Source organism: Arthrobacter sp. AZCC_0090 (assembly GCF_014207375.1).
Lineage (GTDB): Bacteria > Actinomycetota > Actinomycetes > Actinomycetales > Micrococcaceae > Arthrobacter.
Genome location: NZ_JACHEE010000003.1, coordinates 399,354 through 439,865, shown reverse-complemented (window position 1 = coordinate 439,865; position 40,512 = coordinate 399,354). Strand labels below are relative to the sequence as shown.

Sequence of the window (40,512 nt, the reverse complement as noted above, 5' to 3'; positions counted from 1 at the left end):
ACGAATTCGCCTCCCTCGGCGCCGACGGCTTCGGCTTCTCCGACACCCGCCAAGCCGCACGACGCTTCTTCAAGAACGACACCCACTCGATCGTCGTGAAGGCGCTGCAGCTACTCGCCCGCCGTGGCGAAGTGGATGCACAGGCTCCGGCCCAGGCAATCGAGAAGTACCGCCTCCTCGATGTCAACGCCGGGACCACCGGCGGCGCAGGCGGCGAAAGCTAAACCTCAAGCGAAGCGAATCTAAGTCAGAAGACCACGACGGCGGTCCACACCGGAAGGTGCGGGCCGCCGTCGTGCTTTAACCATCCCCGCACAGCGCTGCGCGGCCCGGATGCTCGCGTGACCCACACCAAACGCAGTTGTAGCCTTCTCACAAATGGAGCTTGCGGATGATGCGCCGTATGCTCAAGGCATGGCAGAGCCGATTCAAACCCCCGCGAAACGTAAAGCGGCTGCGCGCGCGGTGTCACCCGAAAAGGCTGAGACCCTGAAGCGGCTCCGTGCCAATGTGGGGCAATTGTCCACCACCACCATGCGCAAGCTTGAGAAATCACTGCCTTGGTACAGCCGGCTGAGCTCCGACGAACGTTCAGCGCTAGGCTTGGTTGCCCAAAACGGAATCGCGGCTTTCGTGACGTGGTACGAACGGCCCAGCTCGCCGTCGTGGATCCTGACGGATGTCTTCGGCAATGCTCCCACTGAGCTGACCCGCTCCATCAGCCTTCAAAAGGCCCTCCAGTTGATCCGGATCGTGGTCGAGGTGGTGGAGGACCAAGTGCCCGTGATTGCGCCTGAAGCCGACCAGCCTTCGTTGCGCGAAGCGGTCCTGCGCTATTCACGGGAGGTGGCTTTCGCCGCCGCGGACGTCTACGCCCGAGCCGCGGAATCGCGCGGTTCCTGGGACACCCGGCTCGAAGCCCTGATTGTCGACGCCATTCTCCGCGGCGAGAACACTGATGCCCTTCGCTCCCGCATCGCAGCCCTCGGTTGGAAGGCGCAGGAACGCTTCACCGTGATGGTGGGAAACTCGCCGTCGGAGCCGAGCGCGAGCTATGTGAGCGAGCTGCGCCGGACGGCCGGACGCTATGCGGAGGACGCCTTGGTTGGCATCCAGGGCGACCGCCTGATCCTCATTCTGGGTGGCGTGCAGGACCGCGACACCGCATATTTGAAGCTGAGCGAACTGTTTGCCCCGGGCGCGGTGGTCTATGGACCGGAGGCCGGCTCCCTGCTGGAAGCGAGCAGTTCTGCGCAAGCAGCCTTCGCCGGGCTCACGGCGGCCAAGGCGTGGCCCTCGGCTCCGAGGCCGGTGGCCGCCGACGACCTGCTCCCGGAACGCGTAGTCTCCGGTGACGACGCTGCCCGCCGTTCCCTCATCAAGAACATTTACCGGCCCCTCCTCGCAGCTTCCAACGGGCTCGTTGAGACGCTGGGCACCTATCTCGAGCTTGGCCATTCCCTCGAAGCAACTGCCCGCGAGCTGTTCGTCCACGCAAACACAGTGCGGTATCGTCTCAAGCGCGTCTGCGACGTCACAGGGTGGGATCCGCTCCTCCCCCGGGAGGCTTTCGTACTCCAAACTGCCTTGGTTGTGGGCAGGCTTTCGGCCCAGCCAAAGGCGACGTCGGAGCGTCACGGTACCCGATCCGCGGGTTGAACCGTTGTAGACTTCCTACAAACTGACCCAGTGAGCTTGGTGTACGCAAACACCAGTAGTTCACGCGGCAATTTGGAAAGCTGGTTACGTGCTTGCAATCGTCTGCCCTGGACAGGGCTCCCAGACCCCTGGATTTTTGGCCCCTTGGCTGGAGCTCCCTTCCGTAGAGGGCCATTTGGCCTCCCTGAGCGAAATCGCAGGCATCGACCTCAAGGCCCACGGCACCACCTCCGATGAAGAAACGATCAAGGACACCGCTATCGCGCAGCCCTTGATCGTCGCCGCCGGACTCGTGGCAGCGAAGTCCCTGTTCGACGTCGAACTCAGCACCCTTCCCATCGTTTTGGCCGGGCACTCGGTCGGTGAGATCACTGCCGCAGCACTTGCGGGTGTCCTCAGCGAAGAAGAAGCCATGACGTTCGTCCGCGAGCGTGCCAACAACATGGCGGCCGCTGCCGCCGTCACCCCCACCGGGATGAGCGCCGTCGTCGGCGGTGACCCAGCTGAGGTTCTTTCGGCAATTGCGGCTGCGGGCGCAACGCCCGCGAACGTCAACGGCGCCGGGCAGACCGTGGCCGCGGGCACCTTCGAACAGCTCCAGGCCCTCGCTGACAACCCGCCGGCCAAGGCCAGGGTGATCCCGTTGAAGGTCGCCGGCGCGTTCCACACCTCCCACATGGCTCCGGCCGTGGACGCGCTTGAAGCACTCCGGCCCTTGCTCAAGCCGCAAGCCCCCACGGTCCCCTTGCTCTCGAATTTCGATGGCCAGGAAGTAACGGACGGCGGCGCCGCCGTCGAAAGCCTCATCGCCCAAGTCTCACGCCCGGTGCGCTGGGATCTCTGCATGGAGAACCTGGTCCAGCGCGGCGTCACCGGACTCATCGAGCTCGCGCCGGCCGGCACCTTGGCCGGGCTCGCGAAGCGCGGTATGCCGGGCGTCAAAACGGTTGCCGTCAAGACCCCGGATGACCTGTCCGCGGCACTTGCACTCTTCGCAGAACTGGAGGGAGAAGCATGAGCGCCCCCGTACTCAAGCAAGCACGGACCAACGAATACTCACGCATCGTAGGCATCGGGGCATACCGCCCGGACATCATCGTCACCAACGAAGACGTCTGCCAGTGGATCGATTCCTCGGACGAATGGATCCGCCAGCGCACCGGAATCGTCACCCGCCACCGTGCCGCGGCCGATGTCAGCGTCATCGACATGGCCGAGGGAGCTGCCCGCGAGGCACTCAAGCAGGCCGGCATCGAGGCTTCCCAGCTTGGTGCCGTCATCATCTCAACCGTCACGCACCCGTATGCCACGCCGTCCGCAGCCGCTGCACTCGCCGACCGTTTGGGCGCCACCCCGGCACCGGCCTACGACATTTCCGCGGCGTGCGCAGGCTACTGCTATGGCATTGCCCAGGGCGATGCGTTGGTCCGTTCCGGCGCGGCCGAATACGTTCTCGTGGTAGGCGCCGAGAAGCTCTCGGACGTGATCGACAACCACGAGCGCACCATTTCCTTCCTCCTCGGCGACGGTGCCGGCGCAGTGGTCATCGGCCCGTCCGATACCCCTGGTATCGCCCCTTCGATCTGGGGATCCGATGGAAGCAAATGGAACGCGATCGGCATGACGCATTCCCTCGATGAAGTCCGCAACCTTGGCGAGACTGCCCGCCATTCGGATGAATCCGATGATCAGGCCATTATTTCCGCCGCACAGGATGTTTGGCCGACGCTCCGCCAGGACGGCCAGACGGTCTTCCGCTGGGCCGTCTGGGAAATGGCGAAGGTTGCCCAGCAAGCCCTCGATGCCGCCGGCATAGAAGCCTCGGATCTTGCGGCTTTTGTCCCCCACCAGGCGAACATGCGGATCATCGATGAGATGGTCAAGAAGCTGAAGCTCCCGGAGACGGTCGTTGTTGCGCGCGATATCGCGGAAGCCGGCAACACCTCGGCCGCTTCCATTCCGCTGGCCACGCACCGTCTCTTGCAAGAGAACCCGGGACTCAGCGGTGGCCTCGCCTTGCAGATCGGATTCGGCGCCGGCTTGGTCTTTGGTGCCCAGGTAGTCGTTCTTCCGTAGTTTGGACTGCTTTTTACCCCCAACTGAATAATGCTTTGGAACCCAAACCGTATCCGCGGTTTGCCCCCATTTCCGGCAGCAGCCGGCACAACAAGAAAAGGAGCCAACAATGGCTAGCAACGAAGAAATCCTGGCCGGCCTGGCTGAAATCGTGAACGAAGAGACCGGCCTCGCCACCGACGCCGTCGAGCTGGACAAGTCCTTCACCGAGGATCTGGACATCGACTCCATCTCGATGATGACCATCGTCGTCAACGCCGAAGAGAAGTTCGGCGTCCGCATCCCGGACGAAGAGGTCAAGAACCTGAAGACCGTCGGCGACGCCGTCAACTTCATCTCGAACGCACAGGCCTAGCCTGGCATCAACTGTGCCGGACTTCGGGTGCGACCTGTTGCATCCGAAGCCCGGCACAGCTGCTTTATTTCCCAGAGTTTTTTCCTGCCTCCCCAGTGAGAACAGCACGTGGGTTGGCTGATCCGACAGAGAGTGATCGCATGGCACGCAAAGTAGTCATAACCGGTCTGGGCGCCACAACGCCCATCGGCGGCGACGTCCCCACGATGTGGAAGAACGCGCTCAAAGGGGTCTCCGGTGCCCACACGCTCGAGGACGAGTGGGTTGCCAAGTATGACCTTCCGGTCCACTTTGCCGCCCGGTGCTCGACGCCGGCCCTCGAGGTCCTGAGCCGCGTTGAAGCCAAGCGCATGGACCCGTCCACGCAGTTCGGCGTCATCGCCGCACGCGAAGCTTGGGCAGATTCCGGTATCACCGAAATCGACCACGATCGCCTTGCCGTTGCTTTCGCTACTGGCATCGGTGGCGTCTGGACGCTCCTGGACGCTTGGGACACCCTGAAGGAAAAGGGCCCTCGCCGGGTACTGCCCATGACGGTCCCCATGCTCATGCCGAATGGCGTCGCCGCAGCCGTCAGCCTTGACCTTGGCGCACGCGCCGGCGCGCACACTCCGGTTTCTGCTTGCGCTTCCGGCACCGAAGCCGTGCACCTCGGCCTCGACCTCATCCGTTCGGGCAAGGCCGACGTCGTCGTGTGCGGTGGCGCCGAAGCCGCCATCCACCCGATGCCCCTCGCCGCGTTTTCCTCGATGCAGGCGCTCTCCCGCCGCAATGACGATCCTGAGCACGCTTCGCGGCCATACGACCGCGACCGCGACGGCTTTGTGATGGGTGAAGGCGCAGGCGCCCTGGTCCTGGAAGCCGAAGAGCACGCCATCGCCCGCGGTGCGCGCATCTACGCTGAGCTCGCCGGTACGTCGGTCACGGCCGATGCGTACCACATCACGGCACCGGACCCGGAGGGCCTGGGCGCTACCCGCGCTTTGAAGGCCGCTATGTTCGATGGCCGCATCCAGGCCGAAGACGTGGTACACGTCAACGCCCACGCCACGTCCACGCCGGTCGGCGACAAGCCTGAGTACACGGCGCTCCGTGCCGCCCTGGGCGCACACGTCGACAATGTGGCGGTCTCTGCCACCAAGTCCCAGATGGGCCACCTGTTGGGTGCTTCAGGGGCCGTGGAAGCCGTACTGACGGTGCTCGCGGTCTATGAACGCCAGGCTCCATTGACCATCAACCTCGAGAACCAGGATCCGGAGATCCCACTCGACGTCGTCACTTCCGCACGCACCTTGCCTGCCGGTGACATCGTCGCTTTGAGCAACTCCTTCGGTTTCGGCGGCCACAACGCCGTCATCGCCATCCGCAACGTCTGACAGCTCCTGCCCAGTTCGGCGCACAATCGGCGCGCACAAGAGGAGGGCCCCACGCGGTGGGGCCCTCCTCTTTGCTATGGAAAACCTGTCTTTGCTCTTTCGCGCCGGCGCCTGGGCCGTGCGGGGCTTCGCCGGGGCTACGCTAAGGCCGTGCGGGGCCTAGCCGACCTGATGTAGCCAGCGGACGGGCGCACCTTCGGCAGCGTGGCGGAAAGGCTCGAGTTCTTCGTCCCAGGCCTCGCCGAGCGCCAATGAAAGCTCGTGATACACAGCCGCGGAGTCCCCCGCTGCCGACTCATAGGCGTAGCGGATACGGTCCTCGGTCACCATGATGTTGCCGTGGACATCCGTGACGGCATGGAAAATACCAAGCTCCGGCGTGTGCGACCAACGCGCACCGTCCACGCCTGGGCTGGGCTCCTCCGTGACTTCATAGCGAAGGTGCGCCCACCCGCGCAAGGCCGACGCCAGTTGTGCGCCCGTTCCCGGGACTCCCGCCCAGGACAGTTCGGCACGGAACATTCCGGGCGCGGCCGGTTGCGGAGTCCACTCAAGATCGGTCCGCTTATCAACGACCGATCCGATGGCCCACTCAACGTGAGGGCACAACGCGGTAGGGGCCGAATGAACAAACAAGACACCGCGAGTTGTTGCAACAGACATTCCATCCTCCATAGCTGTAGGTACGTCTTCCCCAACGACCTCTGCCTGGATGAAAAGTTTGCTGCGCGCGTGCCGCGCTGTTCCGGTTTCCCTAGCCTCCTATGATTTTTTCCACAGCGGAAGAACATTCAAGTTGAAGTTGAAAGTTCCCCGACATTGCTTTCATTTTGCCGTACGGACCGGAATTACGCCAGTGCGATTCGCGGATGCACTGATTTCGTCCCTTCGGGGCCCTTCAGACTGCTGCGGGATTCTCCGGACCGCGTTCCCTTAGGCGCGCGGATGGGCCTGTTGATAACTCTTGCGAAGCCGGTCCACCGACACGTGGGTGTAGATCTGGGTTGTCGCGAGACTACTGTGTCCAAGTATCTCCTGCACCGCGCGCAAATCCGCCCCGCCGTCCAGCAAATGGGTAGCAGCTGTGTGGCGCAGTGCGTGGGGACCTGTTGCCGCGGTATCCCCCAGCGCCGCCAGGAGGTCATTAACCACGCTTCGTGCCTGGCGTTGGTCGATCCGGTTGCCCCTCGAACTGAGAAACAGCGCCGGCCCGCTGCGCTCGGTAACTAGCCGCGGACGACCCCGATGGAGCCAGTCGTCGACGGCGAGCGCAGCCGGTACCCCATAGGGGACAGTACGTTCCTTATTGCCTTTGCCGAGCACACGGAGGGTCCTGCGGTCCGGGTCGAGATCATCGATGTCGAGGCCGGCCAGCTCTCCGACACGGATTCCCGTGGCGTAGAGCAGCTCGACGACGGCCCGGTTACGCAGCGACATCGGGGAGCCATCCGCGGCCGCCTCGGCCAGGCTTTCGAAGATCCGGGCGACTTGCTGCTGGTGAAGGACCCCAGGGAGTGTGTGATCGCGTTTGGGGGCTTGGAGGCGAGTGGCCGGGTCGGATGCAATCAGCTCTTCCCTCAGGGCCCAAGAAGTGAATGCCCTGGCCGTGGCGGCGTGCCGGGCAAGAGTCGCCCTTGACCTGCCGGTTTCGCTCTGTGCGCCCAGCCAGCGACGCAGAGTGCCAAGTTCCAAGTCCGTGGGCTCCTCCACGCCCTCTGTGGCGGCAAAGCCCAGCAAGTTCTCGATATCGGCGATGTATGCCCTCACAGTGTGAGCGGATCTGGCCCGCTCGCCTTCGAGGTAGCGCCGAAAGTTCTCCACGGTCTTGGCGAGTGCTTCGGGGAGCGGTTTCTCTTCCACCCTTCCACTGTGCCAGCAGCGAGGCCGGGCTGGTGGCATCGCCACGTTCCGGGCAGAGAGCCTGATTCGGGTCGGCTGGATCCCGCTCAATTCCGCACCCCCTCATCCGCTCGCTCAACCCCGCTTCCCCGACCTCTTCCAGGCACCGCCCACAGATACTGCCAGTCCCAGCAATCCGAGCCGTCCAAGCCCGGCCCGTACCGACTCCGGGCTGAGTCCAGCTACAACCGCGAGCTTCTCCACCGAGCTCGTTGAACGGACTGGTAGGGCATCCAACAGGATGAGGTCCTCGAGTGTGAGTCCATCGTGGTCGGAAGCATCCGATTCCTTATCGGCGGCGAGAGCTTCACCACTGGACCCCGCCAGTTCGGCAATCTCGCCGACATCCGTGACGCAAACAGCCCCGCCGTCCCTGAGAAGCCGATGGCAGCCAGCGGAGTTGGCACTATGTATGGATCCCGGAACTGTTGCAACGCCCCTGCCTATGGATTCGGCATGGTGGGCAGTATTCAGCGCGCCCGAACGCCAGCGGGCCTCCACCACAACTGTCACACCTGCTAACGCCGCGATGATTCTGTTGCGCTGAAGGAACCTGTAGCGGGTGGGCGCCGAACCCGGGGGAACCTCTGCGATGACCGACCCTTGATTTGCCACGGCACGGAGCAAATCCTCATTCCCGGACGGGTAGTACCTGTCCACTCCCCCTGCCATCACCGCGATGGTCGGCATGTCGCTGGTACCCCCGGTCAGCGCGCCACGATGGGCGTGGGCGTCTATTCCGTACGCGCCTCCCGATACGACGCTATAGCCGCGCTGGCCCAACCCGTAGGCGAAGTCACCGGTTACCGATGCCCCATAGCTGGTGCTGTCCCGGGAGCCGACAAGGGCAACCACCCGCCGCAAGGGTGGAAACTCCACTTCGAGTCCACGCCACCATAGACACAACGGTTCATGCAGGCCAAGATCAGCCAACTGAGCTGGCCACATCGGATCGCCGGGGATGATCATGCGGCCACCAAGGCGTTGCATCGTGGCAAGATCCCGGTCGGGGGCCAGGTTCGGAATCCTTGGCGCCCAGCGACGCAATGCGGCAGCCAATCCGGCCCACGCTGCGGAGACCCCGCTGTCAACCAGCAAGGAACTCACCTCTTGCTCAAGCTCGGGACCAGGGAGGAGCTCACCGATCGCTATCCTGAGACCATCGACGGCCCCCGCGGCCTGCACCAAGGCGAGTCCGGCAGCGTCTTGTGGCTCCATCAGCCTTGAGAGCGCTGCCCGGGCGAGGCGCTCTTTCGATCGGTCCGCGGTCCCGATTCCGCGCACCGACGGCGCGGCTTCCGAGGGAGGCGTTTCCCGCGGTAGCGGGTGGTTCTCAGTCATGGCGTGTCCTTTCATGCGGCCGCAACCGCCTGCCGCAGGCCAAGGGCCTGCCCGATGTCATCGCTGTGGGGCCGGTCCTGGTGACCCAGATCCGCAAGCGTCCATGCAAGGCGCAGGACGCGGTCGTAGCCTCTCGCGGTGAGGATTCCACGCTCAAGGGAAGTATCCAGAATCTTCGTGGTCGCAGTGGGGAGGCGTAGTTCGCCACGCAATACACGGCCGGGAATCTGCGAGTTGGTTTCCATCCCAAATCTCCCCAAGCGTTCACGCTGCCTTGACCGGGCGGCATGGACTCTCCCGGCGACCGTAGCTGTGTCCTCCTCCGCGCCGGATTGCCCGAAGTCGGCAAGGGATACACGTTCCACTTGAAGCTGGATGTCCACCCTGTCCAACAAAGGTCCTGACATACGCCCAAAGTAGCGGCGCCGCATCACTGGAGTGCAGGTGCAATCGACTCCTTTGCCAGTGGCCTTTCCGCACGGGCAAGGATTCGCAGCAAGGACCAGTTGGAAACGAGCCGGGTATGCTGCGGTACCGGCCGAGCGGTGGATGACCAGCTCACCGCTCTCCAGGGGCTGCCGCAGGGCGTCCAGAACGCGGCGTTCGTACTCGGGTGCCTCGTCGAGGAACAGGACGCCACGATGGGCTCGTGATGCCGCTCCCGGCCGTGGCAGGCCGGAGCCACCACCGATGATGGCGGCGGCAGTCGCACTATGGTGGGGGTTCTCAAAAGGCGGGCGGCGCAACAGCTGTACCGAATCAACGTGGACGGCTGAGAGTGAGTGGATCGCTGTGACCTCCATGGCTTCTTGGTCGCCCAGATCCGGCAAGAGTCCAGGGAGCCGCTCCGCGAGCATGGTCTTGCCGGCACCGGGCGGGCCGCACAGCAACACATGGTGTGCCCCCGCCGCCGCAACCTCGAGGGCACGGCGGGCATCACCCTGCCCCGATACATCGCAAAGGTCCGGAACAACCACGGCACCGCTTTTGCCGTCGCCAATAGCTTCACCATCGACGGGATCGTAGTCGAGGGCCAGGTCCTGGGGGTCAGCCCCGAAATCAAAGGCCAAACGGGCCAGGGTCTTGTAGCCGCGAACCACTGCCCCGGGAACCAACTCCGCCTCGGCGACGTTTGCCCGGGCCACCACGATCTCGGGGTGGCCCGACTGAACAGCCGCCATGACCGCCGGCAAGATACCGCGAACCGGCCTCAACCTGCCATCCAGTCCCAACTCGGAGATGAAGACCGTACCTTCGGTGGAACGGATGTCACCGGCAGCGCGCAAAACCGCCATGGTGATCGCGAGGTCGAACCCCGAGCCGCGCTTCGGCAGCGAAGCCGGAATCAGGTTTGCGGTGATCTTTCGACGGCTGAGGGGGATGCCGGAATTCTGGGCGGCCGAGCGAATACGTTCCTTGGCTTCGTTCAAGGACGCGTCCGGCAGGCCCAGGATCACGAAGTTCGGGAGGGTCTGGCCGATATCTGCCTCGACCTCCACGATGTAGCCGTTCAGGCCCAACAGTGCAACGGAGTAAGCCCGTCCCACGCCCATCTAGCCCACACCCCTGAGGTGCTCCAACTTTGGTTCGCCTACGCCGTCGTCGATGACCCCCACGACATCCACCCGGCGGCGCGAGGCGCGCAACTCGTGATCACGGCACCAGGACAAAGCCAGGCGATGGAGCCGAGCAAGCTTGGCTGCATCAATGGCTTCGAAGGGATGCCCGTAGGCCAGGTTCTTCCGGGTCTTGACCTCGGCAATCACCAAGATGTCGCCGTCGAGCGCCACGATGTCGATCTCCCCCTCGTGGCACCTCCAATTGCGGTCAACAATTCGCATCCCTTGGGTTTCAAGGAACCCGGCAGCCAGCGTTTCACCGTGCTGGCCCAACAAGTCTTTGGCTTTCATAACCACCTCCGCTACCAGCGTGGAGGCGCGGAGAGTCCAAAGACAGGGAGGAGTTTGGCTATGTGGGAAACTCCGTCAATGGGACGGTGTGGAGGAGAAGTTCGCGAGCTGCCCTAGTTGCCCAGGTTGCCGAGATCGCCCAGATCGCCGTCTTTCGGCAAGGAAAGTTCCTCGCTCCGCGGCAGTTCTTCGACGTTGACGTCCTTGAACGTGATGACCCGGACATTCTTCACGAAACGGGCCGAACGGTAGACGTCCCAAACCCAGGCATCTTGAAGTGTCAGGTCGAAATAGACCTCGCCGTCGGCACTGCGGGCCTGCAGGTCGACGTGGTTTGCCAGATAGAACCGGCGCTCGGTCTCGACAACATAGCTGAACAAGCCAACGACATCGCGGTATTCGCGGTAGAGCTGTAGCTCCATGTCGGTTTCATAGTTCTCAAGATCCTCGGCACTCATAGTTCCATCTTGCACCATGGAGCGGGCACTCGCCGCAACGCTGGCACGGCCGGCGTCCGTCACAGGAAAAAGCGGGGGCTAGAGCAGGTTCCAACTGGTCCGGTGGTACCGAGTAGGGCCCAAGGAGCGGAGGGCCTCCCGGTGTGAGGAAGTAGCGTAGCCCTTGTTCTCGTTCCAGCCGAACGCCGGATACTCCTCGTGCAGCCCAACCATGATGCGGTCCCTGGCGACCTTTGCAAGCACGCTAGCGGCCGCCACGCTGAGGCAGCTCATGTCCGCCTTCACCCGCGTGTGAACGGGCGCCTCGCAAGCAGGCCCGGGAGGCTCGGCGTCGAACAACGATCCTTGAACTTGAGGCGAGAGCCAGTTGTGGCTCCCGTCCAGCAGGACAAGGTCCGGATGCACGCCCGCGGCGAGGATCTCGAACCAGGCGCGTGTTCCAGCAAGGCGCAAGGCGCCGACAATTCCCAGCGCATCGACCTCCGCCGAACTTGCGTGGCCCACTGCCGAGCCAACGGCCCATTCGCGAACCAACGGCTCCAGCCGTTCGCGGTCTTCAGGCTTGAGCAACTTGCTGTCACGGACATCGGCGAGCAAGCCGTGGTCCCGAAGATCCACGACGGCGATCCCCACCGAAACCGGTCCGGCAAGGGCTCCACGGCCTACTTCGTCAACGCCAGCCAAGAGCGTGACTCCAGGGGCCAGGAAACCCCGTTCGACATCCAGGGTCGGAAAGGCGGCAGGCTGTTTGGGCTTCGTCCCCGAGGTCTTCTCCGCTCCGGAAGTCCGCCCCGTCCTAGCCGGAGCGGCTGTCCTAGCCGGCGCGGCCGTCCTGGCCCCCGCAGGTGCCATCATTTGCTCGCTGGGGCCGTGGGCGAAGCCGTCTTCTGTGGCGACGGCGCGGGAACATTGCGGAAAACCTCGGAGTGGTTGTCGAGGATCTGCCAACGGCTAACGGGCCACGCAATAACGGTGGCTTTACCCTCCACGTCGGAGATATTGATGAAGCCACCGTTGACAGCTTGGTGTTCGCGGGAATCCGCCGAGTTATTGCGGTTATCACCCATAACCCAAATTTTCCCCTCCGGGACCACTACATCGAAAGACTTGGCCATCGGAACCTGGGCAGGGTTGATGTAGCTTTCGTTGAGGACCGTGCCATTGACGCTGACCCGCGCGGAACTGTCACAGCACGAGACCCTGTCCCCGGGCAGTCCGATCACGCGCTTCACGAGGTGCTGATTGGTCTCATCCGGGAGTAGTCCAACAAAGACAAGGCCATCCTGGAACCACTTGAAGGGCCCGGGCGCTGACTTCTGCGTGGGCGGCAGCCATCCCTGGGCGTCCTTGAAGACCACGATATCGCCACGTTCCAGGGCGAAGGGCTTGGGGACCAGCAAGTTGACGAAGATCCGATCGTCAACGTCGAGGGTGTTGACCATGGACTCCGAGGGGATGAAGAAGGCTCGGAACAGGAATGTCTTGATCAGGAAGGACAACACTACGGCGATGACCACCACGGTGCCGATTTCCTTGAGCCAACTGAGGAACGGACTGCCGTGGTTCTTGGCTGAGGCATTGGACTCATCGGTTTCGTCGGCAGCCCGCCGTGCGGACCGGCGAGGAGACTCCTGTTCATCTGGCTGTTCCGCCACCTGGGCCGCCGACCCTCCGGAGGCCAGATCGACGTCGTCCGTTGTGAGCTCGCTGGCGGGAGCGGACGGTCCGTCCAGGAGCCGGGCGTCGTCGTCGTGCCGTTCTGGCTTCCCGGGAGTTGTCTCCGGCATCTATTGTCCGTTCTTCGAGGTTGTACCGGCCTGCGCGGGGCGAGCCAGTTCTGCAAATCTATCAAGCGGCCAGATGATCCGGATCGGACGCCCAATGACACGCTCCAGCGGCACCATTCCTCCACCGGGTGCGCCCAGAAGGCTACGCGAATCGGCCGATCGTGAACGGTGGTCCCCCATGAGCCACAATCGGTCATTGGGGACGATGACGTCGAATTTCTGCTCGCTCGGCGTGTCGCCCGGATACAGATAGGGTTCCTCAACCGGCTGACCGTTGACTGTGAGTTTGCCGTCGGTGCCGCAACACATGACGTGGTCACCGGGAAGCCCTATGACACGTTTGACGTACGTTGTATCGCTTCCCGTGAGGCCGAGCCAGTGGCCTGCTGCGGCCACGGCGTCGGCGAACGGGCCTTTGCCGCTGTTCAGGGGGGCAAAGGTGCCCCTGCCGTCGAAGACCACGATGTCTCCCCGGCGAATGGGATCTGCGGCGAAATCGGTCCTGGACACAAGGATGCGATCGCCTGTCCCAAGGAGCGGCTCCATGGACTCAGAGGGGATGAAGTAGACATCGATCCACAAGGATCGGACAAGCCCGCTGATGGCCACCGCCAGGACCAATGCGAGCAAAACAAAACGCCAGCCCTGTTTCCGGGGCTGGCGTTTTGCGTGGTCCATGATTCGTTTCCTGTTGCGTTGCGGATTTCTCCGGCGCAGGCCGGACACGAATCCAGGACCCGCTTGGTCGAAGACCTACTTGCCGGTGGCGAAGTCGCGCTTTTCCTTGATCTTCGCAGCCTTACCGCGCAGTGCGCGCATGTAGTAGAGCTTGGCGCGGCGGACGTCACCCTTGGTGACGACCTCGATCTTTTCGATGATCGGGGAGTGCACCGGGAAGGTACGCTCTACGCCGACACCGAAGGAAACCTTGCGGACGGTGAAGGTTTCGCGAACGCCGTCACCCTGGCGGCCCAGGACGAAGCCCTGGAAAACCTGGACACGGGAGTTCTTGCCTTCGATGATGTTCACGTGAACCTTGATGGTGTCACCCGCGCGGAACTCGGGAACATCGTTACGCAGCGAAGCTGCATCTACGCTATCGAGGATATGCATTAATCCACTCCTGGTGAACGCCACAGGTCATCCACTTTGGGTCGCGGCGGGCAAGCCCGGGGCGCGAGGCCGTCCGGAAATTACCGCCGAAGATTTCAAAGTCCAGCACCACCACTGATTGGCGGTTCCGGGTTGTCAGGCTGTTGGCTACGCTCCCCCTGTGGCAGGCGCGAACCCAGTAGACACAAGGGTTAATTCTGCCATACCCCTGGAGTTCCGGCCAATCCCGCGGATGCGGTCCGACTTTTGTGGTCCATGCATGGACGGCACTGCCCGACGGCGGCCGGCTCAGTCGGAGACGTCGTCGTTAGGGCGGTGCCGCAAATGGCCGTCGACGACGTCGTACCCCAGTTCTCCGAGAGCCGTACGGTCCGCACGAGTCAGGCCGCCGGCGTCGAACTTCGCGAGGAGATCCGGACGGCGCTCTGCCGTGCGACGGAACTGTTCGTGGCGCCGCCACTGGGCGATCTTGCCGTGGTTGCCACTCAAAAGGACGGCAGGCACGTCACGATCGCGCCACGATGAGGGCTTTGTGTAGACCGGGTACTCCAGCAGGCCGTCTGAGTGGGATTCCTCCACCAGGGATTCGGGGTTGCCGACCACGCCTGGAAGCAGCCGTCCGATCGCCTCTACCATGGCCAGGACTGCGACTTCGCCGCCGTTGAGGACGTAGTCCCCCAAGCTGACCGGGCGGACCGTGAAGTGTTCGGCCGACCACTCAATGACGCGTTCGTCAATGCCTTCATAGCGGCCGCAGGCGAACACGAGCTGTTCTTCTTCGGCGAGTTCATAGGCAAGGGCTTGGTTGAAGCGCTCCCCCGCCGGTGACGGGACAACCAGGACCGGCTGCTTCGCAGGCCCGTCCTGCGAGCTCCCAGAGCCGCCACTTTCGGTTACAGCAACCCGGGCAGCGGCAATGGATTCCAAGGCCTGGGCCCATGGCTCGGGCTTCATGACCATTCCTGCGCCGCCGCCGTAAGGAGTGTCGTCCACGGTGCGGTGCTTGTCGGTGGTGAAGGTCCGCAGGTCATGGACGTTCAGTTCCAGGAGCCCATCCTGACGAGCCTTGCCTATGAGGGAAAGTTCGAGGGGCGCCAGGTACTCCGGAAAGATGCTGACGACGTCGATGCGCATCTAGGCATCGTCCTTGTCTTCGGAGTCCTCGGCATCGTCGTCGGCGGTTGAATCTGTGTTCAGCTCAAAGAGGCCCGGCGGAGGCGTGAGCAACACGTAGCCGTCCTCGACGTTGACCTCGGGCACAATCTCCTCAACGAAGGGCACCAGGATTTCCTTGCCATCCGCGCCTTCAATGACCAGCAGGTCCTGGACGGGCATGGTGTTGAGTGCGGTCACCTTGCCCACGGCCTGCGAGCCGACACGGACCTCAAGGCCGACGAGTTCGTGCTCGTACCAGCCCTCGTCGTCGTCCTCGTCCAGTTCTTCGGTTTCGATGAAGAGCTTCGCGCCGCGGATTTCCTCGGCTTGGTTGCGCGTGGAGATCTCTTCGAAGCCGAGCAGCAGGATGTCTTTGTTCCAGCGGGCGCTGCTGATGGTCAAAGGACCGGCCTTTGCGGGCTCAACCACGAATTCGGTCCCGGGGACAAAACGATCTCCCGGCGTGTCGGTGAGCACCTGCACGGTGACTTCGCCGCGGATTCCGTGGGGCTTGCCGATTCGGGCAACCTGGAGCTGCATGGGGATTCCTCTGATTTCTTCCCTGGGGCCGGCTTCGGACCAAGGCTGGAGTTTGGTCGTAAAACAATCCGGCCCCTCCACCATAATCTGGTGGAGGGGCCGGATCTAAGACAAGTATTGCTGAGCGCGTTACCGGCGACGGTCGGTGTCGACGACGTCGACCCTGACCTGCTCGCCGCCGGCCAATGCCGCAATCACCGTGCGCAAAGCGCGTGCGGTGCGGCCTTGGCGTCCGATGACCCGTCCGAGGTCGTCCTGGTGAACACGTACCTCGAGGGATTCCCCGCGGCGGTTGTTCTTGGCACTGACCTTGACGTCCTCAGGGCTGTCAACGATCCCCCGGACCAGGTGCTCGAGCGCTTCTGCCAGCAATTTACTCAGCCTCGGTGGTCTCTGCTTCAGCGTCAGCGGGAGCCTCAGTTGCTTCCGACTGCTTGGCCTTCTTGGTGATGGCTTCCGGGATGATAACGGAACCCTTCTCCGGTGCAACGAACGCAGGCTTGGCGACCTTGGTCTTCAGCGTGCCTTCCTGGCCCGGGAGACCCTTGAACTTCTGCCAGTCACCGGTGATCTTGAGGATCGCAGCAACCTGCTCGGTCGGCTGAGCGCCGACGGACAGCCAGTACTGTGCCCGCTCGGAGGCAACCTCGATGTACGAGGGCTCCTCGGTGGGGTGGTACTTGCCGATCTCTTCGATCGCACGGCCATCGCGCTTGGAGCGGGAGTCCATGACGACGATGCGGTAGTACGGTGCGCGCATCTTACCGAAGCGCTTAAGGCGAATCTTTACGGCCACTTTTGTGGTCACTCCTGTTTCTGAAACGGGGTTGAGCCCGTCGTTCTGCACCCGTGGGGCGGGCCATACTTGAGGGTTCGAAGGACAAGATGCACACACGGAGAGAGGGGCCGCGCGGATCGAGTACCTGTCCATTGTGCCAGATGGCAGACGGTATTTCGAACTACGTGCCCGTGTGGCGGGTTTACCCCCGAATTACTGCTCGGCTGACCAGACGTAAAGACCAGCGCGCTCGGCCTTCTCGACGTCGCTGGCGAGGGCCGCCAACTGCTGCACATAAAGGCGGGACTGCTGGGCATCGAAGGGCATATCCTCTTGGGCTGCCCAGCGCTCGGCGACGTCGTCGAGGACACTCCCTTCGCCCTCAGTCTCGTAGCTGAGAAGTTCGGACAATGCACGCACCATGGCCCCTGGAACACCCAGCAAAGCGTCACTGGTGACGTCCACCAGGGCCAACTCGTAGTCGGCGCCGGCCGCGTGCACGGCAGTGCCTGCGAGGTCGCCGAGCTGTTCTACTTCGAAATCGCTGATTCCCGGGATCCGTACCGCAGCACCGGAAACGTCACTGCCTTTCTCCAGGGCGGCGGCCCTCTTGAGTGCTTCATCGTGGGTGGCAACAAAGATTTCAGCAAAGCCCATGGAAACTACCCTCATTCATTCGTGCCGACGGAGCTGCGGCGTGGCCGAAAGGTATGCGCCACGCCGTCAAGCGCTAAGTCTAACTTGCGAGGGGTCCCCGGCTGAGCGGAGCGAAGTTGGGGAGCAAGTTGGACGCTAACTTGCGAGGGGTCCCCGGCTGAGCGGAGCGAAGTTGGGGAGCAAGTTGGACGCTAACGGACGGCGACCCGCAGCCGGTTGCGCCACGGATCCTCGAAGCGCAACTCCCGGCCGGTGTGGTGGGACGAAATGCCGGCAACCTTGAGGCGGTCGGCGAGCGCGCCGACGTCGTCCCCTGACGGGACTTCAATCACAACCTCGCCAAGGCCCAGCGTGTCCTTGCGCGGGCCGGCGCCGCGGCTGTTCCAGACATTCATGGCCATGTGGTGGTGGTAGCCGCCTGCGGAGACGAACAAGGCCTGCCCATGCCAACCGGCGGTCTTCTCGAAGCCTAAAGTGTCGACGTAGAAATCGTGGGCAGTCTGCACGTCGCCCACTTGGAGGTGGACATGCCCGACGCCGGCGCCTGCCTCGTGCTGGCCGGTCACCGCCGTTTCGCTCAGGTACTGCTGGAGGTAGCGCTGCGGAGGGAGGGGCAGGCTGTCCATGACGACGGACGTGCCGTTCCACTCCCAACCTTCGCGGGGCTTGTCGTAGTAGAGCTCGATGCCGTTGCCCTCGGGATCGGTGAAGTAGAAGGCCTCACTGACCAGATGGTCTGCACTGCCGACGAAAGCGTGGGGCTCGTATTGCGCGGCGGAGGCAACGGTGGCGGCGAGCGAGGACTGGTCTTCGAAGAGCAAAGCCGTGTGGAAGAGTCCAGCTTCTCCGCGGCCCGGGATCTGCAGTCCGGAAGCCGGGGCCAAGTGCACCAGCGGCTTGCCGAGCCTGCCGAAGTAAAGTCCGCCATCCTGTTCGGCGACGACGTCCAGCCCCAGTGCCCGCTGGTAGTAGTCGCTCATGAGCTTCATGTCCCCCACCTTGAGCATGACAGTGCCCATGGTGAGCTCGGCAGGAAGGAGATCCTGGCTGGATGTGGTGGTCATGTGAAACTCCCGGCTTCTTGTGGCGCCGCCCTTCGGCAACCTCTATCTATCTAAATTACTTGAAGCTTCAATTTATTCCTAATGCTGGTCACTTCCCGAAATGCGCCCCCTGAGCACGGTGCTTTGCGGCTTCAGCACCAAGTCAAGCGATGCGCGGGGATCTTTTGCGTACAGCACGACGTCGGCGCTGGCGCCTTCCTTGATGCCATCCGCGCCGAGCCATTCCCGAGCCGACCAGCAGGCGGCATCGAGGGCAGCCGCCGTCGGCAATCCGGCCTGGTGTAGTTCCAGGATTTCCTCGCCGATACGGCCATGCTTGATGACACTGCCGGCGTCAGTCCCGGCATACACGCGCACTCCGGCGTCGAATGCCTCGCGGACCCGCTCATAACGACGCTCCCACAGCTCGGTCATATGGGTGGCGTAGCGCGGGAACTTTGTCTCAGCCTGCTTGGCGATGACCGGGAAGGTGGCAATGTTGATGAGCGTCGGGACAATCGGCACCCCCTGGTCGAGCAACCGCGGAATGTGATGCGGCAGTAGGCCGGTGGCGTGCTCGATGCAGTCGATGCCGGCGTCGAGCATGTCGTCGATCGTTCCTTCGGCGAAGCAATGGGCCGTCACCCGAGCTCCCTCGTCGTGTGCGGCTGAGACGGCGTCCTTGACGCTGGCGGCCGGAAAGGACGGACCCAAGTCCCCGAGCGAGCGGTCGATCCAGTCTCCTACGATCTTGACCCAACCGTCTCCGGACCGGGCCTGCTTGCGTACGGCCTCCACCAGATCTTCCGGCTCGACTTCCTCTGCCAGCCCGGGGATGTACCGGCGCTGCCTGGCAATATGCCGGCCCGCGCGGATGATCCTCGGCATGTCCGTCCGGCGCTGCAGCCAGCGTGTGTCGCTTGCGGAGCCGGCGTCGCGGATCAAAAGTGTCCCGGCGTTCCGGTCCGCCATTGCCTGAAGGCGCGCGGTCTCCTCGTCAACAGCTCCGCCCTTTCCCAGTCCAACATAGCAGTGGGCGTCGACAAGGCCGGGGAGCACCCATCCGTCCAGGACGACGCTCGGCGCGGCAGCAGGCCGCAGAAAGGTCAGCCGTCCGTCGATCGACCAGAGCCCGCGCCGTTCGTCCCTGGGCCCTGTGAGGACGGTGCCGCTGAACTCGATGATTTCTGGCATGCTTCCACACTAAACTCCGACGCGATCGCCTGCTCGGTCACATCTGTCCCAGGTCACAACTGTCCTAGGTCACATCTGTCGTAGGTCACATCTGTCGTAGGCACCAACGGCTGTGGTAGCTTCGTCTACGACCACACGGGGGCCCTTGCAAGGGCTGAGATCGGGCTGATGCAGCCTGCGACCGTTGAACCTGTCCGGGTAATGCCGGCGAAGGAAGTGAGTAATCCTTTGAGTACCAAAGAAACACAGCTGAGCCCTACCCAAAACGGATCAGCGCAGGAAGTGACCCAATCCCTCAAGTCGCATTCCCTCGCGTTCCTGGAGGATGCGGAGACGGGAATCCGGGTACCGGTTACGGAAATCGCCCTGGAACCGTCCCCCAACGGCGAGGCCAATGCGCCCTTCCAGGTGTACCGTACCGCGGGGCCCGGGAGTGATCCGGTGGTCGGCCTTGAGCCGTTCCGCAGCGAGTGGATCGAAGCGCGCGGCGACACCGAGGCATACAGCGGACGTGAACGGAACCTGCTCGACGACGGCAAGTCGGCCGTGCGCCGCGGCGCCGCCTCCGCGGAGTGGAAGGGCGCACAGCCGGTGCCCCGCCGCGCCGTCGAAGGCAAGACTGTCACCCAGATGCACTATGCCAAGCAGGGCATTGTGACGCCCGAGATGCAGTTCGTGGCACTTCGTGAAAACTGCGATGTTGAACTGGTCCGCCGCGAAGTCGCCGCCGGCCGTGCCATCATTCCCAACAACATCAACCACCCGGAATCCGAGCCGATGATCATCGGCAAGGCCTTCCTGGTGAAGATCAACGCCAACATCGGCAACTCGGCCGTCACCAGTTCCATCGCCGAAGAAGTGGACAAGCTGCAGTGGGCCACGCAATGGGGCGCAGACACGGTCATGGACCTGTCCACGGGCGACGACATCCACACCACCCGCGAATGGATCATCCGCAACTCCCCCGTGCCGATCGGCACCGTGCCCATCTACCAGGCGCTGGAGAAGGTCAACGGCGAAGCCAACAAGCTCACGTGGGAGATTTTCCGCGACACCGTCATTGAACAGTGCGAGCAGGGTGTGGACTACATGACCATCCACGCCGGCGTGCTGCTGCGGTACGTGCCGCTCACCGCCAACCGCGTGACCGGCATCGTTTCCCGCGGCGGCTCCATCATGGCGGGCTGGTGTCTGGCCCACCACGAGGAAAACTTCCTCTACACCCACTTCGACGAACTCTGCGAAATCTTCGCCAAGTACGACGTCGCGTTCTCCCTCGGCGACGGACTGCGCCCGGGAGCAACGGCGGACGCCAACGACGCCGCGCAGTTCGCCGAGTTGGACACCTTGGCCGAGCTGACCATGCGGGCCTGGAAGTTTGACGTGCAGGTCATGGTCGAAGGGCCGGGCCACATTCCGTTCCACTTGGTGCGGGAGAACGTGGAACGCCAGCAGGAACTGTGCAAGGGCGCGCCCTTCTACACCTTGGGCCCGCTCGTCACCGACGTGGCGCCGGGCTACGACCACATCACTTCGGCCATCGGTGCCACGGAGATTGCCCGCTACGGAACCGCGATGCTGTGCTACGTCACACCCAAGGAACACCTGGGCCTGCCGAACAAGGACGACGTCAAGACCGGCGTGATCACCTACAAAATCGCTGCCCATGCCGCCGACCTCGCCAAGGGACACCCCGGTGCCCACGAACGCGACGACGCCTTGTCCAAGGCCCGCTTCGAGTTCCGCTGGCGCGACCAATTCGCACTGTCGTTGGATCCAGTCACGGCGGAGTCGTTCCATGACGAGACCCTTCCTGCCGAACCGGCCAAGACAGCGCATTTCTGCTCCATGTGCGGACCGAAATTCTGCTCCATGCGCATCAGCCAGGACATCCGCGACGAATACGGTTCAGCGGATTCCCAAGCAGCCATCGCGGAAATGTACAGCGGCATGCGCGAAAAGAGCGAGGAATTCCTGGCCTCCGGCGGCAAGGTCTACCTGCCTGAGCTGGAAGTTCCTTCAGGAGCGAAGTCAGGAAGCCTGAACTAATCAGGAAGCCTGGACCGACCCGGCGCGGCTGACATCCGCAATGAAGGAACGGATGATCCGGTCTCCTTCGACTGAGTCATGAGGCCGGTGTCCTCCTGCCGCAACGCGGTGGAGGGCGCCGGTTTCCTGCAGGTACCCGGCGATCTCTTCGTAGAGCGGTTCCCATCCACCGGTCAAGACAAGCGTGGGAACTCCCGGGACAATATGCAGGGGCGCCTCCCAGGGTGGCGCCTGCAGCCGCAGGCGCCGGGCGGTACGCCGGGCCTCCGGGGTACTGAGGACGGCTGCTTCGGAGGAAAACGCCCGGCGGACGAACTCACGTTGGTAATCGTCATCGCTGAGTTCGTGCCGGATCCGGAACAAGGGTTCCATCAGCGCCCGGTAGGCCGCAGTGGCGGGCAGTTCAGCCGTCAAAGAAAGGCATGCCGGTTCAACCAACACGAGGGAGCGGACCAGGTCCGGCCTCTCCACCGCGGCCAGCATTGCGGAGATAGCGCCTTGGGAATGCGCCACGACATGGCCACCACGGGCCGGGCCGGAGGATGACGCGGCTTCTCTCGCTCCCAAGCATTCCAGCACGATGTCCACATCTGCGGCGACATCGGATTCCAAAGGCTCCGCCTGCGCGTCAAAGCCGTGGCGTTTGAGGAAGAGCGCGTCATAGTCCAGTGCCATCCCGTGTTGCTTCGGCCAAGCGGCAGCGCCGAACGTGCCTGCTCCATGGACGAACACAACGCGCTGCTTTTGCATTCATCCAGCCTATGGCACGGGGCTGACAACCAAACTCACTGGCCGCTGGGGGACGGTTACTTGCCGCCGAGGAACTTGTCGAAGCCCTTGGGCAGGTTCAGCTGCGAGGGATCGAAGTCGCCGCCAGGCTGGCCGAATGCCGCGCCGGTGGGAACAGCCTTCGCCCGCTTGTTCTCGGCGTCTCGCAATTCCTGGGCGGCCTTGGCGGGGTTGCCGGAACGGGCCTTCTTCTTCGGCGCGCTCTTGGCACCCTTGCGCGAACCACCGCCACCGATGCCGGGCATGCCCGGCATCCCTGGCATGCCGCCGCCCTGGGCCAGCTTCTTCATCATCTTCTGGGCCTGCGCGAAACGCTCGAGGAGGCCGTTGACCTCGGAAACGTGCACGCCGGAGCCTCGGGCGATGCGGGCGCGACGGGAGCCGTTGATGATCTTCGGAGCCAGGCGCTCATGCGGAGTCATGGAGCGAACGATGGCCTCCACGCGATCGATCTCGCGCTCGTCGAACTGCTCCAGCTGCTGGCGGATGTTCTGCGCACCCGGCATCATCATGAGCATCTTCTTCATGGAACCCATGTTGCGGATCTGCTGCATCTGGGCGAGGAAGTCGTCCAGGGTGAAGTCTTCCTGATCGGCGAACTTCTTCGCCATCCGGGCCGCTTCGTCCTTGTCCCAGTTCTTCTCGGCCTGTTCGATCAGGGTGAGAACGTCACCCATGTCCAGGATGCGGGAGGCCATGCGGTCCGGGTGGAACAGTTCGAAGTCGTCGAGGCTTTCGCCGGTGGACGCGAACATGACCGGCTTTCCGGTGACGGACGCGACCGACAGGGCGGCACCGCCGCGGGCGTCGCCGTCGAGCTTTGACAGCACGACGCCCGTGAAGTTGACGCCTTCATCGAACGCAACGGCCGTATTGACCGCATCCTGGCCGATCATGGAGTCGATCACGAACAGCACTTCGTTCGGGATGATCGCCTGGCGGATGCGGCGCGCCTGATCCATCATTTCGGCGTCGACGCCGAGGCGGCCAGCGGTGTCGACGATCACGACGTCGTGCAGCTTCTGACGGGCTTCGTCGACGCCGGCGCGTGCGACGGCGACGGGGTCGCCCGTGGGAACATCCAGGTCTGATGTGGTGCCCGGGTGCGGTGCGAAGACGTGGACGCCAGCGCGTTCACCGACGATCTGGAGCTGCGTCACGGCGTTGGGACGCTGGAGGTCGGCGGCAACAAGTACGGGGCTGTGCCCCTGGGCCTTGAGCCACTTGGCGAGCTTGCCCGCGAGGGTGGTCTTGCCCGCGCCCTGCAAGCCGGCGAGCATGATGATAGTGGGGCCGGTCTTCGCCAGGCGGATACGGCGTGTCTCGCCGCCGAGGATCTCCTGGAGTTCCTCGTTGACGATCTTGACGATCTGCTGGCTCGGGTTCAGGGCCGCGGAAACCTCGGCGCCCAGGGCACGTTCACGGATGCGGCCGGTGAACTCGCGGACCACGGAAACAGCAACGTCCGCATCCAACAGGGCGCGGCGGATCTCCCGGACGGTGGCGTCGACGTCGGCCTCGGTGAGGCGGCCCTTGCCACGGAGATTCTTGAAGGTTGCTGTCAACCGGTCAGAGAGTGAATTGAACACGCGCCGTGCACTTCTTTCAATGGTCTACGAATGGCGGCCATTCCGGCGCGCCAACATCTTGACGATTCCTGCCCCAAACAAATCTGACTCAACTGAGGGACTCGACTATCTAGGGTACCAAGACGCGCCTGCAAGATGGCATGCTGGCACAGTGACCAGCAAAACAACAGTCAAAACGTTGCTCATCCTAGGCGCCTCGGGGGACTTGACAGGCCGGCTGCTGTTGCCCGGCCTTGCCAGGCTTGTGGCCGGCGGGCTCGCGGAAGGCCTCAAGCTTGTGGGGGCAGGTTCCGATCCCTGGACCCCCGAGCAATGGACAAAACGGGTCCAGGGCGCCTTTGAGGAGGCTGGAAAGGACGCCGATGCCGCAGGAAAGAAAGCAGTCGCGGCCATGGAGGACAACACCACATACCATCAGCTGGATGTCACGGCCGATGGCCAACTCGCCACACTGTTGGCCGGACTCGAAGCTCCGGTAGCCGTCTATTTTGCCTTGCCGCCACACATCAGCCAAAAGGCCTGCGAAGTCCTCAACGCCGGAGATCTGCCGGCCGGGACGCGGCTGGTGATGGAGAAGCCGTTCGGATCCAGTCCGGAATCCGCCCGGGAACTCAACAAGACCCTAGCCGCCCTGGTCCCGGAAGACCACATCCACCGGGTGGACCACTTCCTCGGCAAAGCCACTGTCCTGAACATCCTGGGCCTGCGCTTCGCCAACAGGTTCCTCGAACCCGTGTGGAACCGGGACCATATCGAAAAGGTGGAGGTCATTTTCGACGAAGACCTCGCACTTGAAGGGCGTGCCCGCTACTACGACAACGCCGGCGCCCTGAAGGACATGATCCAGAGCCATTTGCTGCACATCATGGCGCTCCTGGCCATTGATGCCCCCGCCACCATCGGCGAGCGCGATCTCAGGGGAGCGATCTCGACGGTGCTGCGTGCGAGCAGCATCAGCGCGCCCTACCGGGAGACCACCCGCAGGGCCCGGTACACCGCCGGCCGGAGCGGTGGGCATGCGGTTCCGGACTATGCCGCCGAGGAAGGTGTTGATCCCGCCCGGAACACCGAGACGCTCGCGGAGGTTGAGGTGGCGATCGACAATTGGCGCTGGAAGGGAGTCCCTTTCATCCTTCGCTCAGGCAAGGCATTGGGACTCATGCGCAAGGAAGCCATCATCACCTTCCGGCCCGTTCCGCATCTGCCGGCCGGGTTCCAAGGCGTGGACTCCCCCAACCAGCTGCGTATCGGTTTCGGTCCGGACACACTCCAGCTCGACGTTGACGTCAACGGTCCCGGAGACATCTTCACGCTTGACCGCGTGACGCTCAACTCTGAACTGAATGCTTCCGAGCTCTTGCCCTACGGAGAAGTCCTGGAGGGGGTCATCACCGGCGATCCCCTCCTTTCCGTCCGCGGAGACACCGCGGTGGACTGCTGGAGGATCGTCGAGCCCGTGCTCAAGGCCTGGGCCAAGGATTCGGTGCCGCTTGAGGAGTACGACGCCGGTGGGTCCGGTCCCGCGGACTGGCCCACCGCCGTCGTGGGCTAGGGGGGTCGGAGGCTAGCAGGCCGGTCGACTTCGGAAGGGCAAACGCAAAGGCGGGCCGGGTACCTTTCCAGGTACCCGGCCCGCCTTTGCGTTAGGTGCTTCAGATGGCTGCTGCGCCTCGTTCGCCCGTGCGGACACGGACTGCTTCGTAGACGTCCACGGTCCAGACTTTGCCGTCACCGGCCCGGCCTGTGTTGGAGGAGGCGATTAGGACATCGAGGATGTCGTCCGCCTGCTCATCCGTGGCCAGGACCTCGACGCGGATCTTCGGAAGCAAATCCACGTTGTACTCGGCTCCGCGGTACACCTCGGTGTAACCCCGCTGCCGGCCGTAGCCGCTGGCCGCGCTGACCGTCAGTCCCTGTACCCCGTAAGCTTCGAGCCCCTCTCGGATGGCGTCGAGCTTCTCCGGGCGGACGATCGCCGTGATGAGTTTCATGCCTGGACACTCTCCTTGCCTGATACGGATGCTTCGTCAGTGGCTTCGGCGGATGCCTTGCCGGTGATGAGGTCGTGAAGCGGCTGGAAGCTGCCTCCGTGTCCTCCGACGCCGAACTCGTACGCCGTTTCGGCGTGCAGGCTGAGGTCTGCACCGGCGATTTCCTGGCGTTCGGAGATGCGGAAGCCCATGAGCTTGTGGATCGGGTAGGCGATGATGAACGTCATCACGCCGGTGAAGACAATCGAGCAAAGCGCCGCGAGGGACTGTGCCACCAGCTGGGTGGTACCGCCGCCGTAGAACAGGCCGGCTGCGCCCTGGGTCGGGGTGGCAAGGAAGCCGATGGCAACGGTGCCGATGATGCCGGACACCAAGTGGACACCGACGACGTCCAGGGAGTCGTCGTAGCCAAGCTTGAACTTCAGGCCGACGGCGAGGGCCGAGGCAACACCGGCTGCAACGCCGAGGGCAATGGCACCGAGCGGGGAAACGTTGGCACAAGCCGGCGTGATGGCAACCAGGCCGGCGACAACACCCGAAGCAGCTCCGAGCGAGGTGGGGTGGCCGTCACGGATGCGCTCCACGATCAGCCAGCCAAGCATGGCTGCTGCGGGTGCGGTGAGGGTGTTGATCCAGATGAGGCCTGCCTGCTCTACCGTTGCTGCTGCACCGGCGTTGAAGCCGAACCAGCCGAACCAGAGGATGGCCGCCCCGAGCATCACCAGGGGCACGTTGTGCGGGCGGTGGTTCGGGTCCTTGCCGAAGCCCTTGCGGTTGCCGATGATCAGGACGAGGATCAGGCCGGCAACACCGGCGTTGATGTGCACCACGGTGCCACCGGCGAAGTCGATGACCGGAGCGAACGTCTGGCCGAACCAGCCGTCCTTCGAGAAGAGCCCGCCGCCCCACACCATGTAAGCCATGGGTGCGTAGACCAGGGTGGCCCAAATCGGCGTGAAGAGCGTCCAGGCCGAGAACTTGGCACGGTCCGCGATGGCACCGGAGATCAGGGCCACGGTGATGATCGCGAAGGTGGCCGCGTAGCCTACCTTGAGGAGGTCTGCAGGATCCGTGAAGTTGTGCAGGCCGAAGTGGCTGAACGGATTTGCGAAGAGCTGGAAGAAGTTGTCCGTGTTGCTCGTGGACATCGAGGCGCCCCACAAGACCCAGACGATGGTCACTGTGCCGATGGCGATGAAGCTCATCATCATCATGTTCAGGGCGGCCTTGGCACGGGTCATGCCGCCATAGAAGAATGCCAGGCCCGGGGTCATGAACAGCACGAAGGCTGACGCGACCAGGAGCCAAACGAGACCGGCGCTGAATTCCATGGTCTACGTCCTCTCTGCTCTTTGTTGCGGACTTTGCCGCCTGTCCCAACGCATTTGCGTTCTATGTAAGAGTTTTGCGGGGCAGTGTTTCACCTGCGAAGGTTTTAGATTGCAGGGCTGTTACAAGAACTTCTCGAAGGTAAATGGTGCATATCACGCTTGTTACGGGTATGTTTCGTCAGTTCCACGTTCCCTGCGCCAACACGACCCGGAGGATCCCGACACGATGACCGCAAGCCCCAAATCCCGCGCAAATCAAGGGGTCAGGGCCACGAAGGCTGAGATGCCACGGGACATCAAGGTGATGTTGGTGGCAGCGTTCCTGATAGCACTGGGTTTTGGCCTCGTCGCGCCCGTACTTCCGCAGTTCGCCACCACCTTCGACGTCGGCGCAACGGCGGCCGCGGTGATCGTGAGTATTTTCGCCTTCATGCGTCTCGTATTCGCCCCAGCCGGCGGCGCGCTGATGGGCCGCTTCGGCGAGCGTCCCGTGTACATTGCGGGGTTGCTGATTGTGGCAGCATCGACGGCGGCATGCGCCTTCGCCCAGAACTATTGGCAGCTGCTGGTCTTCCGGGGCCTCGGCGGAGCCGGTTCGGTGATGTTCACGGTGGCAGCGATGGGTCTTTTGATCAGGCTGGCCCCTCCCGAAAGCCGCGGGCGGGTCTCCGGCGCGTACGCTTCTGCTTTCCTGATCGGTAGCGTCCTCGGCCCCGTGGTGGGTGGGTTGCTGGCCGGGTTCGGGCTGCGCGTTCCGTTCCTCGCCTACGCGGCAGCCCTGGTCCTCGCGGCCTTGGTTGTACGCACGCAGCTGACGGGCCGTTCAAAGGCTGCGATCCAAGGGGGTGCGGCGGGGCCGGCGATGCACATGAAGGAGGCCCTGGGCGATTCCGCCTACCGGGCCGCGCTGTTCTCCAGTTTCAGCAACGGCTGGGCGACCTTCGGCGTGCGCATGGCCACTGTGCCATTGTTCGCGGTGGTTGTCCTCGCCGCTGGTGCAGGTTCCGCGGGATGGGCCTTGGCCGTGTTCGCAGGGGGCAACGCGCTGGCACTGACCTTCTCGGGCCGTCTTGCCGACAGCTTCGGCCGCAAGCCCATGATGCTGCTGGGCCTGGTTGTCACAGGCTTGGCCACGGCCACCATCGGTTTGACGAGCAATCTTCCCGCGTTTTTCGCGGCTTCCGCTGTGGCCGGCTTCGGCTCGGGTTTGCTGAACCCTGCCCAGCAAGCCGCCGTCGGGGACATCATCGGTCGTGGCCGTTCCGGTGGCAAGGTCCTGGCGGTCTTCCAGATGGCCTCCGATGCCGGAGCAATCGTTGGCCCGGTACTGGTTGGCCTTCTGGCCGACGGTTTTGGCTACGGCTGGGCGTTCGGCGCAACCGGCGGCATCCTGCTGCTCTCGGCCGTCGGCTGGTCCGTAGCACGCGAGCCGATGCAGCGCCTAGTTCAGCAGGGCACCTAGTTTAGCAGGGCAACTAGTTCAGCAGGGCGTCGACGAAGGCTTCCGCCTCGAACGGGGCGAGGTCGTCCGGGCCTTCGCCAAGGCCAACAAGCTTGACCGGCACGCCGAGAGCCTTTTGGATCGCGACGACGATGCCGCCCTTCGCGGTGCCGTCCAGTTTGGTGAGCACGATTCCCGTGATGTTGACCACCTCGGCAAAGACCTTGGCCTGGTTCAGGCCGTTCTGGCCGGTGGTCGCATCCAGCACCAGCAGGACTTCGTCCACTTCGGCCAGCTTCTCGATGACGCGCTTGACCTTGCTGAGCTCGTCCATGAGGCCCACCTTGTTCTGCAGGCGGCCGGCGGTGTCGATCATGACGACGTCGACTTCCTGCTCGATGCCGGCTTTGACCGCCTCATACGCAACAGAGGCGGGGTCCGCGCCGTCGACGTGCGACCTGACCGTCGCTACCCCCACACGCTGTCCCCACGTGGCAAGCTGCTCCGCAGCCGCCGCTCGGAAGGTATCAGCAGCGCCCAAGAGAACGTCCTTGTCCTCGGCGACGAGAACGCGCGCCAGCTTGCCCACGGTGGTGGTCTTGCCAACACCGTTGACGCCGACCACGATCATGATGGCCGGGTGGTCTCCCTTGCGCTCCACGTTCAAGCTCCGGTCCATGGTGGGATCCACGAGCTTGATGAGTTCCTCGCGCAGGAGGGCTTTGACTTCCTCCGGGTTGCGGGTGCCTTTGACCTTCACCCGTTCACGCAGCGCATCCACCAGTTGCATGGTGGGCTCGGTGCCAAGGTCGGCAAGGAGCAGCGTTTCTTCGACTTCGTCCCAGACATCTTCGTCGATCTTGTCGCTCGCAAGTAGTGCCAGGAGACCCTTGCCGAGGATGTTGTTGGATTTGACCAATCGCGCCCGAAGCCTGTTGAGGCGGCCTTCCACCGGCGCAGGCGTCTCCACCTCGATGAGTTCAAGTCCCGCGGCGTCGTCAGGAACGTCGGTCTCGGGAACGGCAAGGTCGGTGGGCTCGGCGACGCTGCCGGGCGCCGGGCGTTCCCGCACGGACCCGGGGGCGTCGTCGACGATCGTTCCGCTGCCTGCCGACGCCGTACCAACGGGATCGTTGGTGTCGCGCGTTCCAGCGTAGGTCGAGGAGGACTTCCGCGCCTTGAGCAGGACAGGAATCAGCCCTCCGACCACCACAATGGCAGCGACAATGGACAAAATAATGGGGAGGAGATCGTTCACTCCCCTAGCTTCTCATAAAGCTAGACCTCGGCACCGAGCCTCTGGCTGATGACGGTGGACACCCCGTCGCCCCGCATTGTCACTCCATAGAGCGCATCGGCGACTTCCATGGTCCTCTTCTGGTGGGTGATGACAATCAGCTGGCTGGACTCGCGTAGTTCTTCGAAGATCGTGATCAACCTGCCCAGGTTGGTATCGTCCAGCGCGGCTTCCACCTCGTCCATGACGTAGAAGGGGGAAGGCCGCGCTTTGAAAATCGCCACGAGCAGGGCGATAGCCGTCAGCGACCGTTCGCCACCGGAAAGCAAGGACAAGCGCTTGATCTTCTTGCCGGCGGGCCTTGCCTCAACCTCGATGCCGGTGGTCAGCATGTCGTCGGGGTCTGTCAGCACCAATTTGCCCTCCCCGCCGGGAAAGAGCCGCGCAAACACGTGGTCGAACTGCTTGGACGTATCGGCGAAGGCTTCAGCGAAGACCTGCTGGACGCGGCTGTCCACTTCCTTGATGATGTCCAAAAGGTCTTTTCGGCTGGATTTGAGGTCTTCCAGCTGCGTGCTCAGGAACTGGTGCCGTTCCTCGAGTGCCGCAAATTCCTCAAGCGCCAGGGGGTTCACTTTGCCAAGCGCAGCGAGGTCCCGTTCGGCCTTCCGGAGCCGTTTCTCCTGCTCAGCGCGGACAAAGGGAACACCCTCCCCAACAGGGTTTCCGTCTTCGTCCACCGGGGCGCGAAGTTCGGCCCATTTGTCCGTGGCGGCTGCGGGCACCGGAACGGGCTGATCCGGACCGAAGTCGGCCACGAGTTGCTCGGCTGACAGGCCAAGTTCTTCGATGGCTCGCGTCTCCAAGGCCTCGATCCTGAGCCTTTGTTGGGCTCGCGCGAGTTCGTCGCGGTGCACCGAATCCGTCAGTCCAGCCAGTTCCTGGGCTAAGACGTCGTTGGTGCTCCGGACATCGGCAAGTTCCTTCTCGCGCTGCTCACGGACCGCCTCCGCGAGGTCGCGAGCGCGGGCGGCCAAGTCCACTGAAACGTCAACGAAGCCCACTGTCTGTTCGACGGCGGAGGCCACTGCCGAGGCCCGCTCGGCTTGGGCTTTGCGCCGCAGTGCCCGGCGCGCTGCCTCCTCACGGGCACGCCTTTCGCTTGCGGCGGCACGTTCCAAGGACGCAGCGCGGTTGCTGGTTGCGGCGAGTTGCTCCTCGGCACTGCGCAGCCCTAGCCTGACCTCCATCTCGCGGGACCGGGCTTCGCTGGCAGCCATCGACAAGACGTCCCGGTGCTCCGTGGAAGGCTCTTCTTCCTGGGGGGCTTCTTGTGCCGCGGCCAACCGTTCCGCCGCAAGCTCAAGGGCCTCCTCGGCGACGGCGATGTTCAGTTCGGCCTTGGCTAAGGACTCGGCCAGGCGGTCGCTTTCCGCGACGGCGCTGCGCAACTGGGAATTCAGGTGCCCAAGCCGCTCCGCCACGGCAGCCAAGCGGGCATCCGAGTCGTGGAGTTTGTCCAGTGCTGCGTCTGCCCGCTCCTGGGCGTTGGCCCGGCGCCCTTCGGCTCCAGCCAGGGCGAACTTGCCACGTTCAAGACGGGTGGTGAGCTCCAGAAGCCGGGTTTCGGCGTCGTCCACTGCGGCTTGGACCTCAAGGAGCGACGGTGCCGTGGCCGATCCGCCGTCTACAGTCAGGGCCCTAAAGACGTCCCCCTCGAGGGTCACGGCGGTAAGCCCCGGGTTGCCGGCAATGAGGCCTGCCGCTGCGTCCAGTCCATCGACGACGGCGGTGAGCGCCAGGAGGGCTACCGCGCCGCTGGCTTCAGGACCATCGGCCTGAACCAACTCAGTGGCCCAACGCACGCCGTCCGGTAACTCCGGCAGTTTCGACAAGTCGAGCTCCCCAGCGGTGGGTGGGACCACGTCCGCCAGCAAAAGGGAGGCCCGTCCGGCGTCGGCGTCTTTCAGCAACTGCATCGCAGCGACGGCTCCCGCGGCATCGGCCACCACCACGGCGTCGGAGGCCCTGCCGAGCGCTGCGGCCACGGCGGCCTCATAGCCGGGCTCCACAGTCAGAAGGGAGGCCACTGAACCCACGACCCCGGGATGGCCTGAAGACAAGATCCGGGAAGAGCCATCCTTGCGGTTGAGGCCGAGCTGCAGGGCATCGCGGCGGGCGATGAGCGCGTCGCGTTCGCGGACCTCGTCCCGTTCGGCGGCTTTCAATGCCTCGATCTCGGCGGTGATCTGGTCAAGAAGGGCGGTGGCGTCCTCGTATTCGGCGTCGAGGCTTTCCTCACCGTCTTCAACCCCGGCCACTTGCGATTCGAGGGCCGTGAACTCGCTTTGTGCGTGGCGACGGCGCTCCTCACCGGCAGAAAGCGAGTCCCTGAGCCTGCCTCGTTCGGCCTCGGCTGCCTCAGCCCGGGAACGCGCGGCAGCCAATTGACCCACGAGTTTCGCGAGGCCTTCACGGCGATCGGCTGCTGCCCGCAGCACGGCTGTCAGCCGCTTGTCCTCAGCCGCGGCAAGGTTCTCGGCTTCTTGTTTGGCAGCAGTGGCCTCGAGAAGTGCTGCCTGCTTCGCAAGGATGTCGTGCTCCAGCTCCGACTGTTCCTGCCGGACCCGGGCGGCCTGCCGGTCGAGGTGGTCCGGGTCGCGGCCGGAATCCGGGGCCGCATCCGCGGAGCCGAGGAGGCGGCGACGCTCAGTGGCGAGCGAACCCAAGGCTCGAAGCCGGTCCCTAGTTGCCGACAATTGGTACCAATTGTCCCGGGCCGCATTGAGCCGGGGTGTGGCTTCGGCCGCAAGTTGCTCAAGACGGACCTGGCGTTGGCGGCCCACGCCGAGCTCCGCTTCAACCGCCTCGCGCCGCTCCTTCAACGCAGCTTCGTCGGCGACATCTTTCTCCAACGCTTTGGAGAGCTGAACGAGCTCGTCTGCCAGCAGCCGGGACTTTGCGTCTCGAACGTCGAACTGGACGGTCTGCGCGCGGCGGGCGACTTCGGCCTGTTTACCCAACGGCGTGAGTTGCCGGCGGATCTCGGCAGTCAGGTCGCCAAGGCGCTGCAGGTTTGCCTGCATGGCTTCCAGCTTGCGGACAGTCTTTTCCTTACGACGCCGGTGCTTGAGGATGCCTGCGGCCTCTTCAATGAATCCTCGGCGGTCCTCAGGGGTGGCGTGCAGGACGCGGTCCAACTGCCCTTGCCCTACGATCACATGCATTTCCCTGCCCAGGCCGGAGTCCGAGAGCAATTCCTGGATATCCAGGAGACGGCACGGCGAGCCGTTGATTGCATACTCGGATCCGCCGGTCCTGAAGAGCGTGCGGGAAATGGTGACTTCGCTGTATTCGATCGGCAGGGCGCCGTCGGCGTTGTCGATCGTCAGCGCAACGTGTGCGCGGCCCAGAGGAGGCCGCCCCGATGTGCCGGCGAAGATGACGTCTTCCATTTTGCCGCCGCGCAGGGTCTTTGCACCTTGTTCGCCCATCACCCAGGCCAGCGCGTCAACCACGTTGGACTTGCCCGAACCGTTGGGGCCGACAACGGCCGTCACGCCCGGCTCGAAGTCGAACGTCGTGGCCGACGCGAACGACTTGAATCCCCGGACAGTCAAACTTTTCAGATGCAAGGTGTTTCGGATCTCCTGAGTGGCTGATTTCCCGTTCTCAATCTACTGCCCGACGGCGGAAATCCCCGGATTTGCGGGGGCATACCCGCGAATCCGTGCTACCAGCGGCCGTTGCGCGGCTTCGGCTGGCAGATGGGGCAGGTGTAGGAAGAGCGGTTCATGAACTACTCGCGTTTGATGACACCCGGCAGCCCCACAGCGGCGCAGCGCCTGCACGGTTCGCCCGCCCGCCCATAGGCATCGAGGGATCGGGCGAAGTATCCGGCCTAGCACAGTATGTAACGTTGACGTGGATCGTGGTGTCCCAGTTCGTCCAAAGGCTGACACGACAACTAAAATCAAGGGAGTTCGGACGTTCAGCGTGTTGCCGCCCGATGGAAGGCACGACAATTCGACCAATGTTGAAGGTGCGACAAACAAGGACGAGGCCAGGTTCACAAACCGGCCGGACAAAGGGCGACCTCTCCTACTGCGGGGAGTGCGAAGGCTGACTGCCGACTGGGGTTCCGGCTCGGGTCTTACCGGCACGCAGGCAGGTACCCCCGACGCAGGCACTCGAGTCAGCTCTGCCTCGGCAATACCCGTGACCTCCGCCGTCTGTGCATCCTCCCTGTCGAGAAGCTCAAGGTCGTTGCGCGCGGTTGCCTCAGCATCTGCCAGCTCAACGCATTGCGTGACGCCCACTCAGTCGACATGCAGTTCGAAACCGCCGCTCCCGTAGCCCCATCCCGTTCGGCAAGCATGGTCTTCCCCGCCCCCGGGGGTCTATGCAAGGGGTATGTTTTGCGCTCATAAACGAGGAGAAAAGATCCCTGCTAAATCAGCACAAACAGGCCATCCCACAGCGATCACCACATCCACACTAGTTGTTGAGTTCCGTTCCCGCGGTGCAAACTGTGGCCATGTCAGACGACTCAGCACCTCCCCTCTCACGCACGGGAAACCCGGCGGGTGTGGCCAGCTGTTTCACCATACGACCCGAAATGTATGTGGGCATCCGATCACGGCCGAGCGCGCTGTGGCTTTCATCGAGGGCAACGGCTTGGCGCTGGCGGTCGCAACCGGACGCCTGTCAGCGATCAGCAAGTTGCACGAGTTGTTGTATCCGCCGACCAGTTACGAGGCCAGGACCGAGGATCAAGAGTACGAGCGATCCAGATCCTCGGTCCTGAAGGCGCTCTTCACGGCAGCAGCTGCGCACATTCCGCTGAAAGGCCCTCTGCCCCGCCAGCCGGGCACGACGTTGACAAAGGACATTATGTTGCGTTCGTCGCGGACCCCTTCCCGTGGTGACCACGCAAGGCCAGATCGCCGCCCGACCAACTCACTGATTACGGCTGAGGCAGCTGTTACCTCCGCCCGATTCCGAACGAGGCCATCCGCGCCGGGGGCACTGTTGCTGCTTCCACGGGCATGCTTCGTGCAGGTCTGCAAAGCGCGGCAGATCCGCTCCCCCGCAAGCTATTGGCCATTCAGCCGCACAAGCTAGCTCGTCCCAACGACCGTTGAGGTGAAGTTCGTTACCCGAGGGCCTGGAAAGCGGACGGCAGCGGGGATGGCAAGGACGATCTCCGTTTGGTCGCTTGGCAGCAGGCAGGCTTGCGTGCTCTACGCTAAGAAGACCTTGAATGGTTGGGCAAGAGCTTCATTCGGGACGGTGATGATGCGGAACATGAGGAAGACGAGGGCGGATCGCCTTAGTTTGACTCAACCCGGCGTGCCCTCGTGACCGGAAAGTTCGGCCTCAATCGGAATTGATTTTCCACTGGCTTCGTTCAGCGATCATTTTCCATGCCGTCTGCAGCGATTTCAGCGCGGTCTGCCACGGGATGCGTTCCTGTTCCAGACGCACATCCCCTTCGTCACGCAGGCGTTTGAGGGCTCGCTGCTCGCTGCCGGTCAGTGTGTCGAAGGTTCCGCGGTTCGGCGTCGGTTCTTGTATCCAGAGGTCGCGGTGGTCGAGCAGGGTGCTCTCGTCCATCAGGACGGACGTTACGTCCGGATGCGACGATCGCAGGCGGTGCAGGATCGCGAAGCCATTCGAGTCCAGGTCGCCCCAGTAGAGGATTGGCGATTGCTGCACCCAAGGCAGTCGGCCGACGACATCGACGGCGTAGCCGGAACCGTGGACGGCGATGGCACCCGGCCACAGCGGCATCGCGAGGACGGTCTCGAGGTTCTCGTACACGAGGACAGCAGCGGGAGAGAACGACAGGACGTTGAGCTGGGACACGGGAGCGGCGAATTCGATGATGCCGCCGATCGCCAGCGCCTCGTCGAGGACCCGAACCCGGACGAGCTTGTCGGTGTCGACGATGCCGAGGTCGGTGGAGGCGGTCGTTGCGGCGTAGAGGGACGAGACGATGCTCCGATGTGCGGTGAACCATTTGGTGTCGACGCCGCGGATCGGCAGCTGACGGGGTCGAAGACCGGTGACCGGATGGCGGACCAACCATGCGACGGCATCGACCACCGTGGCGAAGCGGGCCTCGTCGAACTGGATCAGGGTCTCGGTGTGTCGGCGGATCACCGTGTTGATCGGGTCAGTGTCGCCGAACCGCTCGCGGAGGATTGCTGCGCGGGTGCGCAGTCGCGACCACGCTCGCGCGTGCTCCCCGCCGGCGAATTCGGCGACATCGTCGGGGGTGGCCAGCCGAAGCCGTACCGGCACGCGCTGCCGGCCGATGCTGCGCCAGGCGCGCACCTCCCAGTCGACGGTGGCGCCGTTGCCGAGCGGAAGGGCGGCCCAGTCCTTGGCCCAGTTCTCCGCGGCGGCCTCGTCGTTGAGCATCTCCCGTTCGGTCGGCGGTTTCAGCGCGATAGACAGGAGCGCCCCGGTCGATGCTGGGTCGCCGGCTGATCCCCACTCGCCGAGTTTGGCCTGCAGTCGCGCACGAGCTGTATCGCGTGCCTGGGCGAGGGTGATCATTGGGCGGCCTCTGAGGTTGCCTCGCCGTCCGCGTTTCCGGCGGTTGTGACGTCGCTTGCGGCGTCCTGTCGCCACGGCACGTTCGCGATGGCTGTCCGTCGGCGGGTCGGGTTCTCGATGGAGGTCGCGGCACCGACGTACGGCTCGATGGTCTGGAGGAGCTTCTGCGGGGTCGCGAGTATGAGCTGGAAGCCGAACTCGACGAAGATGTCCAGCGCCATGCGGGTGTAGCGTGTGTCGGCTTTGTCGAACGCCTCGTCGAGCACGATGGTTCCGTAGCGGGGGAACTCATCGTCGGGGTCGGCGAGCTGGTACCGCAGGGCTGCCGCGAGGCAGAAGATGACGAGTTTCTGCTGCTGGCCGCCCGACATCGCCGCTCCCGAATCGTAGGTGGCGTGCACCCTTCCGTGGGCGTCGATCTCTTCGGCCAGGAAGGTCACGTGCTGCCGCGTGTCGAGGCACTGGCGCTTCCAGCTGCGGTCGACGTGGTCGCTGGAGGCGAAGCGCCGCATGATGTCCGCGAGGGTGGCGAAACGTTCTTCGGCGGATTCGAGGTCGTTGTCCGCCCATCCACCTTCCGAGATGGACCGCAGGTCGGCGATGAAGCGGGTGACGGTCTCGCTGCGCCGCACTTTGACGCGCAGCTTCAGGTAGCGACCCTCGTCGAACTCTGACCGTTTCAAAGACGCGTTCACGGGCGCGACGCGTTCCTCGATCTCCCGCGGCGCCCCCAGAATGTCACTGACGAGCTCGCCGATCATGTCGCGGGACCGTTCTCTCAGCAGGCGCAGGAAGTTGGACTCGTGCTCGGGCAGGCCGTGGGCGACGATGCCGTCCAGCACCTCGACGTAGGCGCGGCGGTCAGCTGTCGTCGGCGACAGGTCTGCCGCTGCCGCTGCGGCCGACCAGCGTTCGTTGAACTGGGCGGCCAGGCGCGCCACATCGTTGCCGGACGTGCGGGCTGCCTCCAGATCCTTGTCCCGCTGTTGCTGCAGCCGGCGGATGACCTCCTGGCCGACCTCGGCGATGTTCTGCCGCGTGATGCTGCGCTGGACCTCGCGGAATCGGCGGCCGAGCGCGGCCGTGGTGTGCTCGTCGAGATCCGGGACGCCTCCTGTGGCGATGGCTTCTTCCAGATCCCGGATGGCTGTGCCGAGTTCTTCGTGCTTCGTCGTGGCCTGGCGGAGACTGAGCTCGGCGTCCTGAAGGGCCTTCGCGGCGGCCTCGCGAGCTTCCCGTGCGGTCTGCGCCGCACCGACGGCGTCGCGCAGCCCGCCGTCTTCGCGGGTCAGGTCGTCGAGGCGCCGCTGCAGGTCGGCGATCGCCGCCGCCGCAGCATCCAGGTCAATGTCATGCCACATCTGCCCCCGCACTGCCTTGAGCGTTGCTCGGCGCTCCAGATCGCTGTTGCGTTCCTTCTCGGCGCGATCGACGTCGGTCTCGGCCTGGGAATACTCGCGTTCCGCGCCGCGCAGCTGCTCGATGAGTGCTTCGAGCTTTGACTCGCGGTCGCCAAGCACCCAATGGCCTCGCTCGTCGATCTTGACGCGGTCGTCTTTCTCGTACCGCGTGCGGGAGGACTTGACCTGGCCGTTGACCGTGACCGCTCGGGTATGGTCGTCAAGCTGGTCGGGGCTGTCGACGCACGCGTAGTCGAACCGCTCTGACAGCTGGCCAGCGACCCACTCGGCGAACGGCCCAGGTGCGACGGAGATCCGGTTCACGAGGGACAGGCTGCTTCGCGCTGGCCGGGGCGGGGGAATCTCCGAGGAGACTTCCTCGAAGACGAGGCGGGCGTTGACGCGGTGCGCTTCTGCCCACCGTCGCACGGCAGGGAGGTGCTCGCTGCGCACGAGCATTGTGAGGGCGAACGGGCGGAGCACCCGCTCGATCGCTCCGGTCCATTCAGCGAACGTGGGTCGCACCTCGATGATCTCGGCGGCGAAGGGGAGAGCCGTGACCGGCAGCCCCGTCTCGGTGGAGATTGCTCGGCGGATGCCGATGAGGTTGTCGGGCACGGTCGTTCCGCTCATGCGCAGCGTACGGATCGCCGTCTCGATGCGCTCCTTCGCGGCTCGCGCGATGAAGAAGCGCTCCTGCTGCGCGTGGCTCGGTCCGGCAGAGGTGGAGGGAGAGTGCAGGGTGCGGTCGATCTCGGCCATGAGCTCGGCGAACTCCGCCGCGGTTGTCGGTGTGTGCGCGACCCCGGCCTCGGTGAGCTGGCATTCGAGGGCGTCCCACCGCTGTCTGGTCGCCCGTTCCGCATCCTGCGCTGTGCGGATACGGTGCTGGAGATGTTCGGCCTCGCCGCCGCCGAGCTCGAGGGCGCGTCGCTGGGCGAGGTCTGCGTCCTCGTCGGCACGTCGGTACGACCCGTCCGCCCGCTCGGCGTCGGCCTTCAGGCTCACGAGTTGCTCGCCAACTGCACCGTGTTCGGCCAGGGCAAGGCGGAGGCTCTGGTGCTTCTGGTAGGGGACCACCGAGTCGGCCATGGAGCGGGCGGCATCGGCAGCGTTGTTGGCCCTGTCGTACGCATCGGAGTGTGCGCGCAGCTCAGTGAGGTGGTCTCGCTGCTGCCGCAGCTGCACGACATGCTCGTGAGCGTCTCGCAGCTCGCCGAACTGAGCGACGGCGGTGTCGGCGAGGTCGTAGGTGGCGGGCCGTTCCAGCATGTAGTCACGGAAGAGCTGGTCGAGGCTGTCGATACTCTTGGCCGACTGCGTCTTGTGCAGCAGTTGCAGGGCGCTCTCGTGGGCGATGCCGAACAGTGAGCGCATGCGGGCGTAGAACCGGCCATGGCTTCTGTTCGACGTGACGACGGCGTCGGGCCAGTTCGCCTGCACCTTGCGCGTTTCGATGCCCGAGCGCGTGAAGGGCTCGAGGTCTCGCAGGTCGACCGCCGAGCGTTCGAGGAGGCAGAGGTCGGCGACGTCGGCGGAGGCCATCGCAGTGCCGCGGAGGAAGAACAGGCGGCAGAGTGACACGGGCCGATCGACTCCGTTCTCGTACCGCAGCACGATGCCGCTCCAGGTCGCGCCCGGCCGCAGGTATGCGCTGACGACGCGATCCTCGTTCTCGTCGGTCGTGCGCGACCACGCCCCGCGCACGTAGCTGACGATGGTGCGCTGGTCGGCGCGGGTGCCGTCGCCTTGCGCCGCCTGGTTCAAACGCAGCCACTTGTCGGGTGTGGGCACCGCGGCGATGGCGTCGAGGAGGGAGGACTTGCCGGAACCGGACGGGCCGGTCATCAGGTGTCCCTTGCGGGCGATCGGGACGCGATAGATCGCCCCGTCGAAGGTGCCCCAATTGGCCAGTTGCACCTCGGCGAGGCGCCACTGTCCGGGAGCGACGGGCGCCGTAACTTCGGGGGTGGCAGGTGATGTCTCACTCATGGAGCAACCGTCTCGTCGGTGATGGATGTCGCTCCTGTCTCCGCGTCATCGGCCCCTGCCACGCGCCGGTAGACATCGGCGAGTGCGTGCACCTGTTCCTCCTCGATGATGAACTTGACCACCGGCGAGATCTCGGCCCGGTTGTCGCCAAGGGCGTGGACGACGCGGAACTTGTCCCTCATCCGCCCCCAGGCGCCGTTGAGGTTGCGCAGGTACGCCCCCTCGTCGCCGTCGCGATAAACCGCGAGGCGCGCGTAGACCTCGTCCTGCCCGACGATCACGCGGCGCTCGCCTGGCGCTGCCAGCAGCAGCTGGCGCAGCACGAGCAGCATGGCTGTGTCGAGGAAGGTCAGTCGCTCGGTGCGCAGCGCGCTCGGAACGTCAATCTCTGTCGTGCGCACTTTGCGGGCGAAGGCGAATTCGTCGACCCGATCGATGACGAGTTCGAGGAACAGATTGTGCAGCTGGGATCGTACTGCACGTTCGTCAGCGATCAGAGCGGCCCATAGTTGCGGGCGTTGGCGGCCCGATAGATAGGGACCCTTGAGGATCTCCAGCAGGGCACGCCGGGATTGCTCGTGGAGCGTTCCGATGTCACCGCTCCACAGCCCCACTTCTGGAGAACCATGCTCCTGCTCGGTGGTCACCCTTCGATCCTCTCCGTGAAAATGTGCGTGTCGACGTCGGCGTGTCGACGTATCCCGTCGGCCCCCTGCCATGTCAGGCGCTCGGTTTCGCCGCGCCGCACCTGTCCGTGCCGGGTGGCGAGTGAGAGCAGGCCGATGATG

36 protein-coding genes, 1 pseudogene and 1 riboswitch (1 of these 38 cut by a window edge) are annotated in these 40,512 nt (G+C 64.1%); of the genes and pseudogenes, 9 read left to right on the top strand and 28 right to left on the bottom strand.

All coding sequences use genetic code 11. From position 1 onward, the window contains the following. The 6 genes from HNP00_RS07325 to fabF form a co-directional block, all read left to right on the top strand. On the top strand, positions 1 to 224 hold a 224-nt coding region (locus HNP00_RS07325; RefSeq protein ID WP_184737401.1), incomplete at its 5' end, for a hypothetical protein. Positions 225 to 414: 190 nt separating this feature from the next. Beyond that, positions 415 to 1,659, top strand: coding sequence for a CdaR family transcriptional regulator (locus tag HNP00_RS07320; protein ID WP_184737399.1), 1,245 nt, complete (start codon positions 415 to 417; stop codon positions 1,657 to 1,659). A gap of 88 nt (positions 1,660 to 1,747) precedes the next feature. Next, positions 1,748 to 2,677, top strand: a complete 930-nt coding sequence (locus HNP00_RS07315) for an ACP S-malonyltransferase (protein ID WP_184737397.1) — start codon at positions 1,748 to 1,750, stop codon at positions 2,675 to 2,677. Beyond that, complete coding sequence (locus HNP00_RS07310; protein WP_184737395.1) at positions 2,674 to 3,735, top strand: beta-ketoacyl-ACP synthase III; 1,062 nt, start codon at positions 2,674 to 2,676, stop codon at positions 3,733 to 3,735. Before HNP00_RS07315 ends, HNP00_RS07310 begins: the two co-directional genes overlap by 4 nt. Positions 3,736 to 3,844: 109 nt before the next feature. Beyond that, positions 3,845 to 4,090, top strand: coding sequence for an acyl carrier protein (locus HNP00_RS07305; protein WP_184737393.1), 246 nt, complete (start codon positions 3,845 to 3,847; stop codon positions 4,088 to 4,090). Positions 4,091 to 4,230: 140 nt separating this feature from the next. Next, a complete protein-coding gene (gene fabF / locus HNP00_RS07300) occupies positions 4,231 to 5,466 on the top strand; it encodes a beta-ketoacyl-ACP synthase II (RefSeq protein ID WP_184737391.1) in 1,236 nt (411 codons plus the stop codon). Between the two features lie 159 nt (positions 5,467 to 5,625). On the opposite strand, the gene HNP00_RS07295 is transcribed toward fabF, so the two are convergent. From HNP00_RS07295 to HNP00_RS07215, 17 genes are all read right to left on the bottom strand, one after another. Next, positions 5,626 to 6,129: a DUF3145 domain-containing protein gene (locus tag HNP00_RS07295; protein WP_184737389.1), complete on the bottom strand. Its 504-nt coding sequence runs from the start codon at positions 6,127 to 6,129 to the stop codon at positions 5,626 to 5,628. Between the two features lie 270 nt (positions 6,130 to 6,399). After that, a complete protein-coding gene (locus HNP00_RS07290) occupies positions 6,400 to 7,365 on the bottom strand; it encodes a tyrosine recombinase XerC (protein WP_184737500.1) in 966 nt (321 codons plus the stop codon). A gap of 75 nt (positions 7,366 to 7,440) precedes the next feature. Then, positions 7,441 to 8,583 (bottom strand): DNA-processing protein DprA, encoded by a 1,143-nt coding sequence (gene dprA, locus HNP00_RS07285; protein WP_260404835.1) that lies wholly within the window; start codon positions 8,581 to 8,583, stop codon positions 7,441 to 7,443. 134 nt (positions 8,584 to 8,717) lie between these two features. Next, the gene (locus HNP00_RS07280; RefSeq protein ID WP_184737385.1) at positions 8,718 to 10,259 is read right to left on the bottom strand and encodes a YifB family Mg chelatase-like AAA ATPase; all 1,542 of its coding nucleotides are present in this window, start codon (positions 10,257 to 10,259) and stop codon (positions 8,718 to 8,720) included. Continuing rightward, positions 10,260 to 10,616, bottom strand: coding sequence for a YraN family protein (locus HNP00_RS07275; RefSeq protein WP_184737383.1), 357 nt, complete (start codon positions 10,614 to 10,616; stop codon positions 10,260 to 10,262). Between the two features lie 113 nt (positions 10,617 to 10,729). Then, complete coding sequence (locus HNP00_RS07270; protein WP_059387678.1) at positions 10,730 to 11,074, bottom strand: DUF2469 domain-containing protein; 345 nt, start codon at positions 11,072 to 11,074, stop codon at positions 10,730 to 10,732. A 78-nt stretch (positions 11,075 to 11,152) separates the two neighbouring features. Then, positions 11,153 to 11,926, bottom strand: a complete 774-nt coding sequence (locus HNP00_RS07265; protein WP_184737498.1) for a ribonuclease HII — start codon at positions 11,924 to 11,926, stop codon at positions 11,153 to 11,155. After that, entirely contained in the window at positions 11,926 to 12,861 is a 936-nt protein-coding gene (lepB, locus tag HNP00_RS07260; protein WP_184737381.1) for a signal peptidase I, read from the bottom strand. Before lepB (HNP00_RS07260) ends, HNP00_RS07265 begins: the two co-directional genes overlap by 1 nt. Next, the gene (gene lepB, locus HNP00_RS07255) at positions 12,862 to 13,539 is read right to left on the bottom strand and encodes a signal peptidase I (RefSeq protein ID WP_184737379.1); all 678 of its coding nucleotides are present in this window, start codon (positions 13,537 to 13,539) and stop codon (positions 12,862 to 12,864) included. A gap of 75 nt (positions 13,540 to 13,614) precedes the next feature. Then, the gene (rplS, locus tag HNP00_RS07250; protein ID WP_059387674.1) at positions 13,615 to 13,974 is read right to left on the bottom strand and encodes a 50S ribosomal protein L19; all 360 of its coding nucleotides are present in this window, start codon (positions 13,972 to 13,974) and stop codon (positions 13,615 to 13,617) included. Positions 13,975 to 14,262: 288 nt separating this feature from the next. After that, the gene (gene trmD, locus HNP00_RS07245; RefSeq protein WP_184737377.1) at positions 14,263 to 15,108 is read right to left on the bottom strand and encodes a tRNA (guanosine(37)-N1)-methyltransferase TrmD; all 846 of its coding nucleotides are present in this window, start codon (positions 15,106 to 15,108) and stop codon (positions 14,263 to 14,265) included. Further along, positions 15,109 to 15,669 (bottom strand): ribosome maturation factor RimM, encoded by a 561-nt coding sequence (gene rimM, locus HNP00_RS07240; protein WP_184737375.1) that lies wholly within the window; start codon positions 15,667 to 15,669, stop codon positions 15,109 to 15,111. A gap of 129 nt (positions 15,670 to 15,798) precedes the next feature. Beyond that, a complete protein-coding gene (locus HNP00_RS07235) occupies positions 15,799 to 16,041 on the bottom strand; it encodes an RNA-binding protein (RefSeq protein ID WP_028267532.1) in 243 nt (80 codons plus the stop codon). Position 16,042: 1 nt separating this feature from the next. Further along, positions 16,043 to 16,465, bottom strand: coding sequence for a 30S ribosomal protein S16 (gene rpsP / locus HNP00_RS07230; RefSeq protein ID WP_184737373.1), 423 nt, complete (start codon positions 16,463 to 16,465; stop codon positions 16,043 to 16,045). A 195-nt stretch (positions 16,466 to 16,660) separates the two neighbouring features. Further along, positions 16,661 to 17,104 (bottom strand): hypothetical protein, encoded by a 444-nt coding sequence (locus tag HNP00_RS07225; protein WP_184737371.1) that lies wholly within the window; start codon positions 17,102 to 17,104, stop codon positions 16,661 to 16,663. A gap of 191 nt (positions 17,105 to 17,295) precedes the next feature. Next, entirely contained in the window at positions 17,296 to 18,168 is an 873-nt protein-coding gene (locus HNP00_RS07220) for a VOC family protein (protein ID WP_184737369.1), read from the bottom strand. A 78-nt stretch (positions 18,169 to 18,246) separates the two neighbouring features. Beyond that, complete coding sequence (locus tag HNP00_RS07215; RefSeq protein ID WP_184737367.1) at positions 18,247 to 19,341, bottom strand: amidohydrolase family protein; 1,095 nt, start codon at positions 19,339 to 19,341, stop codon at positions 18,247 to 18,249. A 125-nt stretch (positions 19,342 to 19,466) separates the two neighbouring features. Continuing rightward, a riboswitch (TPP riboswitch) is annotated at positions 19,467 to 19,574 on the top strand. Between HNP00_RS07215 and thiC the strand changes: the two genes are divergently transcribed. Continuing rightward, positions 19,570 to 21,390, top strand: coding sequence for a phosphomethylpyrimidine synthase ThiC (gene thiC / locus HNP00_RS07210; RefSeq protein ID WP_260404809.1), 1,821 nt, complete (start codon positions 19,570 to 19,572; stop codon positions 21,388 to 21,390). It overlaps the preceding riboswitch by 5 nt. Here the strand turns inward: thiC and HNP00_RS07205 are convergent, their stop codons facing one another. Then, positions 21,391 to 22,140: an alpha/beta fold hydrolase gene (locus HNP00_RS07205; protein ID WP_184737363.1), complete on the bottom strand. Its 750-nt coding sequence runs from the start codon at positions 22,138 to 22,140 to the stop codon at positions 21,391 to 21,393. A gap of 56 nt (positions 22,141 to 22,196) precedes the next feature. Continuing rightward, positions 22,197 to 23,768, bottom strand: coding sequence for a signal recognition particle protein (gene ffh / locus HNP00_RS07200; protein ID WP_184737361.1), 1,572 nt, complete (start codon positions 23,766 to 23,768; stop codon positions 22,197 to 22,199). Positions 23,769 to 23,919: 151 nt separating this feature from the next. Here ffh and HNP00_RS07195 point away from each other — a divergent pair, with 151 nt between their 5' ends. Continuing rightward, positions 23,920 to 25,320, top strand: a complete 1,401-nt coding sequence (locus tag HNP00_RS07195; RefSeq protein ID WP_184737359.1) for a glucose-6-phosphate dehydrogenase — start codon at positions 23,920 to 23,922, stop codon at positions 25,318 to 25,320. A gap of 100 nt (positions 25,321 to 25,420) precedes the next feature. Here HNP00_RS07195 and HNP00_RS07190 read toward each other — a convergent pair whose 3' ends face one another. After that, positions 25,421 to 25,759 carry a P-II family nitrogen regulator gene (locus HNP00_RS07190; protein ID WP_028264639.1) on the bottom strand — a complete coding sequence of 113 codons (339 nt, stop codon included), beginning with the start codon at positions 25,757 to 25,759 and terminating at the stop codon, positions 25,421 to 25,423. Next, positions 25,756 to 27,090, bottom strand: a complete 1,335-nt coding sequence (locus tag HNP00_RS07185; protein WP_184737357.1) for an ammonium transporter — start codon at positions 27,088 to 27,090, stop codon at positions 25,756 to 25,758. The genes HNP00_RS07190 and HNP00_RS07185 overlap by 4 nt, the downstream gene beginning before the upstream one ends. A gap of 226 nt (positions 27,091 to 27,316) precedes the next feature. Between HNP00_RS07185 and HNP00_RS07180 the strand changes: the two genes are divergently transcribed. Further along, on the top strand, positions 27,317 to 28,552 hold the full coding sequence (locus HNP00_RS07180) for an MFS transporter (RefSeq protein ID WP_184737355.1): 1,236 nt from the start codon (positions 27,317 to 27,319) through the stop codon (positions 28,550 to 28,552). Between the two features lie 13 nt (positions 28,553 to 28,565). Here HNP00_RS07180 and ftsY read toward each other — a convergent pair whose 3' ends face one another. From ftsY to HNP00_RS07150, 7 genes and pseudogenes are all read right to left on the bottom strand, one after another. Next, positions 28,566 to 29,789 carry a signal recognition particle-docking protein FtsY gene (gene ftsY, locus HNP00_RS07175; protein ID WP_184737353.1) on the bottom strand — a complete coding sequence of 408 codons (1,224 nt, stop codon included), beginning with the start codon at positions 29,787 to 29,789 and terminating at the stop codon, positions 28,566 to 28,568. 20 nt (positions 29,790 to 29,809) lie between these two features. Then, on the bottom strand, positions 29,810 to 33,403 hold the full coding sequence (gene smc / locus HNP00_RS07170) for a chromosome segregation protein SMC (protein ID WP_184737351.1): 3,594 nt from the start codon (positions 33,401 to 33,403) through the stop codon (positions 29,810 to 29,812). 98 nt (positions 33,404 to 33,501) lie between these two features. After that, positions 33,502 to 33,669, bottom strand: a pseudogene (locus HNP00_RS23175) (DNA-formamidopyrimidine glycosylase); the annotation flags it as partial. 1,478 nt (positions 33,670 to 35,147) lie between these two features. Continuing rightward, positions 35,148 to 36,332, bottom strand: coding sequence for a Wadjet anti-phage system protein JetD domain-containing protein (locus HNP00_RS07165; RefSeq protein WP_184737349.1), 1,185 nt, complete (start codon positions 36,330 to 36,332; stop codon positions 35,148 to 35,150). Then, positions 36,329 to 39,724: an ATP-binding protein gene (locus HNP00_RS07160; RefSeq protein ID WP_184737347.1), complete on the bottom strand. Its 3,396-nt coding sequence runs from the start codon at positions 39,722 to 39,724 to the stop codon at positions 36,329 to 36,331. Before HNP00_RS07160 ends, HNP00_RS07165 begins: the two co-directional genes overlap by 4 nt. Then, on the bottom strand, positions 39,721 to 40,371 hold the full coding sequence (locus HNP00_RS07155) for a DUF4194 domain-containing protein (protein ID WP_311770519.1): 651 nt from the start codon (positions 40,369 to 40,371) through the stop codon (positions 39,721 to 39,723). Before HNP00_RS07155 ends, HNP00_RS07160 begins: the two co-directional genes overlap by 4 nt. Continuing rightward, positions 40,368 to 40,512, bottom strand: partial view of a DUF3375 domain-containing protein gene (locus tag HNP00_RS07150; protein WP_184737345.1) — the end only. It continues 1,310 nt past the right edge of the window; only the last 145 of its 1,455 coding nucleotides appear in the window; the start codon falls outside the window, past its right edge; its stop codon occupies positions 40,368 to 40,370. The genes HNP00_RS07155 and HNP00_RS07150 overlap by 4 nt, the downstream gene beginning before the upstream one ends.

Coding starts and splice junctions, on each gene's coding strand:
- HNP00_RS07320 (WP_184737399.1), top strand. CDS start 415: ATGGCAGAGCCGATTCAAACCCCCGCGAAACGTAAAGCGGCTGCGCGC.
- HNP00_RS07310 (WP_184737395.1), top strand. CDS start 2,674: ATGAGCGCCCCCGTACTCAAGCAAGCACGGACCAACGAATACTCACGC.
- HNP00_RS07305 (WP_184737393.1), top strand. CDS start 3,845: ATGGCTAGCAACGAAGAAATCCTGGCCGGCCTGGCTGAAATCGTGAAC.
- fabF (WP_184737391.1), top strand. CDS start 4,231: ATGGCACGCAAAGTAGTCATAACCGGTCTGGGCGCCACAACGCCCATC.
- HNP00_RS07295 (WP_184737389.1), bottom strand. CDS start 6,129: ATGTCTGTTGCAACAACTCGCGGTGTCTTGTTTGTTCATTCGGCCCCT.
- HNP00_RS07290 (WP_184737500.1), bottom strand. CDS start 7,365: ATGCCACCAGCCCGGCCTCGCTGCTGGCACAGTGGAAGGGTGGAAGAG.
- dprA (WP_260404835.1), bottom strand. CDS start 8,583: ATGGAGCCACAAGACGCTGCCGGACTCGCCTTGGTGCAGGCCGCGGGG.
- HNP00_RS07280 (WP_184737385.1), bottom strand. CDS start 10,259: ATGGGCGTGGGACGGGCTTACTCCGTTGCACTGTTGGGCCTGAACGGC.
- HNP00_RS07275 (WP_184737383.1), bottom strand. CDS start 10,616: ATGAAAGCCAAAGACTTGTTGGGCCAGCACGGTGAAACGCTGGCTGCC.
- HNP00_RS07270 (WP_059387678.1), bottom strand. CDS start 11,074: ATGAGTGCCGAGGATCTTGAGAACTATGAAACCGACATGGAGCTACAG.
- HNP00_RS07265 (WP_184737498.1), bottom strand. CDS start 11,926: ATGGCACCTGCGGGGGCCAGGACGGCCGCGCCGGCTAGGACAGCCGCT.
- lepB (WP_184737381.1), bottom strand. CDS start 12,861: ATGCCGGAGACAACTCCCGGGAAGCCAGAACGGCACGACGACGACGCC.
- lepB (WP_184737379.1), bottom strand. CDS start 13,539: ATGGACCACGCAAAACGCCAGCCCCGGAAACAGGGCTGGCGTTTTGTT.
- rplS (WP_059387674.1), bottom strand. CDS start 13,974: ATGCATATCCTCGATAGCGTAGATGCAGCTTCGCTGCGTAACGATGTT.
- trmD (WP_184737377.1), bottom strand. CDS start 15,108: ATGCGCATCGACGTCGTCAGCATCTTTCCGGAGTACCTGGCGCCCCTC.
- rimM (WP_184737375.1), bottom strand. CDS start 15,669: ATGCAGCTCCAGGTTGCCCGAATCGGCAAGCCCCACGGAATCCGCGGC.
- HNP00_RS07225 (WP_184737371.1), bottom strand. CDS start 17,104: ATGGGCTTTGCTGAAATCTTTGTTGCCACCCACGATGAAGCACTCAAG.
- HNP00_RS07220 (WP_184737369.1), bottom strand. CDS start 18,168: ATGACCACCACATCCAGCCAGGATCTCCTTCCTGCCGAGCTCACCATG.
- HNP00_RS07215 (WP_184737367.1), bottom strand. CDS start 19,341: ATGCCAGAAATCATCGAGTTCAGCGGCACCGTCCTCACAGGGCCCAGG.
- HNP00_RS07205 (WP_184737363.1), bottom strand. CDS start 22,140: ATGCAAAAGCAGCGCGTTGTGTTCGTCCATGGAGCAGGCACGTTCGGC.
- HNP00_RS07190 (WP_028264639.1), bottom strand. CDS start 25,759: ATGAAACTCATCACGGCGATCGTCCGCCCGGAGAAGCTCGACGCCATC.
- HNP00_RS07185 (WP_184737357.1), bottom strand. CDS start 27,090: ATGGAATTCAGCGCCGGTCTCGTTTGGCTCCTGGTCGCGTCAGCCTTC.
- HNP00_RS07180 (WP_184737355.1), top strand. CDS start 27,317: ATGACCGCAAGCCCCAAATCCCGCGCAAATCAAGGGGTCAGGGCCACG.
- HNP00_RS07165 (WP_184737349.1), bottom strand. CDS start 36,332: ATGATCACCCTCGCCCAGGCACGCGATACAGCTCGTGCGCGACTGCAG.
- HNP00_RS07160 (WP_184737347.1), bottom strand. CDS start 39,724: ATGAGTGAGACATCACCTGCCACCCCCGAAGTTACGGCGCCCGTCGCT.